General features: G+C 69.7%; 52 protein-coding genes (1 of these 52 only partly in view). 27 read left to right on the forward strand and 25 right to left on the reverse strand.

Annotated features, from left to right (window positions below):
- Positions 1-116: 116 nt before the first annotated feature.
- Positions 117-671, reverse strand: a complete 555-nt coding sequence (locus ACIBTS_RS16710) for a YbjN domain-containing protein (RefSeq protein WP_399320006.1) — start codon at positions 669-671, stop codon at positions 117-119.
- Positions 672-866: 195 nt separating this feature from the next.
- Entirely contained in the window at positions 867-3,464 is a 2,598-nt protein-coding gene (gene clpB, locus ACIBTS_RS16715; protein ID WP_399320008.1) for an ATP-dependent chaperone ClpB, read from the reverse strand.
- Positions 3,465-3,581: 117 nt separating this feature from the next.
- Here clpB and ACIBTS_RS16720 point away from each other — a divergent pair, with 117 nt between their 5' ends.
- The gene (locus ACIBTS_RS16720; protein WP_319676086.1) at positions 3,582-3,995 is read left to right on the forward strand and encodes a TIGR03618 family F420-dependent PPOX class oxidoreductase; all 414 of its coding nucleotides are present in this window, start codon (positions 3,582-3,584) and stop codon (positions 3,993-3,995) included.
- A 198-nt stretch (positions 3,996-4,193) separates the two neighbouring features.
- Here ACIBTS_RS16720 and ACIBTS_RS16725 read toward each other — a convergent pair whose 3' ends face one another.
- Together ACIBTS_RS16725 and ACIBTS_RS16730 are read right to left on the reverse strand one after the other, a co-directional pair.
- Positions 4,194-4,529 carry a hypothetical protein gene (locus ACIBTS_RS16725; protein ID WP_079660912.1) on the reverse strand — a complete coding sequence of 112 codons (336 nt, stop codon included), beginning with the start codon at positions 4,527-4,529 and terminating at the stop codon, positions 4,194-4,196.
- Positions 4,526-4,825 carry a hypothetical protein gene (locus ACIBTS_RS16730; protein ID WP_399320011.1) on the reverse strand — a complete coding sequence of 100 codons (300 nt, stop codon included), beginning with the start codon at positions 4,823-4,825 and terminating at the stop codon, positions 4,526-4,528. Before ACIBTS_RS16730 ends, ACIBTS_RS16725 begins: the two co-directional genes overlap by 4 nt.
- 142 nt (positions 4,826-4,967) lie before the next feature.
- On the opposite strand from ACIBTS_RS16730, the gene ACIBTS_RS16735 reads away from it, so the two are divergent.
- Both ACIBTS_RS16735 and ACIBTS_RS16740 read left to right on the forward strand, forming a co-directional pair.
- Positions 4,968-5,951, forward strand: a complete 984-nt coding sequence (locus ACIBTS_RS16735) for a helix-turn-helix transcriptional regulator (protein ID WP_399320013.1) — start codon at positions 4,968-4,970, stop codon at positions 5,949-5,951.
- Positions 5,952-6,069: 118 nt separating this feature from the next.
- On the forward strand, positions 6,070-7,128 hold the full coding sequence (locus ACIBTS_RS16740) for a helix-turn-helix transcriptional regulator (protein ID WP_399320015.1): 1,059 nt from the start codon (positions 6,070-6,072) through the stop codon (positions 7,126-7,128).
- Here ACIBTS_RS16740 and ACIBTS_RS16745 read toward each other — a convergent pair.
- Positions 7,025-8,113, reverse strand: a complete 1,089-nt coding sequence (locus ACIBTS_RS16745) for a LuxR C-terminal-related transcriptional regulator (RefSeq protein WP_399320017.1) — start codon at positions 8,111-8,113, stop codon at positions 7,025-7,027. The genes ACIBTS_RS16740 and ACIBTS_RS16745 overlap by 104 nt on opposite strands.
- A gap of 386 nt (positions 8,114-8,499) precedes the next feature.
- Here ACIBTS_RS16745 and ACIBTS_RS16750 point away from each other — a divergent pair, with 386 nt between their 5' ends.
- From ACIBTS_RS16750 to ACIBTS_RS16765, 4 genes are all read left to right on the forward strand, one after another.
- Positions 8,500-10,044, forward strand: coding sequence for a circularly permuted type 2 ATP-grasp protein (locus ACIBTS_RS16750; protein ID WP_399320019.1), 1,545 nt, complete (start codon positions 8,500-8,502; stop codon positions 10,042-10,044).
- 211 nt (positions 10,045-10,255) lie between these two features.
- Entirely contained in the window at positions 10,256-11,188 is a 933-nt protein-coding gene (locus ACIBTS_RS16755; protein WP_319676091.1) for an alpha-E domain-containing protein, read from the forward strand.
- A 2-nt stretch (positions 11,189-11,190) separates the two neighbouring features.
- A complete protein-coding gene (locus ACIBTS_RS16760) occupies positions 11,191-12,045 on the forward strand; it encodes a transglutaminase domain-containing protein (RefSeq protein ID WP_399320023.1) in 855 nt (284 codons plus the stop codon).
- Between the two features lie 133 nt (positions 12,046-12,178).
- Positions 12,179-12,709 (forward strand): hypothetical protein, encoded by a 531-nt coding sequence (locus ACIBTS_RS16765; protein ID WP_399320025.1) that lies wholly within the window; start codon positions 12,179-12,181, stop codon positions 12,707-12,709.
- A gap of 31 nt (positions 12,710-12,740) precedes the next feature.
- Here ACIBTS_RS16765 and ACIBTS_RS16770 read toward each other — a convergent pair whose 3' ends face one another.
- Both ACIBTS_RS16770 and ACIBTS_RS16775 read right to left on the reverse strand, forming a co-directional pair.
- Positions 12,741-13,850, reverse strand: a complete 1,110-nt coding sequence (locus ACIBTS_RS16770) for a sugar ABC transporter substrate-binding protein (protein WP_399320027.1) — start codon at positions 13,848-13,850, stop codon at positions 12,741-12,743.
- 216 nt (positions 13,851-14,066) lie between these two features.
- Positions 14,067-14,312 (reverse strand): hypothetical protein, encoded by a 246-nt coding sequence (locus ACIBTS_RS16775; protein ID WP_399320029.1) that lies wholly within the window; start codon positions 14,310-14,312, stop codon positions 14,067-14,069.
- Between the two features lie 78 nt (positions 14,313-14,390).
- On the opposite strand from ACIBTS_RS16775, the gene ACIBTS_RS16780 reads away from it, so the two are divergent.
- Positions 14,391-16,415: a fibronectin type III domain-containing protein gene (locus ACIBTS_RS16780; protein ID WP_399320031.1), complete on the forward strand. Its 2,025-nt coding sequence runs from the start codon at positions 14,391-14,393 to the stop codon at positions 16,413-16,415.
- A 31-nt stretch (positions 16,416-16,446) separates the two neighbouring features.
- Here the strand turns inward: ACIBTS_RS16780 and ACIBTS_RS16785 are convergent, their stop codons facing one another.
- From ACIBTS_RS16785 to ACIBTS_RS16815, 7 genes are all read right to left on the reverse strand, one after another.
- A complete protein-coding gene (locus ACIBTS_RS16785) occupies positions 16,447-18,177 on the reverse strand; it encodes a type IV secretory system conjugative DNA transfer family protein (protein WP_399320033.1) in 1,731 nt (576 codons plus the stop codon).
- Positions 18,178-18,213: 36 nt separating this feature from the next.
- Entirely contained in the window at positions 18,214-20,322 is a 2,109-nt protein-coding gene (locus ACIBTS_RS16790) for a peptidoglycan DD-metalloendopeptidase family protein (protein ID WP_399320035.1), read from the reverse strand.
- A 6-nt stretch (positions 20,323-20,328) separates the two neighbouring features.
- Positions 20,329-21,012: a hypothetical protein gene (locus ACIBTS_RS16795; protein ID WP_399320037.1), complete on the reverse strand. Its 684-nt coding sequence runs from the start codon at positions 21,010-21,012 to the stop codon at positions 20,329-20,331.
- A gap of 198 nt (positions 21,013-21,210) precedes the next feature.
- The gene (locus ACIBTS_RS16800; protein ID WP_399320039.1) at positions 21,211-21,573 is read right to left on the reverse strand and encodes a DUF4913 domain-containing protein; all 363 of its coding nucleotides are present in this window, start codon (positions 21,571-21,573) and stop codon (positions 21,211-21,213) included.
- Positions 21,570-22,592 carry a hypothetical protein gene (locus ACIBTS_RS16805; RefSeq protein WP_399320041.1) on the reverse strand — a complete coding sequence of 341 codons (1,023 nt, stop codon included), beginning with the start codon at positions 22,590-22,592 and terminating at the stop codon, positions 21,570-21,572. The genes ACIBTS_RS16800 and ACIBTS_RS16805 overlap by 4 nt, the downstream gene beginning before the upstream one ends.
- Complete coding sequence (locus tag ACIBTS_RS16810; RefSeq protein WP_399320043.1) at positions 22,589-23,200, reverse strand: hypothetical protein; 612 nt, start codon at positions 23,198-23,200, stop codon at positions 22,589-22,591. The genes ACIBTS_RS16805 and ACIBTS_RS16810 overlap by 4 nt, the downstream gene beginning before the upstream one ends.
- 23 nt (positions 23,201-23,223) lie before the next feature.
- Entirely contained in the window at positions 23,224-23,793 is a 570-nt protein-coding gene (locus tag ACIBTS_RS16815) for a hypothetical protein (protein WP_399320045.1), read from the reverse strand.
- Between the two features lie 333 nt (positions 23,794-24,126).
- Here ACIBTS_RS16815 and ACIBTS_RS16820 point away from each other — a divergent pair, with 333 nt between their 5' ends.
- The 14 genes from ACIBTS_RS16820 to ACIBTS_RS16885 all read left to right on the forward strand — a co-directional run bounded on the left by ACIBTS_RS16820 (position 24,127) and on the right by ACIBTS_RS16885 (position 39,255).
- Positions 24,127-25,833 (forward strand): conjugal transfer protein, encoded by a 1,707-nt coding sequence (locus tag ACIBTS_RS16820; RefSeq protein WP_399320047.1) that lies wholly within the window; start codon positions 24,127-24,129, stop codon positions 25,831-25,833.
- A 61-nt stretch (positions 25,834-25,894) separates the two neighbouring features.
- Complete coding sequence (locus tag ACIBTS_RS16825; RefSeq protein WP_327184223.1) at positions 25,895-26,158, forward strand: hypothetical protein; 264 nt, start codon at positions 25,895-25,897, stop codon at positions 26,156-26,158.
- 64 nt (positions 26,159-26,222) lie between these two features.
- Positions 26,223-26,708, forward strand: coding sequence for a hypothetical protein (locus ACIBTS_RS16830; protein ID WP_399320049.1), 486 nt, complete (start codon positions 26,223-26,225; stop codon positions 26,706-26,708).
- A 69-nt stretch (positions 26,709-26,777) separates the two neighbouring features.
- Positions 26,778-29,789 (forward strand): ATP-binding protein, encoded by a 3,012-nt coding sequence (locus ACIBTS_RS16835; RefSeq protein ID WP_399320051.1) that lies wholly within the window; start codon positions 26,778-26,780, stop codon positions 29,787-29,789.
- 41 nt (positions 29,790-29,830) lie between these two features.
- Entirely contained in the window at positions 29,831-30,532 is a 702-nt protein-coding gene (locus tag ACIBTS_RS16840; protein ID WP_399320053.1) for a hypothetical protein, read from the forward strand.
- A gap of 6 nt (positions 30,533-30,538) precedes the next feature.
- On the forward strand, positions 30,539-31,168 hold the full coding sequence (locus ACIBTS_RS16845; protein ID WP_399320055.1) for a hypothetical protein: 630 nt from the start codon (positions 30,539-30,541) through the stop codon (positions 31,166-31,168).
- Positions 31,169-31,223: 55 nt separating this feature from the next.
- Positions 31,224-31,793, forward strand: coding sequence for a hypothetical protein (locus tag ACIBTS_RS16850; RefSeq protein WP_399320057.1), 570 nt, complete (start codon positions 31,224-31,226; stop codon positions 31,791-31,793).
- Positions 31,794-31,812: 19 nt separating this feature from the next.
- Positions 31,813-33,963 (forward strand): hypothetical protein, encoded by a 2,151-nt coding sequence (locus ACIBTS_RS16855; RefSeq protein WP_399320059.1) that lies wholly within the window; start codon positions 31,813-31,815, stop codon positions 33,961-33,963.
- Between the two features lie 48 nt (positions 33,964-34,011).
- Positions 34,012-34,641, forward strand: coding sequence for a hypothetical protein (locus ACIBTS_RS16860; protein ID WP_399320061.1), 630 nt, complete (start codon positions 34,012-34,014; stop codon positions 34,639-34,641).
- A 37-nt stretch (positions 34,642-34,678) separates the two neighbouring features.
- Positions 34,679-35,287: a hypothetical protein gene (locus ACIBTS_RS16865; RefSeq protein ID WP_399320063.1), complete on the forward strand. Its 609-nt coding sequence runs from the start codon at positions 34,679-34,681 to the stop codon at positions 35,285-35,287.
- Entirely contained in the window at positions 35,284-36,537 is a 1,254-nt protein-coding gene (locus ACIBTS_RS16870) for a hypothetical protein (RefSeq protein WP_399320065.1), read from the forward strand. The genes ACIBTS_RS16865 and ACIBTS_RS16870 overlap by 4 nt, the downstream gene beginning before the upstream one ends.
- Before the next feature lie 8 nt (positions 36,538-36,545).
- Positions 36,546-37,238, forward strand: coding sequence for a hypothetical protein (locus ACIBTS_RS16875; RefSeq protein WP_399320067.1), 693 nt, complete (start codon positions 36,546-36,548; stop codon positions 37,236-37,238).
- Between the two features lie 133 nt (positions 37,239-37,371).
- Entirely contained in the window at positions 37,372-38,949 is a 1,578-nt protein-coding gene (locus ACIBTS_RS16880; protein ID WP_399320069.1) for a WhiB family transcriptional regulator, read from the forward strand.
- Between the two features lie 45 nt (positions 38,950-38,994).
- Positions 38,995-39,255: a hypothetical protein gene (locus ACIBTS_RS16885; RefSeq protein WP_399320071.1), complete on the forward strand. Its 261-nt coding sequence runs from the start codon at positions 38,995-38,997 to the stop codon at positions 39,253-39,255.
- Between the two features lie 12 nt (positions 39,256-39,267).
- Here the strand turns inward: ACIBTS_RS16885 and ACIBTS_RS16890 are convergent, their stop codons facing one another.
- Together ACIBTS_RS16890 and ACIBTS_RS16895 are read right to left on the reverse strand one after the other, a co-directional pair.
- Positions 39,268-39,858: a Uma2 family endonuclease gene (locus ACIBTS_RS16890; protein ID WP_399320073.1), complete on the reverse strand. Its 591-nt coding sequence runs from the start codon at positions 39,856-39,858 to the stop codon at positions 39,268-39,270.
- Entirely contained in the window at positions 39,855-40,310 is a 456-nt protein-coding gene (locus ACIBTS_RS16895; RefSeq protein WP_399320074.1) for an ATP-binding protein, read from the reverse strand. Before ACIBTS_RS16895 ends, ACIBTS_RS16890 begins: the two co-directional genes overlap by 4 nt.
- 218 nt (positions 40,311-40,528) lie before the next feature.
- Between ACIBTS_RS16895 and ACIBTS_RS16900 the strand changes: the two genes are divergently transcribed.
- Positions 40,529-41,410 carry a helix-turn-helix domain-containing protein gene (locus ACIBTS_RS16900; RefSeq protein ID WP_399320076.1) on the forward strand — a complete coding sequence of 294 codons (882 nt, stop codon included), beginning with the start codon at positions 40,529-40,531 and terminating at the stop codon, positions 41,408-41,410.
- Between the two features lie 10 nt (positions 41,411-41,420).
- Positions 41,421-41,606, forward strand: coding sequence for a DUF397 domain-containing protein (locus ACIBTS_RS16905; protein WP_399320078.1), 186 nt, complete (start codon positions 41,421-41,423; stop codon positions 41,604-41,606).
- A gap of 354 nt (positions 41,607-41,960) precedes the next feature.
- Here ACIBTS_RS16905 and ACIBTS_RS16910 read toward each other — a convergent pair whose 3' ends face one another.
- The 3 genes from ACIBTS_RS16910 to ACIBTS_RS16920 are packed head-to-tail and all read right to left on the reverse strand — an operon-like array spanning position 41,961 to position 43,338.
- Positions 41,961-42,407 carry a DUF6406 domain-containing protein gene (locus tag ACIBTS_RS16910; protein WP_399320080.1) on the reverse strand — a complete coding sequence of 149 codons (447 nt, stop codon included), beginning with the start codon at positions 42,405-42,407 and terminating at the stop codon, positions 41,961-41,963.
- A gap of 44 nt (positions 42,408-42,451) precedes the next feature.
- Entirely contained in the window at positions 42,452-42,712 is a 261-nt protein-coding gene (locus tag ACIBTS_RS16915; RefSeq protein WP_399320082.1) for a DUF6406 domain-containing protein, read from the reverse strand.
- A gap of 53 nt (positions 42,713-42,765) precedes the next feature.
- Entirely contained in the window at positions 42,766-43,338 is a 573-nt protein-coding gene (locus tag ACIBTS_RS16920; RefSeq protein WP_399320084.1) for a hypothetical protein, read from the reverse strand.
- Between the two features lie 50 nt (positions 43,339-43,388).
- On the opposite strand from ACIBTS_RS16920, the gene ACIBTS_RS16925 reads away from it, so the two are divergent.
- Complete coding sequence (locus tag ACIBTS_RS16925; RefSeq protein ID WP_399320086.1) at positions 43,389-46,259, forward strand: hypothetical protein; 2,871 nt, start codon at positions 43,389-43,391, stop codon at positions 46,257-46,259.
- Positions 46,260-46,326: 67 nt separating this feature from the next.
- Here ACIBTS_RS16925 and ACIBTS_RS16930 read toward each other — a convergent pair whose 3' ends face one another.
- From ACIBTS_RS16930 to ACIBTS_RS16950, 5 genes are all read right to left on the reverse strand, one after another.
- Entirely contained in the window at positions 46,327-46,794 is a 468-nt protein-coding gene (locus tag ACIBTS_RS16930; RefSeq protein ID WP_399320088.1) for a heat shock protein transcriptional repressor HspR, read from the reverse strand.
- Between the two features lie 5 nt (positions 46,795-46,799).
- A complete protein-coding gene (dnaJ, locus tag ACIBTS_RS16935; protein WP_319677318.1) occupies positions 46,800-47,978 on the reverse strand; it encodes a molecular chaperone DnaJ in 1,179 nt (392 codons plus the stop codon).
- A gap of 57 nt (positions 47,979-48,035) precedes the next feature.
- Entirely contained in the window at positions 48,036-48,698 is a 663-nt protein-coding gene (gene grpE, locus ACIBTS_RS16940; protein WP_399320090.1) for a nucleotide exchange factor GrpE, read from the reverse strand.
- Positions 48,695-50,536 (reverse strand): molecular chaperone DnaK, encoded by a 1,842-nt coding sequence (gene dnaK, locus ACIBTS_RS16945; RefSeq protein ID WP_319677320.1) that lies wholly within the window; start codon positions 50,534-50,536, stop codon positions 48,695-48,697. Before dnaK ends, grpE begins: the two co-directional genes overlap by 4 nt.
- Positions 50,537-50,631: 95 nt before the next feature.
- Positions 50,632-52,134, reverse strand: a complete 1,503-nt coding sequence (locus tag ACIBTS_RS16950; RefSeq protein ID WP_399320092.1) for an MraY family glycosyltransferase — start codon at positions 52,132-52,134, stop codon at positions 50,632-50,634.
- Between the two features lie 207 nt (positions 52,135-52,341).
- Between ACIBTS_RS16950 and ACIBTS_RS16955 the strand changes: the two genes are divergently transcribed.
- Both ACIBTS_RS16955 and ACIBTS_RS16960 read left to right on the forward strand, forming a co-directional pair.
- Positions 52,342-54,633, forward strand: a complete 2,292-nt coding sequence (locus ACIBTS_RS16955) for a (Fe-S)-binding protein (protein WP_399320094.1) — start codon at positions 52,342-52,344, stop codon at positions 54,631-54,633.
- A gap of 289 nt (positions 54,634-54,922) precedes the next feature.
- Positions 54,923-55,984, forward strand: a complete 1,062-nt coding sequence (locus tag ACIBTS_RS16960) for a YIP1 family protein (RefSeq protein WP_399320095.1) — start codon at positions 54,923-54,925, stop codon at positions 55,982-55,984.
- Positions 55,985-56,312: 328 nt separating this feature from the next.
- Here ACIBTS_RS16960 and ACIBTS_RS16965 read toward each other — a convergent pair whose 3' ends face one another.
- Positions 56,313-57,671, reverse strand: the 3' portion of a protein-coding gene (locus ACIBTS_RS16965; protein ID WP_399320097.1) for a recombinase family protein. It continues 72 nt past the right edge of the window; the window shows 1,359 of its 1,431 coding nt (coding positions 73-1,431); its start codon lies off the right edge, out of view; its stop codon occupies positions 56,313-56,315.

A 57,671-nucleotide genomic window follows, 5' to 3' on the forward strand; every position in this document is an offset into this window, starting at 1 on the left:
GGGGGCGGGGGGGGTGGGGGGGGGTGGGGGGGGGGTGGGGGGGGGGGGGGCGGGGCGGGGGGGCCCCCCCCCCGGGGGGGGCGCCCCCCCCGCTCGACGTAGGGCAGGTCGTGGACCTACTCGTCGCCCTCGGCCTTTTCGATGCCCTCGCCGGGGTTGCCGTCGGCGTCGTTGATCTCCGACTCCAGGCCCAGCTGCTCCACGAGCCACTTGTCGAACTCGATCGCCGCGCGCACCCAGCTCACCGTCGAGGAGACGAACAGCTCGATGTTCACGCCGGCGCCGATCAGCAGCTGCGCCTCGCCGATGAGGCGGACGGTGCCGTCGTCGTGGGTGTGGGTGTAGACCTTGGGCCACAGGGTGCGCCGGTTCCAGTCGTCGATCGACTCCAGCAGCTGCACCTTGTCGTCGATCTTGTGGGGCCGGTCGTAGAACGTCCGCACCGAGTAGACCTGCTGGTCGCCCTCGCCGCGGAACATGAAGTACGTACGGAACTCCTCCCACGGCGCCGCGAGGTCACCCTCGTCGTCGACGACGTACTTCAGCTCCATCTGGTCGAGGAGCTGCTTCACGAGATCCTGGTCCGGGACGACGGGGCCCGCCGGTCCACCCTGGGGCTGCGGCTCGGGCTGGCCCCCGAAGTTCGGAATCGAGGACGGGTCGATGGACATACTGGGTACTCCCGCGGTCGTCTGGATCGTCCGGCCATCGCTGAGACCAGACGTATAGCCCACCCTCTCTCTCTTGCCCCGTGCCCGGCAACCTGCCCCGGCCGACAGGCTTCCACCACGCGACGGATCAGCGACGTGAGCACCCGAACGCCGGCGCCCACGTCCCATCACCTCGGCCCCACCTCGGCCCCGGAACTACAGCGTCTTGCCCGTCGTAGGGCCGACGATCAGGCCCTCTCCGAACGCGTCCACACGGACCGTGTCGCCGTCCTTGACCTCGCCCGCCAGGATCTCCTTGGCGAGGCGGTCGCCGATGGCCGTCTGGACCAGGCGGCGCAGGGGCCGGGCGCCGTAGGCCGGGTCGTTGCCCTCGTCGGCGAGCCAGGCCAGGGCCGCGTCGGTGATCTCCAGGGTGAGGCGGCGCTCCGCCAGCCGCTTCGCGAGGCGGTCGATCTGGAGGCGGGCGATCCGGCCGAGCTCCTCCTTGTTCAGCGCCGAGAAGACGACCAGGTCGTCGAGCCGGTTGAGGAACTCCGGCTTGAAGGACACCCGGACCACCTCCAGGACCTGCTCCTTCTTCTCCGCCTCCGTCGTGACGGGGTCGACCAGGTACTGGCTGCCCAGGTTCGACGTCAGCACCAGGATCGTGTTGCGGAAGTCGACCGTGCGGCCCTGGCCGTCGGTGAGCCGGCCGTCGTCCAGGACCTGGAGCAGGACGTCGAAGACCTCCGGGTGCGCCTTCTCCACCTCGTCCAGCAGGACCACGCTGTACGGGCGCCTGCGGACCGCCTCCGTGAGCTGGCCGCCCTCCTCGTAGCCCACGTAGCCGGGGGGCGCGCCGACGAGACGGGCGACGCTGTGCTTCTCGCCGTACTCCGACATGTCGATGCGGATCATGGCCCGCTCGTCGTCGAAGAGGAAGTCGGCGAGGGCCTTCGCGAGCTCGGTCTTGCCGACGCCGGTCGGGCCGAGGAAGAGGAACGAGCCGGTGGGGCGGTCCGGGTCGGAGATGCCCGCGCGGGAGCGGCGTACGGCGTCCGAAACGGCCTGGACGGCCTCCGTCTGGCCGATGAGGCGGCGGCCCAGCTCCGCCTCCATACGCAGCAGCTTCTGCGTCTCGCCCTCCAGGAGGCGGCCGGCCGGGATGCCGGTCCAGGCGGCGACGACGTCGGCGATGTCGTCCGAGCCGACCTCCTCCTTGACCATGGTGTCCTTCGCGGCCTCCTCCTCGGCCTCGGACGCGGCCTCCAGGTCGCGCTCCAGGGTCGGGATCTCGCCGTACAGCAGCTTGCTGGCGGTGTCGAAGTCGCCGTCGCGCTGGGCGCGCTCGGCCTGGCCGCGCAGGTCGTCGAGCTTCTCCTTCAGCTCGCCGACCCGGTTGAGGGACTGCTTCTCCTTCTCCCACTTGGCGTTGAGGCCGCGCAGCTCCTCCTCCTTGTCGGCGAGGTCGCGGCGCAGCTTCTCCAGGCGCTCGCGGGAGGCGGCGTCGGTCTCCTTGACGAGCGCCAGCTCCTCCATCTTCAGCCGGTCCACGGACCGCTGGAGCTCGTCGATCTCGACGGGGGACGAGTCGATCTCCATGCGCAGGCGGGAGGCCGCCTCGTCGACCAGGTCGATGGCCTTGTCGGGGAGGAAACGGGAGGTGATGTAGCGGTCGGAGAGCGTCGCGGCGGCCACCAGGGCGCTGTCGGCGATCTGGACCTTGTGGTGGGCCTCGTAGCGGCCCTTGAGACCGCGCAGGATCGCGATGGTGTCCTCGACGGTCGGCTCCGCCACCAGCACCTGTTGGAAGCGGCGCTCCAACGCCGGGTCCTTCTCGATCCGCTCGCGGTACTCGTCGAGCGTCGTCGCGCCCACCATGCGCAGCTCACCGCGCGCGAGCATCGGCTTGAGCATGTTGCCGGCGTCCATCGCGGAGTCGCCGCCGGCGCCCGCGCCGACGACCGTGTGCAGCTCGTCGATGAAGGTGATGATCTGGCCGTCGGAGTCCTTGATCTCGGCCAGGACGGTCTTCAGCCGCTCCTCGAACTCGCCCCGGTACTTGGCGCCGGCCACCATCGCGCCCAGGTCGAGCGCCACGAGCCGCTTGTTCTTCAGCGACTCCGGGACGTCGCCCTTGACGATCCGCTGGGCCAGCCCCTCGACGACGGCGGTCTTGCCCACGCCGGGCTCGCCGATGAGGACGGGGTTGTTCTTCGTACGGCGGGAGAGGACCTGCACGACCCGCCGGATCTCCTGGTCCCGCCCGATGACCGGGTCGAGCTTGCCCTCGCGGGCGGCGGCGGTGAAGTCCGTGCCGAACTTCTCCAGGGCCTTGTACTGGCCCTCGGGGTCGGCGCTGGTCACCCGGCGGCCGCCGCGGGCCTGCTGGAAGGCCTCCTGCAGCTTCTTCGCGGTCGCGCCCTGCTGGGTGAGCACGTCACCGGCCTGGCCGCCCTTGGCGGCGATGCCGATGAGCAGGTGCTCGGTGGACAGGTACTCGTCGCCGAGATCGCGGGCCCGGCTCTGCGCGTCGGCGATGACGGCGAGCAGTTCGCGGTTGGGCTGCGGGGGCGCGACGGTGGACCCGGTCACGCTGGGCAGCGAGCCGAGCGCCTTCTCGGCCCCGGCGCGCACGGCGGCCTGGTCGGCGTCGACGGCCGCCAGAAGGTCGACGATGTTCTCGTTGTCCTGCCCCTGGAGCAGCGCGAGCAGCAGGTGGGCTGGGGTGAGGTCGGCGTGTCCCTGGGACACGGCCCTGCTGCCGGCCGCGTTGATCGCGTCCCGGCTCCGGTTGGTCAGCTCGGCGTCCACGTTCGCTGTCTCCTCCTTGCGTCAGCGCTACCCGTTACTGACTCAGTCAGCGTACACAAAGTTGAGTCTATTCCGCTCAAGGTGCCGCCTCAATGTGCGAGCAGTAGGTTCCGGGCCATGGCCGCATACCCCCAGGACCCGGGCGCTCCCGACGCGCCGTATCTCGCCTTCTGGCGCGAACGGCATCTGTGCACGCTGACCACACCACGCCCGGACGGCAGTCCGCACGTGGTTCCGGTCGGAGTGACCTACGACCCCGAGGCCGGCCTCGCCCGGGTCATCACGAACAAGACCAGCACGAAGGTGGGCAACGTCCTGGCGGCCGGCCCGGCCGGCGCCCGGGTCGCGGTGTGCCAGGTGGACGGGCGGCGCTGGGCCACGCTGGAGGGGCGCGCGCAGGTACGTGCCGAGCCGGAGCGGGTGGCGGAGGCGGAGCGGCGGTACGCGCAGCGCTACGGGCGCACGCCGAGCCCGAACCCCGCGCGCGTGGTGATCGAGATCGAGCTGACCCGGGCGATGGGGCAGGGCTGACGGCGCGGCCGGCGACGCGGCTGACCGGATTCCGGTTCTGTCCCGTTGTGTTCCGGCGTCGTTTTCCAGCCAACGCTCAAGCGGATGCATAACCCGAAATATCCCCGCAAACTGCAGCGGCGTCACCGTGTTCAGGTCACGGTGACGCCGCTGCGGGGGGAAGCGCCTGAGCGATCTTTTTACGACGGGGGAATCGCGTCAGGCACTGCGGGGGGTGGCTGAGGTGGTCTTCAGGGGCGGGGCCTCCGTCTCGACGAGCCGGTGGTCCCGCTGGTCCAGGTTCACAAAGATCATTCCGTATCGAATGGCGCACCGCACGGGCTGCGGTGCTCCCCGGGGCTTGCGCAGGCACCGGTAGGCCCGTACGTCCTCGTCCTCGTCGCGCGTCACGACGACCGGCTCACCGAAGACCGTCACCATCAACGAGTCACCACTGTGGGGGATGGCGGTGACCAGGTCGATGAAGTGCCAGCCGGAGCGGTAGGCGGTGGCCATCTCGCGGCGGAAGGAGCGGTCGTCGGGTGGAGTGGTCATGACTCGGCGACCCACGTGCTGTCGGCGGGAGCGACCCAGGTGCTGTCGCCAGGAGCGACCCAGGTGCTGTCACGCAGCACGTCCGCCGCGGTCACGACCCAGGTGCTGTCACGCGGAGCGACCCACGTGCTGTCGCGCGGAGCGACCCACGTGCTGTCGCCGGCCACGACGGCGGTGTCGACACCCGGGCTCCACGTACTGTCGCGCGCCGTGTCGCCCGTCGTCCCCGCAAGGCCGCTCAGCGCTCCGAAGGCCAGGGCGGCGGAGAAGGCGGCGGCAAGCGCCGAGCGAAGCATTCTCTTATGCATAGTCGGCTTCGTCCTCATTTGAAGGTCACCTCTCCCCCGTCGACTACGACGATGGCCCATTCGGGCACGTCATGGCCACACAATCGATGCATCATGTTCCTGCACGTTCAGGACCCTGGGGGGTGGAGATTTGACGAAAAATGAGACAAAGCAGACACATCCTCATGCGTCGACTGAGCTGTGCGAGGAAGGTCGCCGTCTCTATGGGAACGCACTTCGGACGGGCCGCATAGCCCGTGCGGACGTGGAGCCCGCTCCGTGTTTGATGGAGTTCGCCCTGCTTCATGCCGACCCCGACGACGCGAACTGGCTGCGCCCGGTGCCCCCGTCGATCGCCCTGTCCCAGCTGCTCAACCCGATCGAACGCGAGATCACCCAGCGCAGACGGCTGTCGGTCGAACTCGCCGACGCTTTCGAGCCGTTCATGACCCTCAGCGCCCAGCCGACGCCGACCACACACTCGATCACGGTGCTGGAGGGCATCGACCGCATCAACGCGGCGCTCGATCTGGCCACCTCCCAGTGCCAGACCGAGATGCTCACCGTCCAGCCGAGCCGCCGCCGCCTGGAGCACACCCTCGTCCAGGGCCTGGAGCGCGACAGACCGCTGATCGAACGCGGCTGCCGCATCCGGACGCTCTACCAGCACACGGCCCGCTACAGCCCCGAGACCCTGGCCTACGTCTCCCAGTTCACCGACGGCAAGGTCGAGTACCGCACCATCGACGAACTCGTGGAGCGGCTGATCATCTGCGACGAGACGGTGGCCTTCATCCCGACCCGCGACGACGGTCAGGTCGCCCTCGAACTCCGGCACCCGGGGCTCGTCCGCTACCTGATCAAGGTCTTCGAGTTCATGTGGGGCCGCGCCGTACCCCTGGCCACCGGCGCCCCGTACGAGACCGCGCCCGACGGCATCACGGAGATCCAGCACTCGATCGCCAAGCTCCTCGTCGAGGGGCACGTCGACGAGGCGATAGCCCGCCGGCTCGGCATGAACGTCCGCACCTGCCGTGCCCATATCGCCAAACTCGCCACCGCCCTGGGCAGCGGCAGCCGTGCCCAACTCGGCTTCCTCATCGCCCAGTCGGGCATCCTCAGACAGGAACCCTGACACCCGCACGGCCTCACGGACGCACGCGGCCTCACGAACGCACGAACTCACGAACGCACGAACTGACGAACTGACGGACTCACGGACTCACGGACTCACGGACAGGAGGCAGACCGCAGTGAGCGCGCCGCCGCACCCCCACCACGGCGTGGAGAACCTGTGTGCCGCAGGCGCGAAGCTCTACGAGCAGGCCTTGCGCGACGGACGCGTCAAGACCGAGGCGGCCGAGACGGCGGCCCCGTGCCTGCTGTCCTTCGGCCTGCTGCAGCCGGTCGTCGACGACCTCGCCCAGCTCGAACCCGTGCCCCCGGCGCTCGCCCTGCACCGGCTGCTGCGCGCCTCCGGCAACCGCATCGCCGAGGAACGGCGCCGCGAGGAACAACTGGCGACGCTCTTCGAGCCCCTCATGCGCGTCACCGGCAGCCGCACTCCCCCCACGGACCCCGCCTCCCTGCGGATCCTCAGCGGCACGGAACGGATCAACGCGGCCATCACCGAGGCGATGGCCGAGGCGACCGACGAGGTGCTGTGCATCCAGCCCCACGTGCACTACAGGGGGCCGCGCGGCGAGAGCGCCCAGGCCGTCGCCATGGCCCGCGACCAGGCGCTGCTGGACCGGGGCTGCCGCATCCGCACCCTCTACCAGCACACCCAGCGCCACCAGCCGCTCGTCCTGTCCCGCTACGAGCAGCTCCGCGGCGCCGCGGAGGCCCGCACCCTGGACGAGGTCACCGACCGGCTCATCGCCATCGACGGCACGGTCGCCTTCATCCCCGCGGGCGAGGACGGGCTGCTGGCCCTGGAGGTCCGCCACCCCGCCCTCCTCAGGTACTTCACCACCACCTTCGACCGCCTCTGGCGGCTCGCCGTCCCCATGTACCCCCAGGCGGTCCGACGCCCGTCCCTGGACGGTGTGACGCCCCGCCAGCAGGCCATCGCCGCGCTTCTGGTCGAGGGCCACACCGACGCCGTCATCGCCGACCGCCTCGGCATGAACATCCGTACCGCCCGCGTCCACATCGCCAAGCTCGCCGCCACCCTCGGCAGCGAGAGCCGCGCCCAACTCGGCTACCTCATCGGCCGGTCGGGGATCCTTGACCGGGAACAGCACCGGGGGCTGGAGCAGACGCCGGGGCAGGCGCAGGCGCAGGGGGAGGGGCAGGAGCCGGGACGCTGACGCCCGACGGGCGGTCCAGGCCGACCTGGGCAATGCGGACCCCCAGTTGGGTGCGGCTGGCGGCGCCCAGAGTCTCGGAGAGGCGGGCGATGTGGGCGCGGCAGGTGCGGACGCTGATGCCCAGGCGCTCGGCGATGACGGCATCCTGGTGGCCCTCCGCCAGCAGGGCGGCGATGGACTGCTCGCGGTGCGAGATGCCCTCGATGCGGGTGTCGGGGAGCGGGGCGGTGAGCGGGATCGCCAGCCGCCACAGCCGCTCGAAGACCGTCACCAGGTAGGAGATCAGGGCCGGGTGGCGCAGCTCCAGGGCCATCGTGCGGTCGCTGTTCGCCGGGATGAAGGCGACCGTGCGGTCGAAGAGGATCAGCCGGTCGATGACCTCGTCCAGCGTGCGGGCCTCCACCGCGTCGCCCATCAGCTCCAGGTAGGTGAGCAGGCCCTGGCCGTGCCGGGCGACGTGGTTGTACAGGTCGCGCATGCGCACGCCTCGGCCGCGCAGTTCCAGCGCCCGGTGCAGGCCCTCCGACAGTTCGTGCTCACGCCGGATGCCGCCGGGCTGCACGGTGAGGACCTCCGTCATGCACGCCTCGGTCGCCGCGTCCAGCGCGGCCTGGATCCGCGAGGAGCCGTCCAGGACCCGGATCGCCGCGCCCTCCCCGGCCGTCGCGCCCCGCGCCGGACCGCCCAGGCCCGCGTACCACTCGAAGGCGGCCACGGCCGCGCCCATGCGCCGCCCGCTCGCGCTGACCTCGTCGTAAAGCCCGTGCAGCAGCCGGGTCATGACCTCCTGCGGGGAGGTCGGCACCAGCCAGTCCATGTCGTCGGGGTCGGGGTGCAGGAGGGCCAGTTCGAGCAGGCACGGGACGGGCTCGGCGTCGGTCCGGGCCACCCGACCGCGCCGTACGGCCCGGGAATACACGCGATCCCCGGCGTCGCACAGTCGGTCGGCGCCGTGTGGATGTTCCTCCGTCCCGTGCCCGGCCATCGCCCATCCCACCCCCGCCCACGCCGCTTCCGGAGCGCAACTATGCGCGGCCCGGACCGGGTCCGCAACACGGCTTGTCCGGCCGAGGCCGAGGAAAACCACCCGTCTGCGTGAGTTTCTCCCGGCCTCCTCCCCTCGCACTGCAACAAGCTGACGGTGGTGCCGGGCCTTTGCGGCGGTGCATCGTTGAGTTCCGCGTTCCCCCGGGTGCTCCCCACTCGGGGGAAGCGGAGCCAACCCGGCCGGACCACGGGGGAGTCCGGCCGGGCTCCGGGCCATCCCCGCATGCCCTGGCGCCCCGCACGCCCCGGTACCCGGCAGCACCCGTGCGCTCCCGGAAATATCCGAGTGATCGTCGTGTTACGTCCCGCACTTAACGTCGGCCCATGGCGGACATATTTGACGCGTACGCGCTGGCCGACGCGTGGGACGAGATGTTCGAGCGGCCGGGTGAGGTCAGGACCGCCTATGAGCCGGTGCTGGCGGCGCTTCAGCCGATCGAACCAGGTGAACTGCGCTTCAGGGCCGACCAGATGGCCCGCGCCTTCACCGACCGGGGCGTGACCTACGCCTTCGCGGGCGAGGAGCGGCCCTGGCCGCTGGACCTGGTGCCCAGGATCCTCGACGCACTGGAATGGGATTTCATACAACGGGGCGTGAGCCAGCGGGTCAGGGCCCTGGAGGCCTATCTCGCCGACGCCTACGGGCCCTGCCGCGCCTTCGAGGACGGGGTCGTGCCCTGGCGGCTGCTGCTGGGCTCCCCGCACTTCCACCGCGCGGCCCACGGGGTCGAACCGCCCGGCGGGGTGCGCATCCACGTCGCCGGCATCGACCTCGTCCGGGACGAGGCCGGGGACTTCCGGGTGCTGGAGGACAACGTCCGGGTGCCCAGCGGGGTGTCGTACGTCATCGAGAACCGGCGGGCCATGACCCGGGTGTTCCCCTCCCTCTTCGACGGGCAGCACGTCGTGCCGGTGGACGGCTATCCCGCGCGGCTGCTCGCCGCCCTGCGCGCCGCCGCGCCCGCGGGGACCGCGGACCCGCGGGTCGTCGTCCTCACCCCCGGGCCCAGCAACGCCGCCTACTTCGAACACGCCCTGCTGGCCCGGCTGATGGGCGTGCAGCTGGTCGAGGGGCACGACCTGGTGTGCCGCAACAACCGGGTGTGGATGCGCACCACGAAGGGCGAGGTCCCCGTCCACGTCGTCTACCGGCGGCTCGACGACGACTTCCTCGACCCACTCCACTTCCGCCCCGACTCGGTGATCGGCTGCCCGGGCATCATGACGGCGGCCGTGGCCGGACGGGTCACCCTCGCCAACGCCGTCGGCAACGGCGTCGCCGACGACAAGCTGCTGTACACGTACGTCCCGGACCTGATCCGGTACTACCTCGGCGAGGAACCGATTCTCCCCAATGTGGAGTCGTACCGCCCCGACGAGCCCGGGCAGCTCGACGCCGTCCTCGACCAGATCGACAAACTGGTCATCAAGCCGGTCGACGGCGCGGGCGGGCAGGGCATCGTCATCGGCCCGAAGGCCGACGCGAGGACGCTGGACAAGACACGCAAGGCGGTCGCCGCCGACCCGCGCGGCTTCATCGCCCAGCGGCCCGTCGCCCTGTCCACCTCCCCCACCCTCGCGGGTGAGCGCATGGCGCCGCGCCACATAGACCTGCGGCCGTTCGCCGTCAACGACGGCACCGACGTCTGGGTGCTGCCCGGCGGGCTGACGCGCGTGGCGCTGCAGGAGGGCAACCTGATCGTCAACTCCAGCCAGGGCGGCGGTTCCAAGGACACCTGGGTCCTCGCCGACGGGCCCTCTGAAGAGCCCGCCCAGATACCGGCCGATGACTCGCCGCCCGCCGTCGCTCCGCGCCAACTCGGCCCCGACGGCATCCCCGCCGCCGTACCGGATGGGGCACAACAGTAAGGGGCGCAGCAGCATTGAGCCCTCCTCCTCGCAGGTGAGGAGGATCCTGGCTCACACCGCTCGGCCGCTCAGCGAACAGTCGAGTCTTACGCGATCAACACCAGCCGGGTTGGAACCAGCCCGGTTTCCCCAAGGAATTGGAGGTTGCTGTGCTGGCTTGGTTCTCGCTCGGCACGAGTCGACCCTACCCGGTATACGCGCGGGAGGGCCGGTGAACGACGTGATCCTCTCCCGCATCGCGGAGGCGCTGACCTGGACCGGCCGCTATGTCGAACGGGCCGACGCCACCGCACGCATCCTCGACGCCTATCTGCACCGCATGCTGGAGGACCCCTGGCGCGACGAGGACGCGGCCTGCCGGTCGCTGTACGCGATCCTCGGCGTCGACGCGGGCCCCGACCCCGTCGACATGCAGCAGGTCCTCGACCAACTGGCCTTCGACTCCCGCTCCACCTGCTCCATCGAGGGCGCGCTGGGCGCCGCCCGGCTGAACGCGAGGAGCGCCCGCGAGGCCGTCTCGTCGGCGATGTGGGAGTGCCTGAACGCCACCTGGCACGCCCTCGCCGACCAGCGCCGCGCGGCCCGTCGCACGGGCCCCTACGGCTATCTGGAGCTCGTCCGCAGCCGCGCGGCCCTCTTCTTCGGGCTCGCCGACTCGACGATGAGCCGCGACGACAGCTGGCGGTTCGTCGTCCTGGGCCGCAGCCTGGAGCGCGTGGACATGACCGTACGGCTGCTGTCGGTACGCGTCCTGGACGCCGCGCACGCTCCCGACTGGCCGACCCTGCTGAGCGCGTCCGGCGCCGACGAGGCGTACGCGCGCGTGTACGGCGGTTTCGGCGACACCCCGAGGGTGGCCGAATTCCTCCTTCTGGACCGGGACTTCCCACGCTCGGCGCTGCACGCGCTGACGACGGCCGAGGAGTGCCTCTCGGCCCTCGGCCGCCCCCGCCAGGACCCGGCCCGCCGGCCCATCGGCCGGCTGCGCACCCGCCTCGAATACCTCGACACCCACGCCATGGAAGAACAACTGCAGCTGCTGCTAAGGGACTTGCAGACCGCCTGCATGGCCTCGGCGGAAGCGGTCGCCGAGCGGTTCTTCCCGTACCAGGGGCCCGTCGTATGGGCCCAGGAAGGAGCGTGAGCATGAGCGCCAACGGCACCCGCAGGCTCCGTATCCGCCACACCACGCACGTCTCCTACGCGCAGGCGGCGGTCTCCTCCCACAACGAGGTCCGGATGACCCCGCTCACGCTGCCCGGACAGACCACCCTGGATGCCCGGGTGACCATCCGGCCGGCGGCCACGACCTGGTCGTACTGGGACTACTGGGGCACCCAGGTCACCGCCTTCGAGCTGATGGACCCGCACGCGGACCTCACCATCACGGCGTCCAGCCTGGTGGAGACGTCCCCGCCGGCCGGCCTGCCGCCCTCCCCCGCCTGGGCGGAGATCGTGGAACGCACCGCCGTCTCCCGGCTGCTGGAGTTCGCGGGCCCCACGGTCCGTACGACGGTCCCGCCGAAGCTGGTGAAGAAGGCGCGCAAGGCGGCCGCGGGCCTGGACCCGCACGAGACGGTCGTGGCCGTGTCCTCGCTGGTCGCCGACCGGGTGACCTACCTGCCCGGCGTCACCGGCGTGAACACCTCGGCCGCCGAGGCCTGGGAGCAGGGGGCGGGCGTCTGCCAGGACATCGCGCACGTCACGATCGCGCTGCTGCGTGGCCTCGGGCTGCCGACGCGGTACGTCTCCGGCTATCTCCACCCCGAACGGGAGGCGGAGCTGCACCGCCCGGTGGCCGGGCAGAGCCACGCCTGGGTCGAGTACTGGGCGGGCGACTGGCACGGCTACGACCCCACGAACCGGACCCGGGCCGACGAGTCCCACGTGGTGGTCGGCCGGGGCCGCGACTACGACGACGTCACCCCGCACAAGGGCGTCTACCGGGGGGTCGCCGGCGGGCCGCCGGCGGTGACGGTGGAGTTCACGCGGGTGGCGTGAACGGGGCGCGTTACGGGGCCTCCCCTTTCCGGGGCGGCCGCCGGACAATCCCGGTATGGCGAGGAACCGGGCAAGGAACCGTGCGAGGAACCGTGCAACGAACCGTGCGAGGAACCGGGTACGGGTCCTGACCATGGGGGCGGTGCTGTGTGCGGCGGCGGGCTGCGGAGGGGGCGGGAGCGACGGCGAACCCTCCGCAGCCTCCTCCGCCCCTGCCACGCAGGCGGCCTCCCGCCCCTACAAGGACGGGCATCTCACCTTCACCCTGCTGTCCCTGCGCTGCGGGCTGAGCGCGGTCTCCGGGTCACACAGCGAGGGACAGCCGGACGGGCAGTTCTGCTGGGCGCGGCTGCGGGTGGACAACCAGGACCCGCAGTTCCACACCTACGTCGCGAAGAGCCAGCGGCTGTCGGGCGTCCCCGGGCGCCCGGGGACGCCCGACACCTTCGCCATGGCCGTACGGCGCCAGCACGACAGCGTGGAGATCGGCGGGCACGATCTGATCGAGGTCGAACTCTGGTACGACGTCCCGCGCGACGCCAAGGTGAGCGGTCTGCGCGTCTCGGGCGACCGCGATCCGGCCGGCTACCTGAACACCAGCCACCCGGCGCCGTTCACGCCGGGCGGGGTCCTCATCGCGATGAAACCGCTGATGGGCTGGTAGCCGACGAGCCCAGGCACACGGCCCAGGGACCTCAGCTCAGCTTCAGGGCGTCGCAGGCGGCCTTGTACTTGGCGGTGCAGATCTGGTCGACCGTGAAGATGCCGTCGGCGATGACGGTCGTCTTGATGTTGCTCTTCGTCAGCGCGACCACGGTCTGCAGCTTGGCCGGAATGCCCTTGGTGGTCGGGCTGTCGACCTTGTCGCGGGTGAGGGCTTCGAACTGCAGCTCACGGCCCTGGACCTTGGCGACGGCGGCCTGTGCGGCGGCCGCGGCCATCGCCGGATACGGCTTGTAGACGCTCATGTACTGCTCGCCGGTGATGATCCGCTGCACGGCCGGCAGCTCCGCGTCCTGGCCGGTGATCGGGGGCAGGTCGCCGTCTTTCATGCCCGCTGCCTCGAAGGCCTTGACGATGCCGCCGGCCATGGCGTCGTTGGCGGAGTAGACACCGGCGATGTTGTTCTTGCCGAGCGCCTCGATCGCCTTCGTCATCTCGGCCTGGGCGATCTTCGGGTCCCACTTGTCGGTGTCGTACGACTTCGCGATCGTGACCCGGCCGTTGAGCTCGCTGAGCGCGCCCGCCTTGAACTGGCCGGCGTTCGGGTCGGTGGGCGAGCCGTTCACCATGACGATCTTGTCCGCGGTGCTGGGATTGTTGATGGCCTCCGCGAGGCTACGGCCCTGCACCTCGCCGACGAGCTCGTTGTCGAAGGAGACGTACGCGTCGATCGGGCCCTGGGCGAGGCGGTCGTAGGCGATGACGGGGATCTTCGCGTCCTTGGCCTTCTGCACCATGGGCGCGATCTCCTTCGCGTCGACGGCGTCGAGGAGGATGATGTCGACCTTGTCGTCGATCATCTTCTGCATCTGGGTCTTCTGCGCCTTGGTTTCCCCGGCGGCGTTCGCGTACTCGGTCGTGCCCTTGTTCTGGGTGAGCTCGGCGACCGTCTTCTTGATGATGGGGTAGTCGAACTGCGCGTACCGGGTGTTCGTCTCCTCCGGCATCAGCACGCCCACCGTGATGTCGTTGCCCCGGGTCGGTGTCGCGCTGCCGCTGCTCTCCGAGGCCCCCAGCATCCCGCACCCGGCGAGCGAGAGGGACATCGTGGAGGCGACCACGGCTATGGCGATACGACGCATTCGGGGCTCACTTCAGGTGCGTTCAGTGCGATTCCGGGCACACATGGGTGCGACATGGTGACCCAGGTGTCTCAAAAGACAACGCGGCGGCGACCGCCGGAGTCAAGCGGAACCGGTTAACGAAGGAGCAACATCACACTCCGCTTAGCGGACGAAGACGCATGGAGACGAAGCGAAGACCTTGCGAAGATCGCGCGAAGACCTGTCGGAGACCGGTCACGGAATCCGCCGCGCAAACCCGGCGGAACCACCACGCAAACCGTCGTGCGACCGCCATGCGGCCGTCGCGGAACCCGCTGCGCAACGCTCGCGGAAACCGCTGTGCAACGGTCGCGGAAACCGCTGTGCGGCCGTCGCGGAAACCGCTGTGCGGCCGTCGCGGAAATCGGGCGGGAAACGGTCCAAGAAGCCGTACAACCAATGCCGTTCCTCGCGGGTCGTGATCACGAAAGAGTTCGTCACGACCCGGCTCCTCACAACCCGGCTGCATCACAACCCCGCCCGCCTCATCACTCCAGGCTTCGTTCGACGAGAGGACCCATGCGCCCCGCCAAGAGCCCCGCCGGACTCGCCACCGCCGTCGTGCTCGCCACGACCGGCGGTCTTGTCACCACCGCCGTCGTCATCGCGCCGACCGCCTCGGCCGCGACGACCTGCGCCTCCCCGGTCTACACCCGCCAGATCTTCGCCAACACCACGTTCTCCGGACCGGCGAGGCAGACGGGCTGCGATGCGGCGATCTCCGAGAACTGGGGCGCCAAGGCCCCCGCCTCCGGCCTGCCGTCCGACAACTTCGGCGTCCGGTGGACGGTGACAAGGGACTTCGGCTCGGGCGGGCCGTTCGTGTTCTCGGCCGCCGCGCGGGACGGCATCCGGGTCTACGTCGACGGCGTCCGCAAGGTCAGCCTCTGGAAGAACGGCTCGACGACGGTGAGTCAGGCCGTCAACGTGACCCTCCCGTCCGGCAGGCACACCCTCCGCGTCGACTACGTCAACTGGACGGGCGCCGCGAACGTCGGCTTCGGCTACACGCCCCGCACGTCGGCGACCGTGGACAAGGTGCGGCCGCTCGCGCCGACCGGCGCCGCCTGGGACCACACCCCGCACACCGGCGGCGGCGAGGCAGCGATCCTGCGCTGGGCCGCCAACAAGGAGATGGACCTCGCCGGTTACCGCGTCTACCGGCGCCCGCAGGCCGATGCCGCCTGGACCCGGGTCGGGGCGACCACGCTCCGCACGTTCACCGACGTCGCGCCGTCGACCGGACAGTCGTACCTCTACCAGCTCCGCGCCTACGACAAGGCGGGCAACGAGTCGGCAGGCACCGCCGCCCTCGGCCCGGTCCCGACGCCGGACCTCACCGCGCCCGCCGCGCCGGTCCTGACGGTCACCCCCACCGTGGACTCCAACGACCTGTCCTGGACGGCGCCGGCGGACGTCGTCGCCTTCTCGGTCTTCCGCAAGGAGACCTCGAAGACCGAGTGGACCGAGTACCCGGAGACCACCGACAGGAGCTGGAGGGACACCGGCGCGGTGTACGGACGGTCCTACGACTACAAGGTCGTCGGGTACGACGCCGCCTGGAACCACTCCGAGTCCGCCGTCGTCAGCGGCCGGCCCACCATCGCCCCGCCGCAGAACGTCACGGCCGCCACCCCGTCGTACGGCGCGGTGATCACCTGGACCGAGCCGGCCGGCGGCGACACCACCGCGTACACGGTGCTGCGCTCACCCGCCGCGGCGGACGGCGCCCGGACCTGGACGGCCATCGACTGCCGCAGCCGTACGACGAGCACCGACGGCACCGGCGCCACGGTCCGCTCCTGCACCGACTACGACGGCGACCAGGGCGCGACCTACGCCTACGCGGTGCGCCGGAAGGATTCCTACGACCGCTGGTCGGTCCCGTCCCCGGAGATCCTCGTCACCCGTCCCGGCGACGAGATCGCGCCCCCGGCCGTCACGAACCTGACCGCCCAGCCCCTGGAGTACGGCATCAGGCTCGACTGGGACCCGAGCCCGGTGGCCGACCTGAAGGAGTACTGGCTCTACGAGCAGCCGACGCGGTACGACGAGCCCCGGTACCTCGGCATCGTCGACGCGTCGAAGTCGGAGACCGTGCTGCGGACGCCGGCAAACGGCGAGGCGCGGCGGTTCGTCGTCGTCGGCGTCGACAACTACGGCAACGTCGCGACCTTCCACAACTGGGAGTGGAGCGAGCCCGTCGCCACGGTCGAGGTCACCGAACTCGACCTCGGCCCGACCACCCCGGCGCCCGAGGTCACGGCCTGCGACCTGAGCGCCTCGGCCGTCCGCACGGGCGGTGTCATGGTGGACCCCTACTGCTTCGGGGCGCGCTTCACCGAGGCCGACGGCTACCACGTCCACCGCTGGGACCGCACCACGAACAGCTGGGTCCGGCTGACCGACTCGCCGGCGACGACCTCCTACTGGACCGACACCACCGCCCCCGCCGCAACCACCCTCTACTACCTGGTCTCATTCACGGAGGCGGACGGCACGGAGGCGTTCACGAACGTCGCGGAGGCCGTGACCCCGGGGTGACCAGCGCGGTCGCGGCCAGGCCGGCGGCGGCTCAGCGCGCCCCCGGGTCGTACTTCTTCAGCGAGGCCTGGACCTCGGCCGCGTACGCGCCCTCCCACCACGGGACCGTCTCGACCAGCACCGGCTTGGTGCCGGAGGCAAGGACGAGGGCCCGGCCGGGGGGCATGGCGCCGAGGTCGGAGACCTGAAGGACACGCTCACGGCGCGTGGACTCGCTGATCGCACGGGCGCCGGACCAGCCGCCGAACTCCGACTCCCGGCTGGTCTGGTACTCGCGCAGCTCGTACTCGCCGGCCAGTTCGCTCAGGTCGCCCAGGAAGCGGGTGTCGGAGACGCCGCCGCCGTACACGCGGACGTTCGCGGCGGACCACAGCTTCTCCATGCCGCGCTCGCCCCACACCTCGATGCCCTGCGCCCAGGACTGCAGGATCGTCATCAGGATGATGCCGCGCGAGCCGTAGTGGGAGTACAGATCGGGCAGGGAACGCCAGCGGCAGACGTTGGCGGCCTCGTCGAGGACGCCGACGAGGGGCAGCGGGAGACGGCCGCCGCGCTGGGTGGTGGCGTACTCCTCGGCCGCCTCGACGACGGCGACGGTCAGCGCGGTCACGAGCGGCCCTGCGGAGTCGCGGCCCTCCCGGCTGAGCAAGTACAGGGTGCCGCCGCCGCGGACGAACGCGTGCGGGTCGAACTGCCCCGCATACTCGTCGGCGGGCGGCGTCACCCACCGGTTGACCTCGGGATTGACCAGGCAGGACGCCATCTGCTGGGCGACGCCGTAGATGCCGCTGCGCTGCTTGTCGGGGGCGTTGATCACGCCGGCCAGTCCGTCCGCGGGCATGGCGTGTCCGGCGCCGCGCAGGATCCGCTCCGGGGCGTCGTCCTTGGGGTTGGACAGCCAGGTGTAGATCTGCGTGATCGGCGCCTTGGCGCAGGCGGCGGCGAGCAGCAGGTTGGCGAGGAGGTCCTGGCCGGCCGGGTCGAAGAAGGCGTCGGTGGCGGCGTTCGCGTCACGCGAGCCGCTCGCGAAGTGGTCGGCCATCTTGCGGGCCTTGGCGACGTCGGTGACATACGACAGCGGGTTCCACCACCAGCTGGGCTCCTCCTGCGCGACCTGCTGCGGATCGAAGACCCACACCGGTCCGCGCGCGGTGCGCGGGCCCCGGGTGGCGTCCACGATGTCCCGCTTGTTGGAGGTGACCAGGACGGCGCCGGGCCCGTCGAGGATGGCGGGGATGGCACGCCGGGTCGTCTTACCGGTCCGCGGCCCCCAGATGTCCACGTGCATGTCCTCGTACGACCCGTACAGCGGCTGCCGTCCCTTGACGGACCGTCCGATGAACACGCCGGGCGTGGACGACTGCACGCCGAGGCGCTCGGCGGTGGCGGCGGCGCCCTTCATGGTCAGCTTGCCGAGCTCCTCGCCCTGCGCGAGATGCCTGGCGGCGCCGTCCACCTCGGGCTTGTTCCGGAAGCGCTCGCGCACCCGGTACCCGGCCAGCGCGAGAATCCCGACCACCACGGCCTCCCCGGCCGCGACGGCACTGGCGGGCGAACCCGGCCAGCTGTAGTCGCCCTTGATCACCTCGACGAGGAACGTCAGCGGATTGGAGGCCGGCGCGGGCGCGTCGGCGTACCCGGCGCCGATCTTCGCCGCCAGCCAGGCGCCGGCGGCGACGACGAGCACGACCGCGACGGCGATGACGATCTCAAAGGTCCAGTCGTCCTCGGCGCGGGGCTTCTTCTTCTGTTCTGCGGTCACCCGCGGGTCCGTCCTTTCTGGACTTCGACGGTCTGTTCATGCTCCGGTCTCACTGTCCTTGCCGTCGCCCTCGACCGCGTTCGTGCCCTGGGGGATCGGGACGCGGTAGACGCCGGTGATCTTGTCCTGGACGTCCCAGGTGCTGAACTTGACCGACTGGCCCGGACGCGGGGCGTGGATGATCTTGTGGCCTTTGGGGTCCCAGACCAGGCCCACGTGGCCGGAGTGGCCGTTGCCCTCCGGCCGGAAGAAGATGACGTCGCCGGGCTGGGCCTGGGACAGCGGCACCTCGTACTTCTTGAGGTAGGGCTCCTGCGTGTAGGTCGTGGTGCCGATGTTGATCTTCCCGCCGCTGGCCATGTAGTACGCCCACTGCGTGAAGCTCGAGCAGTCGAAGCTCGTGGGGTTCTCGCCCTGCAGCCGCGGAGCACCGAACACGTACGGGACGCCGATGCCCCGCTGGGCCCAGCCGAGGACCGCGCGGATCACCGGGTCGTCGGAGTCGGGAAGGACACCGGAGGCGCCGGCGCCGTCCGGGGCCACCTGGGCACCGCCGTTGTCCTGGGCGCAGTCGGCGTACTGGGCGTCCCGGTTGTCCTCGTCGGATCCCGGGACGGTGCCGTAGTCGGGGTTGGCGGTGACCTTGCCCTTCATCCACTCGTCGGGGTCGACCATGCCCGGGCCCTGGTCCTGGCCGGCCACGAACGGGTTGTCGACACCGGGGACGCGGACCTCCCAGTGCAGGTGGGGGCCAGTGACGTTACCGGTCGCGCCGACCGTGCCGATCTGGTCGCCGCGCTTGACGGTCTGTCCGACGGACACCTTGATCGAGGTCTGGTGGGCGTAGAGCGTGATGACGCCGCCCGCGTGCTGGATCTCCGTCTCGTTGCCGTACGAGCCGCCGGGGCCCGCGTGGACCACCTTGCCGTCGGCCGGAGCGTAGATCGGGGTGCCGCTGGATGCCACCAGGTCGAGGCCGGTGTGGTAGCCGAGGCTCCACATGCGGCCGTTCTGGTGGTAGGGAGTGCCGATCGTGTAGGTGCCCTGCTTCATGGGCCATTGCCAGTCCTTGCCGGTGGTGGGCTCCTTGGCGAGGGGGAAGGACACGGTCGTCGCGTGACCGGTCCCGGCAGTGAGGCCGGTCTCGGCGGTGTACGCGGCCAGGGACATCGCGGTGGTGGTGTCGTCACTGTTGTCGCCGTCCAGCGGCGGCGTCGACCAGGAGCGGGCCGGGGTCGCGGCGATGCTGAGGGCGGAGCCGGGCTGGGCGTTGTTGCCGACCGGCTCCGGAATGTCCGACTGCTGCCCGAGGGTGGGGAAGCCGGGGTTCTTCTCGATGGTCTCCTTCAGATGCGCGTACCACCGCTTGATGAGGTCCTGGTCGCCGGTGAGCACCCCGCGGTAGCGGGCGGCCTGGGTGAGGACGACGCGTGGGTAGATCGTGTTGGAGGCCGTGGAGCCGGAGTAGGTCTGGAGCGCCTTGAAGGGCGCGGTCTCGGCCTTCTTGGCGTGCAGGAAGTTGGCGGCGGCCCAGGCCGCGTCGTCGATGTTGTAGAGGTCCTTCGTACCGTCGCCGTTGCCGTCGGCGCCGTAGTCCGTCCAGGCCGGCTTGCCGAACTGCAGGATGCCCATGTAGCCGAGGGAGTTCTTGCCTCCGGGCGCGGCCGACTTGTCCTGGCCGAACTTTGTCTCCTGGTACATCTGCCCGGCGATGAGCGTCCAGTCGAGGCCGTCGTAGCGGGCGGCGGCGCGCATCGCGGCGAGGATCATCTTCGGTGGTATCTCGTTGCGCGCGGTCGTGCTCGGCATGTACATCTTGCCGGCCGGCATGACCGGGTTCGTGGCCGCGGCGTCACCGGTGTTGCCGGCGTTGGCGTTGTCGGCGTAGTCGTCGCAGGAAGCCGCGGCCGCACCGGCGCCCACGCCTCCGACCATGCTTCCCAGAAGAACCAGGACGAGGGTGCCGATCCCGGCGATCGGCAGGCAGCCGATGCCGCCGGCTATCCACATCCATTTGTTGCTCTTGTTCTTGTTCTTGTCGCCGCCCTGATCGTTCCCGCGCTGGGCGGCCTGCTTGGCCGCCTTGGCCGCCTTGGCGACCTTCGCCGCCTTGCTGGCGGCGGCCAGTACCGCCGGTGCAACCATGTCGACTCACGCCCCCGAATCGTCGGACGCGCCCACGTCACCGAGGCCGAAGACGTCGAACCCGGAGACGACCCACTCGTCGTGGTCCTCCTTGACCGTCACCAGCCACTGATTGGACTCGGTGGTGGTCTTCCCGTCCGCGGTGTGCGTGGCGGTCACCTTGACCAGGCTGGACATCGAACGGCCGCTGTCCCGCACCACGTCGTCGGAGACCACGGCGTCGCGCACCACGACGGCCTCGCCCTTGGAGGAGCACTTCTCGGCCTGGCAGGTCGCCCACTCCTTGCCGGTCGGCAGCGAGGTCGCCTGCTTCATCTGCGCGTCGTTCACGGTGAGCCTGAGAAGGGGAGCGCTCCAGGTCGCGGCGTTGCTCGAGTGGTCGTACGTGGTGAGCCCGGCCATGTACTGGACCATGACTGCGTGAGCCCGGGTGGCTTCGGAGACCGAGACGATCGGGGCGAGCGCGGTGTTCTGCGACCCGGCGCCGTCGCCGGAACCCTGCCCGTCCGAGCCGGAGTCGCTCTGCCCCGAGGTGGCGGTGGGCGCCGCGGAGCCGCCGCTCTCGTCGCCGCCATCGCCCCCGTCGTCTCCGTCGAAGACGGTGAACACGGTGAGCACGGCAATCAGGAGAAACCCGAGCACCCCCAGGGCCATCAGCCCCGTGCGCTTGTTCTCCGCAGGCAAGTCCACGCTCCCGCGCCTCCCTTGTGCTGAGCCGGTACGGCGGGTGACCGGGACACGGTAGGCGGCGCAGGAGGCGGGGAGTCGGGGGAATTCCTGGCGGGGAAACGGGAGGGGCGAGGGTCGGGAAAGAGGAGGAAAGCCGGGCCCGGCTCACCTCACCGTGCTGCCGTCCGCGGCACGCACTCCGGCCGCCCGCCACAGCGGTCATTCGGGCCGCGGGTCCACCGGAAGCGGGTCGAACGGGTACGCCGTGTGCCCGCCCTTGGGCGAACAGGCCGCGAACGGGCCCGCGTCTGCGTCCATCAGCACGCGCAGATGCGGGTCCGCGTGATGCAGCCACCACGTCGACATGCCGAGCGCCGGGTCCTGACGCAGGTGTTCCCAGGCCAGCCAGAGCGCGGAAAGGCGGGCACCGGCCTCGGGGTGTTCCCACCACCTCGGGCACCAGGTGGCCGAGGAGCCGTTGATCCGGCGGCGGATCATCTGGGCAAGGTAGTCGGAGACGAAGACGAAGACGTCCGCGAAGTAGAACTCCGGCTCCTCGCCGACAGGTTCGGTACCGGTCATCGTTCGACTCCTGCGGGCTGCTGCTGAGGTACCGGGGGCGGCAGGCTGAGGGCCGCGGCCGGATTGAGGACTCCGTGGCCCGCGGTCGGCCCGCGCGGGGCGGCGGGGCGGGCGACGGGGCGTACGTCGACGCCAGGAAGGAACTCGTTGGCGGCGGCGCGCTGCGCCGGCTTCACCTTGGCATTCAACTCCTCGTAAGAGTCGGCGAGTTGAAGTCGCCACAGTGCCGTTTCATGGCTGTCGCGTAGCTTCTGAGGTACCTCGACGCCGCCGAGCTTCTGCGCGAACTCCTTCGGGGACTTCGCCGGGTCGAAGTCATCCATGCACACCTGCGCCCGCAGGGCGTCGTTCGTGATCAGCTCGTCGATCTCCGCAGGCAGATGCCCGTGCCGTGGTGCGGGCAGCGGGAACTTGATGTTGTCCTTGCCGACGTTCTCGTGGGCGAGGAGCCGAGGCAGTTCGTCCTTGCCGAGGACGGACGACCTGATGATGTCCGTGGCGAAGGCGACAACAGGTCCCTGCGCGGCCTCGGCATAGCGCTGCGAGACCGTCGACCAGACCTCGGGTGCGAGGGCCTCCACCTCGGCGGAGTCCAGCTCGTAGTCCCTGACGAGTGCGCTCTGCACATGCTTGTTCCACAGCTGGTACGAGTCGAGCCGGCTGCCCGCCGGGGAGTCCTCCAGCACCTGCAAGCCCCTCGTCCTGCCGCATGCCTGCGCCAGGAAACGGTGACCTACCGGCTCCGGCGCGCCCTCGGGTTGCGACATGAACGACCAGAACGCCCGCACGGTGCCGCGGCCCTCATGGGTGACGGACTCGCTCTGCGCCACGTCACGGATGAAGGAGGCCAGATCCGGCACCGGACGGCCCTGTTCGTGGGCCGCTCGCCAGTCCGCGTAGATCCGCTCGGCCACCTCCGCACCGTCCGCCCTCGACTGTGGCTCGGCCTGGTGGGAGGCGCGCTGGAGCGCGAGAGCGTCCGCGATCTCGGCCTGCGTCGGCGGAGCACCGAAGCTCACCCAGCCCCCCGCACGGCCGGGTACACGGACAGGCTGATCATCGATCCGCCCGGCCGGTCCTGTGTCCACGTCGGGAACGACACCGACTGCTCCAGGACGAACGCCGCGCCGCCCTCACCCGGGGTCGTCCAGTGAGCGAGCCGGTACGGGCTGCGGCGCCGCAGCCGGGACTCGCGGTCCTCCCAGAACGCGGGAGCCGACGGTTCCGGGAAGTCCTCGGCGTCCCACGCACCCGTCCACGCCGGAGTTCCCAGCACACTCGTGGCCGCTTCCAGACAGGCGGGCCAGCGCTCGTCCGCGGCGGCCAACACAGCGCTGTTGGCGCCTGCCCCGTCGGCCTTCACATGCCAGGCCTCGTACCCCACGCCGGAGACGGGAGCCCACCGGCCGTTCGAGTAGAACGTCAGCTTCCCCCCGCTCGGGCCGCGCACGACCAGCTGCCGGTCGAACGTCAGGGGCTCCCACCCGTACCGCCCGCACCACTCCTGCAGCACGCGCTCCACGCCCCATGGCGGACCCGGCCACACGGAAGTCCAGTCCACGCCCCGCAGCACCGCCAGCTCGGCGACGAGGTCCTGTGCCGTGCGGCCGGTCGTCTCCGTCAGCATGGTTACCCCTCTCGATCAGACCATCAGGTCAGGACGATACCGAGCAGCAACAGCGCCACCACGATCGCGCCCATGACGATGCGCGCCGTCGGGTCCTCGCGTTCCCACAGGTCGTGGACGACGGCCCAGCCGGTCATGCGGGCGGCACGGCCGCTATGGATGCTGGACGGCGACGCCTGCTGGTCCTCGTCCGGGTCCTCGCCGTCCATCGGCAGCGGCTCGGGATCCTCGTCGAAGCCGACCGGCAGCCCCTGCTGCTCCTGTGCCACCAGAACCATCTGCTCGAGAAGTTCGGGAATCGTGTTCGGGGTGAGGGGATAGGCGAAGGTCCCGTACGGCGTCTGCACGCACAGGCGGGCCTGCCAGGGGTTGCCGGGCTCATAGCCGTCGACCCAGGCGTGATCGGCCTGGAACACCTGGGGGACCTGAGGAGCTTGGGGAGCTTGGGGAACCTGCGGCGCCGGCGTCACCTGCGGAGCCTGGAGGGCCGGTACGGCGGCGGGGGCGGGGGCCATCTGGACCGGCGGGGCCTGCTGGGGGATCTCCCAGGTGGGCCGGCCGGGCTGCTGCGGGTTCCCGTTGTGGTCGGTCAACTCTCGTCCTTCGCCGGGTCCGTCGGATCCAGGGGTGGGCGCCGGTAGTGGTGTCGGCACGTCAGGCAGGCGTGCCCAGCGCATTGTGGGCCCAGGGCGGGTCGGTGCGACACAGGGTCTTCCCGACGCGTCCCTGACACTTTTCCCGACGGGTTTCCTCATGGGCGTCCCGCCGGGAATTCTCCGTCTCCCGGTGAGGAAAGCGACACCGGTCCCGTGACGGGTCTTTGTCACACTGCCAGCGCACCTGGCTGGGGCCAGGGCCCGTCGTGCGGTGCGGTCGTGAACCCGCCCAGGCGGACGGGGAACCGACTCGCTGGAGTAACCGACTCGATGACAGACCACAACAGCCCTGCTGGCGCGGTCGGCGGAGGCCAGCCTTCCGGGCAGCCCGGGTCCTTCGGTCCTACCCAGCAGCCACAGCAACAGGCGTGGCAGGCGCAGGGCCAGGGGCAGCAGGCCCCCGCCCCACAGCAGCCGCAGCAGCCGCAGCAGCCCCAGCCTCAGCCTCAGCAGCTCCCCTCCGACGCGGCCCGCGCACAGGTCGCCGCCGCCTGGGTGCGCAACACGCCCCGCGCCGGGCAGGCCGCCGTACCGTCGCTGCCGCCGCGCGAGACACGCCCACAGGGCGAGTCGAAGAAGGACAAGCGCGAGCGGGAGCGGGCGGCGCGCAAGGCTGCGTACGAGCAGAAGAAGGCGGAGAAAGAGCAGCGCAAGAGGGGCGGTACGGCTACCGCAACCACCGCCGCTGCCACCGCGCACGCGCCCACGCCCACGCCCGTCGTGGCGGGTCAGCCCACGCCCCATGCTCCCGCCGCGAGCAGCGTGACGCCCTCGGCGAGGCCCACGGCCGCCATCGCCGCGACTGCCCACTCCGCGCCCGCCCATACCGGCGCCCCGGCCCAGGTCGCCCCGAAGCCCGCCCGTGACTTCGACGTCCCCAGGCCCGGCGGCCGCATCCCCGGCGGCGGACGCCGTACGCACGTCGCGCTCCGCGCCACGCTGCTGATCACCACCTGTCTGCTCGCGCTGGGCTCGTGCGGCGTGATGGGGCTCGTGGTCGGCAAGTCGTCCGGGACCCCCACCGCCGGGCTGGACGCGTCGGACGCCACCCGGTACCGCCTCACCGAGTTCCCCACCGAGCAGGCGGCGGCTTTCGCGGAGCAGTACGCGCAGCTCTGCATGACGTTCTCCCCGGACACCTCGTCCGCCCGCCGGACCGACCTCGCCCGCTACGCCTCCGCCGGCGTCGACCCCGACTGCGGCTGGAGCGGCGACGGCACCAGCAAGGCGGTCTCCGCCGCGTGGGACGGCACCGCCGAGAAGCTTCCCGAGTACGGCGACCACGGCCGGTACATCGGCGTTCAGGTCCGGACGGACGACGGCACGCTCACCACGCTCACCGTCCCGGTGTACGTGCAGAACCTCAAGACGGGCGAGGGCATGCGCGTCGCCGGCGACGTCGGCCAGATGCCGATGCCGGCGGCAGCGGACGTGCCCGAGGTCGACCAGGGCGACGAGGTCGTGGACGACACGCTCTCCACGCAGCTCCAGAAGGAGGTGCTGCCGGGCTACTTCGAGGCCTGGGGCGCCTCCGACGCCACCGCCATGGCCCGCTTCATCACGCCCGACGCGTCCCTGACGGCCACGACGGGTCTGGTCGGACGTCTGACGGGCCCGCAGGTCGGCACCGTCGTCGCGCTCGTCCCGGTGAACGTGCAGGACACCAAGCCCTACGCCTACAGCGCAGGTCAGGCCGTCCAGGTTCGCGTGATCGTCGACTGGAAGGACGCCAAGGGCGTCACGGTGCGCCGCGCCTACCGGATGACGACGGTGAACACGGCTCAGGGCTGGTTCATCAAGGACATCCGCGGCGGTGTGCTCGACGCGGAGGGCGGCCGGGCGGACAGCGAAACCGACAGCGGCTCCGCAACGGGAACGGCCTCGCCTTCGGCCACCGCCTCCGGCTCCCCCGCTCCTTCAACCTCCGCCCCCACGACGCCCCAGTCGTCCAAGAACAAGAAGCCCGGCAAGTCCTGACCGGACCGCGCCCGCCACCCCGCCCCGCTCCCCACCGCTTTACCACCCGAGAGGAATCACCATGTACCTGGCAGCCGGTACGACCCTGAACGACATGTTCGGGCAGATCGAGGACATCCTGCGCAACGCGGGCACCATGGTCGCCGTCATCGCCCTGCTCATCCTCGGCATCCGCATGCTCCTGTCGATGAAGCGCGGCGACGGCATGCGCGAGGCCTTCCAGGGCTTCGGCATGATCGCGCTGGCCGCCTTGATCATCGGTGGCGCCGGCGGTCTCGCCGGCGTACTGATCGGCCTCGGCAGCCAGATCGGCGGCGGCAACTGACCGACCGTCCGGGCCCCGCCCGACGGACCGTCAGTAGCCGTCCCTACCAGGGGAGTTCGCAAGCATGAGCCAGGAGGCACCACCGGAGCCGCTGGTCGCGTACGACCACACCGATCTGGTCAACCGCCCCAAGCGGATCTGGAACTGGGGCAACATCCCGCTGCCGGGCCTGCTGCTGCCCGCACTGGGCGCGGCCTTCGGCTTCGGGCTGATCTGGCTCATCGCGCTGTTCACGATGTCGGCGTTCCTGCCGTTCCTCGGGATGTCGATGTGGACGTCGATCCTCTACTTCGGGCCGCCGTTCGCCGTCTACTTCGTCTGGGGACGGCCGCTGCCCTCGGCGCTCACGCTGAGCCAGCAGCTCGTGGTGTGGACCGACTGGTGGTTCCAGCCCAAGCGGCTGCAGGGCCTCGCCGCCGACCAGGAGCCCGAGGAGCTGCACTGGCAGGTCATCCTCTTCACCCCCGGCTCGCCGCGCTGGCAGGCCCGCTACGACTCCGCGCGCCAGGCCGCCGCCGCACGCGGCAGCGCCTTCTCCACCTACCGCTGACCCCTCCCCTCCCCCTCCTCCTTCACGTCCTTCACGTCCTTCACGTCGACCACCGCAGGTGACTCCTCCATGTTCATGCTGATCCTTCTGGGCGGGGCGGCCGCCTTCTTCGTGGTCGCCATGATCATGGCCGCCTCGTCGAGCAAGAAGAACGGTCAGGGCGGCCAGGGCGGCTCCAGGCAGTCGTCCTCCTCCCGCTCCAGGCCGTCCGGCTCGTCGGCGTCCGCCCGCCGCGAGGACCTCCGTCTCCCCTACCGCTACGCCGACGACATGATCTTCGTGCACGGCGACTCGGTGTGGACGGGCATGGTCCTGCCCAACGCCATCGACGAGTACCTGAACGCCGGCGAGCTCCAGGCGATGGCCGAGGGCCCGGCCCGCGGTCTGCTCAACCTGGCCCGCGGCGACCGCAACGTCGAATGCCACTACCGCAAGGTCTACCAGCCGATCACCGCGCTGACCTGGGCGGAGGAACTGAACGCGATCGCCTGGGAGCCCACCGAGAACTACAAGGCGTACAACCTGCGCAAGGCCGAGTACCAGGAGCGCATCGGCGCCAAGCGGGAGCGCAACATCCTGCTGGTGAAGCTGGGTTCGCTGAAGCGGACGAGCGGCGGCAGCGGTGTCCTGGCGCAGGACGACGAGCCGTACGACGAGCCCGGCCTCCTCCAGGGCGTGCGCGGCGCCGCCGACCAGGCCGCCGCCACCGCGACCGGCGTCACGGACGAGTACCTCTCCCCGCACGTCCTCGCCGAGTGGACGCAGACGGCCGTCGAGGTCCACGAGAGCCTGGAGGGCCTCAAGGGCACCCCGCTCAGCCGCGAGGAGCTCGTCTGGCTGATCCGCAAGCCGCTCCACGGCGACCTGCCGGTCCCGCCGGAGCCGGTGCTCGGCTCGCGGGCCTGGGGCCCCAACCACTTCGACCTGGTCGTCGACTTCTCCGGCGAGAACCGCAAGACGCACATCGTCCTGCACCAGTACGACGAGGTGACGGGCGAGCAGCAGACCAGCTACACCACGACGCTCGTAGCCGCCAACTGGCCCGCGGAGACCCGCTTCCGCCAGTCCACGGCCTGGGCGCGTTACGCCGCCCAGCACGTGGACTTCCCCGTCGAGATCGACATGCGGTTCACGCTCATCCCGTACCTGAAGTTCAAGGACCGCGCCGACAAGATCCGCGGCAACCTCGTCGACGAGATGAACGACATGGCCAACTCCGGCCGCAGCCCCGACACCAAGCTGGCCACCCAGGTCACCCGCGCCCAGGAGCTCGTCGACGACATCGAAGAGCACAAGATGCCGGGCATGGAGGCGCAGATCCGCTTCACGATCTCGGCTCACGACGTGAAGGAGCTGGAGCGCCGGCGACGCGTCCTGGAGATGCAGTTCAAGCAGGACCTGAAGGTCACGCTGCTGCGCCCGACCCGCCAGCAGTGGCGCCTGCTCCAGTCCCAACTGCCTGGCGAAGCACCCAAGTTGCCGATCGCCCCGTATCTCCGCCTCCAGGAGGTCGAGCAGCTCGGCGCCGGACTTCCCACGGCCGGAACGGAGCTGGGCGACAACCCCGAGCAGCGGTCCGGCAAGCGGCTCGGCTGGGTCGGCAACCTGGTCGGCTGGGCGGGCAAGATGCCGGTCCACTACTCGCTCCACGTCGGTCCGGCCCGCAACGACGGCGGTGGCCTGGCCATCGTCGGCGCGTCCGGCGGCGGCAAGTCGTCGCTGGCCCTGCAGAAGTTCTACGAGGAGTCGGAGTCCGGCGTCCGCTGCCTGGTCATCGACCCGAAGACCGACTTCGCCCAGATGTGCTACTACCTGGCCTTCGGCGCCCAGGTGAACGACCCGGCCTTCGCGGGCGACGCGGAACAGGGCCTCCTCGGCACCCCACAGAGCCGGTTCCAGCCCGTGAACCCGGAGTTCTGGGCGGAGACGGAGGTCGTCGACCTCCTGAAGGGCCAGGCGGGCGTCCTCGACCCGTGGGTCATCGCCCGCGACGTCCCCGCCGGCCGCCTCCTCGCCGAGTCCATGCTCCGCGGCTTCCTCGGCGACGAGGACTACCAGCGCGTCCGCCTCCCCGTCATCGAGGGCATGGCGACCGTCATCGGCCGCTACAACTCCGCGATCCGCCAGGCCGTCGAGCAGGGCCACACCGCCCGCGACGCCGAACTCGCCGTCCCCCGCCCGACGTTGTGGCAGGTCGTGGACGAGGTCGTCGCGGCGTACGACCACGCGGTGGCCAGCGGCGACCGCGAGGCGATCAAGGACCTGAAGCTCGCGCAGATGCTCCTCACCGAGCTGCGCACGCTCCCCTACGCCCGGCTCTCCTTCGCCGAGCACCCGCAGCCCCTCTCCAGCATGCGCAAGCGCCGCACCGTCATCACCCTGCGCGGCTTCCAGTCGCCGGCGGCCTCCGACCCGCGCAACTGGAACCCGGCGGAACGCCTCGCGGCGACGGCCCTGATGGCGGTCGTGGAACTGGGCAGCCAGATGCTCGACGTCGGCTACGAGAAGAACCCGGTGACCGGCGAGATCGGTCTGCGCCCCAAGGCGCTCTTCGTCGACGAGGCGTACGTCGTCACGGCGACCGAGTCCGGCCGCGACCTGATGCGCCGCGCGCTGAAGCAGGGCCGCTCCTACCTCGCGGTGACCGTCCTGATCACCCAGCAGGCCATCGACCTCGTCCAGATCGAGGACTCCGAGGCCCGCAGCGGCGGCGCCAACCAGATCCACACCGTCTTCGCCTTCAAGCAGAAGTCGGCGCAGGAAGCCTCCCTGGTGGCCCCGCTCCTGGGCCGCCCGGAGAACGACCCGAAGGTCATCGCCGCCCTGCAGGAACTCCGCACGGGTGTCTGCCTCCAGCGCGACGCGGACAAGCGCGTCGGCACGGTCGCCGTCGACCTGGTCTTCAAGGAGATCCTCGCCGCCACGGACACCAACGGCACCACCCGCCCGGCCCGCCAGGGCATCAACCCGCCGCTGAGCGTCTGGGACTGGACGTTCCTACAGGAGGCGGAGGAGGACCCGGCACGGTCGGTGACCCCTGCGGCGGAGACGGCCCCACAGTCAGCGGCGGCAACGGCATGACGCCCCTCACGACCCGAACCCCCCGAGGAGTCCGCACCTCCATGCACCTGTCCAGAGGTCTCGCCACCGGCGCCGCCTGCCTCGCCCTGCTCGCGACGCTGAGCGGGTGCGGGTCGGACACACAGTCGGGCTCGGAGTCCCAGACCGGTGCCGACTCGGTCTTCGGCGCCGGCGGCTCACCCCCCGGCTCCGGATCGGGCTCGGACTCCGCGTCCAAGGGCCTTCCCAGCGCCAAGACGCTGCGGGACGTCCAGGAGTTCATCTCCGGCGCGGGGCTCCCGTGCGACAACCTCACCGACGACGAGAGCGCGCAGGGAACGCCTTCCGAGGGATTCCTCGGCCCCGCGGACGAGAACGACACCGGTGCCGAGAAGGCCGAGATCGACGCCTGGGCGATCAGGAGGTCGGGCTTCTGCGGCGAGACGCGGTCCGACCTCGGCGGCTGGATCATCTACCTGCCGAGCGACATGAAGGCGTTCCAGGAGAACTACCGCAAGAAGGCCAAGGAAAGCTCGGGGGAAGACGGTTGGAAGGACACCCTGGCGCGCGGCGAATTCTTCTTCGGCACCGACTTCGTCATCGATCCCACTAACTACCAGGCCAGCAAGTCCCTGCTCGAAGCCGGAATGCTGATGGAGAACTGCGACCCCGCCTTCAAGGCTCCTGACGGATACCGCGCACAGGACGCACAGGCGAGCGGCTGCGTACTGACCAACTACCTCCTCGACCCCCTGGACCAGTAGGCAGACATGCACCTCAGGAAAGCACTCGCCATCGGCGCCCTCCTCGTCGTGTCGACGTCGATGACGGCATGCGGCAACAGTGACGGCGACGGGAAGGCCACGAGCGGGACCGGCAACGTCGCGGCCGGTGCGAACCCGGCCAACACCGCCGGCACCGCCGACACCACCAACACCGCCGGTCAAAAATCCGCCGGCGGCCTGCCCAAGGCGGCGGACATGGCGTCCATCGCCGACCATCTGAACAAGTACACGTCCTGCCTGGACCTCGCGACCGGCGACGACTACGACGCCAACCACGACGGCGACAAGACCGCGTGGGGCGCCGACGAGGCCGCGAATCCGTCCTGGGCCATCAAGGAACGCGCCGTCTGCACGGACGGCTCCGGCCGCCCCATCGCGCTGCTCACCGTCTCCGACATGGCGAAGTTCCAGACCGCCGCCAAGGCGAACAGCGACGAGTTCCTGGTCGGCCAGGACTTCGCCGTCGTCCCGGTCGGCGACGAGGCGGTACGGGCCCTGCAAAAGTCCGATCTGAAATTCCTGACCTGCGATGCGGACTTCTCGGCGCCGAGCGGTTTCGAGAAGGAGCCGGGCCTCGTGGACGGCTGTGTTCTGACCAACTACGTCCCCGAGTAAGGCGAGAGAAACCATGCGATTCAGGCGAGCGATCACCGTCGGTGCCCTCCTCCTCATGTCGGCGTCGATGACGGCGTGCGGCGGCGACGACAAGAGCAGCGGCAACAGCGACGGCGACGGCAAGACCGGCGCGAGCACCGGCAGCGGCAAGGACGGCAGCAGCCAGGCGGCGAGCCCGGGGCTGCCCGAGGCCTCGGACATGGCGTCCATCGCGTACTTCCTCAACAAGTACACGCCATGCCTGGATCTCAAGCCTGGCGCTCAGTACGACGAGGCCGACGAATACGACAGGCATCCCGCGTGGGGCGACGAAGACATGGCGAAGGAACCCAAGTGGGGAATCAAGGAACGCGCCGCCTGCGTGGACAACTACTCCCATGCCAACACACTGCTCCTGCTGTCGGACATGAAAAAGTTCCAGACCGCCTTCAAGGAGGCGGAATACAAGAACATCCTGGTCGGCAAGGACTTCGCGGTGGATCCCAGCGATGCCCAAAGCGCCCAGGCCCTCAAGGCATCTGGCCTCGTGACCCTGTCCTGCGATTCAGATGGAATTCCCAGCGGTTTCAAGCAGGAGCCCGCGCAGGTGGACGGATGCGTCCTCACGAACTACTACGCCAACTGATCCCTCCGAAGGGCTTGTCATGCTGACCCGCATCCGGCCGCGCTCCGGCCGTCCGGCACGGCCCCGGACGAGGCGCTCCCTGCGCGAGACACTCATAAGCACCGGTGTCGCCGCGCGGGCCATGCTGTTCCTGGTGCTGGGGGTGATCGCCCTCTCGTTCTCCGCTCCACAGTCGGCGCAGGCCCTCTTCAGTACCTGTGACTGGACGTCGCAGAGCATCAACCAGATGGCCGACATGCCTGGTCCCGCCGGGGAGAACATCTTTCCCTCGGTCAAGCAGTGGGACGGCAAGCGTGAACTCGTCGCCGGCGCCACTCACATGGACGGACCCGCGTCGAAGTACACCCTCTACGAACTCAGCGCCATGCGAGGTCTCAACTGGGCTGCTACTCAGCAGAGTCAGGAAAACGCGCGGCAAGGAAAGCGCGGGGAACACGCCGACGATTGCAGCCTCCAGAACGAGATCTACAACAGCATCGCCCAGGCCATCCTCGACATGAGCAAGACCATGAGCCGCGCGGCGATCAGCATCAAGGAGATCTCGTCCAACCCCAGTCCGCTGGCCGCCCTCTACGACGGCACGGTCTCGGGTGACGACAGCGTCGTCGACCGCCTCAACAACGGTGTTTTCAAGCTCGCCGTGCCCACAATGATCCTGCTCACGGGTCTTTGGGTGTTCGGCAAATGGCGCAAGGGCGACATGCGGGAGGTCTGGTCGGGCGTTGGCTGGGCCGCCTTCGTCGTGATCGCGGTATCGGCGTTCTTGGTGAACGGCAACTACGTGGCCGTGGTCCAGACTGCCGACTCCGGAATCGCCCAAGGTAACGCTGCACTGACCGAGGCTGTCCTGGACAGCTCGGTGAACGGCGTCAATCCCCCCTGCGACCTGCCCGACAACGCACCGCAACGCGGCATGCGGATATCCAGCTGCGCCATGTACGACACCCTCGCGTTCCGCCCGTGGGCCATCGGCCAGTTCGGAGATCCGGGCAAGGCCCCCATGGAGTACAAGGGCGACCAGAATTGCGACTTCGGGACGGGCAAGCGCTGCACCGACCTGCGGGTCAAGCAGGTGGTCGTCCAGTCGGTATCGAACATCGAGTACTACGCGGATCGGTCGAAGATCGAAGGTGAAGAGAAGGACATCATCAAGGCGAAGGAAAACCAGTACGGCGAGCTGCGCAACTACATCGCCAAGAACGAGGACGCCCGCATCTACGAGCAGTGGGCCGGTCACAAGCCCGCCAACCGCATCAGCATCGGCGTCTACGCCCTGGTCGCCTCTCTGATCGTCGGCCTGATGGTGATCGTGCTCAGCGCCCTGACCCTGCTGTGGCACGCGGTCACGCTCATCATGGTGATCCTGCTGCCCCTGGTCGCGATCATCTCGATCCACCCGACCCAGCAGAAGCTGCTCCGAGGCTGGTGGCAGACCTTCGTGCACAGTTTCGTCCTACGCGCCGGATTCGGCGTGATCCTCACCGTTCTGCTGCTCTTCTACCAGCTGATCCTGCCCCTACAGGTCCCGCTGGGCATGCAGTTGCTGATGCTCCTGCTGGTCACGGTCGCCGTGATCATGCTGCTCAAGAACCTGCTGTCCGGGAAGTTCAGCCCGCAGGTCGCGGGTGCGGACGACGCTCTGGGCGTCGCCGACATGGCCAACAAGGCGACCGCCATGGCTCCCGGCCTCGCCGCTTCCACGGCCCGTACCAGTGGCCGCGTCGCGAGCACCACGGCCAAGGGCGCGGGCCGAGTCGTGGGCGGTAGCGCCCGCGCGGTGGACAAGATCGCCTTCAAGGGCAAGGGCCGGGACAAGATGCAGCAGAAGGGCTGGATCGGTCAGTCCAAGCGCGAGCAGCGACAGACGTCCGCCCAGGGCGCGCAGATGACCAAGAGGAACTACGACAGGGAATTCGGCGAGCCGGACGCCACAGAGCCAGGGACTCCAGCGGCACCGCCCAGCCGAGGCCGCCGTGTCAGCGGATCCAGCGCCAAGCCGGCTCCGCAGGCCCCGCCCACGCCTCCGTCCGAGCCCCGCCCCGCACCCGCACCCGCACCCGCGCCGGCAGCACATCCGCAGGCGCCGACCCCTCGCCCCCGACCCGCCGAGCCCCCGGCGGCGCCGGTCCCGCCCCCGAGGGACCCGCGCGGCCCCAGCGGCCGCGTCTAGCACCACCCGCCGGCCCGCCCCGCCCCAGAAACCCCAAGGAGCCCCTCCATGCCCGCCCTGACCGCCGACCGCACCCCCGACCAACTGGTCGCGGAACTGGAGCGGCTCATCGGCGTGGACTGGCCCACGGTGTGGGCGGGGGTTCCGCAGGACGCGGAAAGGCTCGCTCACTGGTGCGCCGGGTTCGGCTGGCGGCCGCTGTGGTTTCAGGGCGGCCTGCGCGTCCGTACATCCCTGGGCGGCCGCCTGCACCTCGCCTCCGAGGCCCCTGGCCGCCCGGTGACCCGGATCGACCACACGGTGTGGTCGGCCCGGGCCCTGGACACGGACGAGAACACAGTCGTCACCGGCCTGGCGGAAGCCCACTGGTCCGCCTGTCTGAGCGCCCTGCGCGGTCTGTTGGGCAACCCGGGCTGGAACGGCGCCTGGGACGCACCGGACTTCCCGGAACTGCCGGGCCCGGGAACGCGGCCCGGGGCGGAGTGGCGCGCGCAGCACCAGGACCCGCACCGCGTCGCGGTGTGGCGTTTCCAGGTGCCGCAGGCGCCGGTCTTCGAGCTCAGGATGACGCTCGGCGCGACAGTACGACGGGGGCCGGTACCGGCCAATGCGAGGATCGGACTCGCCTGCCACGACCCCGCCCACGCGGAGTCCCGACGGCAGGCACGGCACGGATGAACCGGCGCCGTGCGGAACGCGAGAAAGGTGACGCGCGATGACGACCCTCAGGATCGAACGCAGCCCCGAACAGTTCGCCGAGGAGCTCCAGGGCCTCGAGCACGTGGACTGGCCGACCGTCTGGGCGGGCCCGCCGAACCCCGGCCAGGCACTGGACGACTGGTGCGCGCTGTTCGGCTGGAAGCCGACGTCAGCGGAGCGCGTGCTGACGGTGCGCAGTGTCACGGGCCAGGACTTCGGGCTCTACCCGGTGCGCGAGGCTGGCTGGGCTCCGGTCAAGCAACTCAGCTGGACCAGTTGGGAGGTGTGGGCGCAGGACCCGTCCGAAAACGACGAGGTCCTGGCACAGTCGGCCCAAACGTGGGCCTCGTACGTGGCGGCCGCACGCCCCCTGCTCGGTGAACCCGCCTTCGCCGGCGCCTGGGACGACCCCGCCTTCCCGGAACCGCCTCACGAGCGGCACTGGCTCATGCCCCTCGACCTCCGTATGGAAGACATGGACCCCTACCGCATGGCGCTGTGGCGGGAGAAAGACCCCGAGGGCCGCCTCACCGTGCTGACCGTCAGCCTGGGACCCGCTACCGGCCCCGGCGGGTACCGCAGCGCGCGCATCAATGTCGACTGCTATCCCCCGGAGCGCCTGTGATCCAGGTACACGTGTCGGACCAGGTCCTCGACGACGCCCGCATCCGCCAGCGGGAAGGCGAGGCCTCCCTGACTCCGGCCCAGGTCAAGCGGATAGCCAAACGTCTGGGTGAGGGCATCGACGGCCTGCCTCCCGAGGAATACCGGGAGCGGCTCCGCGAACGCGTCAAGGAGTTCGCGCTCGCCCAGGACGTCGACCTTCCCACCCCGGACACCAGATCGACCTTCTGGTCCTACCAGTTGGAGGACCACCCCGGTATCGACGCTCAGTCCGGGGAGACGCTCTACAGCATGCACATGGCGGCCGCATACACAGAGGCGCAGAACTCGATCACGCCGGACACCCTGCGATACCTGGAGGGCACGCCTGGCGGAAAGACCCTGGGCGAACTCCACCTGTGGGATGCGCAGGTCCAGAGCGCGCTGGGGCTGAACAGGGAAGCAGGTACTGCCCTGGCCTACGACGCCTGGGGCACCCTCTCCGAGAAGTACGCCGCGAAGACGGAGAACGAAGCCCTCTTCTTCATGGCGGAACTCAACCCGGGAACCGTCGCCTACCAGACGGAGTCCCGGCAGCTCCGTCAGGACGGCAAGCTGGACATCATCCAGTTCATGTATCCCGCGCCGACGCAGAAGTACGCGGACCTGGCCCCGGAGACACAGGAGTTGCTGGCCTCCCAGGCCGTCCGCGCGCAGGTCCACACGTTCTCCTACGACGAGAACGACCCCAAGTACACGCCGCTGACCAAGGCGGGCCACCTGGACCTGGAGCAGTTGAGGTCGCTCCCCACGCCCGAGGCCCAGCTCGCCGCCGTCCTTGAGGTCTGCGCACGCGTGGCGACCATGGACGGCCCGGCCCGCGCGGCCGACGTGGAGAAGCTCGTCGAGGAGATCAAGGTCCTGCGCCCGGATCACGAGGTCACCTTGCCCAGCGTCGAGGACCAGAAGTGGGCGGCCGAGGTCCGCGGCCAGGAACACGCCGCGCCGACGGGGCCGCCGCCGGCAGCCGTCAGCACCCACGGCCAGTACCTACCCGGCGTCACGGTCAACGCCAGGACGGGGCCGGCCCAGCTCGAGTCGCTCACTCTGCCGACATCGGAAACGGCCGCCGTACACGCCCACAACTTCCTGCCCGGTGTCACCCGGCAGGCGAAGCCGGTCGCCGTCCCGGCCAAGAGCGACTCCCCCGCAACTCCCTCGCAGGCCCCTCCGGCCCCCGAGCAGTCACGTGACACAGGGATGGGAGTGTGACCCCGCCCATGAGCAGCCCCAGGCGCACCCGCCCCAGTCGGCCCCGCCCCAACCCGTCCCGCACCGCCCGTCCGGAAACGCCCGCACCCACCGCCCCGCCGCTGCCCCTCCTCCGCCGCTTCCTCCGACAGGAGAAGGACGACGCCTGGGCCGTCCGTCTTCTGCCCCGCATCGTCTTCGGCGCGGCAGCGCTCTACACCGTGGTCACGCTGGCCTCGCAGAGCGGCTCCAGTTTCGTGGCGGTCTGCGCGGCGCTGTTCCTCGGCCTCGTGCTCTGGCTCCTCCGCCGCCGCACCCAGCTGCTCCTGGCGCTCGGGGTGAGCATCCTCGCCATCGCCTTCACCGGCTACTTCTCCGCGGTCGGCGACGCGGCGCGCACGAGCGAGAATCCGAGCGCGGCCGTCACCGGACAGGCGGTGTTCGGCTACTGGGCCCTCACCGGCATGGCCCTCCTCGGCGCGTGGATGGTGAAGGAACACCCCGGCCGCCGCGGCCTCACCGTGCTCCTCGCGGATGTGATCCTCGTCATCGCGTCCGTCGTCGGGATGTTCCTGCCGGAAGCGGGCGTACCGCTCGGTTTCCTGGGGGTGATCGCCGTTCTGGCGCTGCGCGGAAGCAGCGCGAAAGCGGTTGTGGCCCGTTCCCGCCGGGCACTCGGCCGCCTGCGGCCGCGCAAAGCCACTGACCCGACGGACAGTTGAGGCTCGTGTGAACTTTTCGTCTCGTCACTGTGCCAGATCGGCACATGCTTTGCAGATGCGTTGCACCTGGTTGACGGGTCGTTCTAGAGTCCCCTCCGATCACGGATCACCACGGGGGACAACACACATGCGTATGGCCAGCCATACGGTGCTGCACGCGCGCCCTGCGCGCGGGCCGGTACGAGGATCGGCGGCGGGTGCCCACATACCCGACGCCGCCCTGCCCTGCCAGCGCCGACCGGACGTCTTCCAGCACCCGCTGCTGGAAGCGTCGACGGACATCCCGGACACCTCGCCCGACACCTCACCCGAACAGCGCCACCAGCACCTCGTCCTGCTGCGCACCGCCCGCGACCTGTGCGCTTCCTGCCCGTTGTGGGCGGAATGCCTCCAGGACGCCATCGCCCACGCCGAGCCCTACGGCTACGCGGCCGCGACCACGCTGGAAGACCGCCGCTGGATCCGCCGCGCCCTCGCCCTCGGCGACAAGAACGGCAACCTCCCGACCCACCCCACGGACGGCCCCGCCTCCCCGACCGGCACCGGAACCGGCACCGGTTCCGGCGACACCTCCCGCCGGCTGCTCCGGCTGCGCTCCCGCACCACCGACGCCGCCGCCCGGCACGCCGCCGAGCGAGGCCTGCCCGAACTGGAGCAGGTACTCGACGCGTTCGACGCCCGTCAGGAGCAACTAGCCTCCTACCAGAGGCAGTTGCCCGCTATACCGAGGCAGTTGCACGAGCACACCGCCGCGCAGTCACCCCACAGCGACAGACATCCCCACCCGCACGCACACCCGGAAAGCAGGAGCGAGGACATGGCAGCGGCCGAGTCCGGGCAGCGGATCGCCTTCTCGTACGAGGATCCCGCCCAGGCCGTACGACAGGCTCTGCTGGCCCCCCTGGTCCGCTCCGCCCTGCCCACGCTCGACAGCCTCGAACAGCTGGTCACGATGCTGGCGAGCGTGCCCGGCGGCGACATCGCCCCGGAGCTGCCGGACAACCTCCGCGCCGCACGGAAGGCAGTCGAGGCACTGGAGGTGATGACTCCGGAGGGCAACGGCGAAGGTTCCTACGACCCCGCCGAGACGTCCCCGGAGACCACCAGCCCCCTCCGCGCCCTGACCGGCTCGGTCTCCGTCGAACTCGCCACCACCGACCCGGTGGCGGCCCTGCGCCGCGACTTCCTGGAGCCGCTGCTGCGCGAACTGGCCTCCTCCCTCGCCAACATCGAGAAGGTGGCGACCATGCTGGCCGCGACCTCGGACGGCGACGAGGTCCACCTGGAGCCGATCCGCACCGCGCTCCAGGGCATCCGGGCCCGCCTCCCGCACCCGACGCCCCCTTCCGGGGGAACCAGCGCAGGCGGCGCCGCCCGCCACTCCACCCCCCTACCGGCCCACCCCGCTGCCCCCAGCATCCGGGCCGCCGTGGAAACAGCCGTGTCAACGTTTCCCGGCCCTTTCTCCGCCCGCGACGTCCTGCGCGCCCTCCCGCCCGGCATCTACGGCGACCCGTCGAAAACGATCAGTAACGTCCTGTCCGCGCTGGTCAAGTCGGGCCGCCTGCAACGCCTCGCCCGCGGCACGTACGCTCGCACCGTGGACGTCGTCATGGACGTCGCCATGGACGTCGCCATGGACGTCGCCATGGACGTCGCCATGGACGTCACTGCGGACGTCCCCGATCAGGACGAGGCGAAGAGCGCCTGAGCCGGACCCGATCCGGACCCGAGCGAGAAGGAACCGAGACCCCCGATGACCGAACCGACGCCGCCCCCGCCCCCCGCCACGGCGGATGCCCAGGTGCACGTCTTCTCCCCCAACGCCGGCCTGATCGACGGCGTCCCGGTCACCGCCCCGCCCTACGGCGACATCCAGGACGTGGTCCTGTCGATCCTCCAGCAACGCGCCCAACAACTCGGAGCCCCCACCCCGGCCACGATCACCGACAACCGCTACGGCGGCGCGATCCGCCTCCTGATCCACCCGGACGGCACGACGGAACAACTGGGCTGAACAGATTCACCTTCAGCCCCGCTTGGGCCCGGTGATCGCCTCCCCGATGACGAAGCCCTTGGCGGGCCCCTCGGGGATGGTCACGTCCGTCCCGTAGGGGACACGGTGAACGTCCTCCCAGTCGGCCTTGTCGGGGCGAGGCCCGGTGAATAGGGTCACTGCGCCCTGGCCGTCGTAGTCGTCGATGAGGACGTAGACGGGGATGCCGGCGCGAGCGTATTCGCGGCGCTTGCCGACCCGGTCCCGTTCCTGATCACGCTTGCCGGGAGAGGCGACCTCGACGACCATCCGAACCGCTGAGGCCTTGAGGCCGAGTCCGCCCTTCGCTGCACCGGACTTCCGGCCCCGGGGGGCGACGAGCACATCCGGAGTCCACGCCCTGCGCCGGTGGATCACATCCGTGACGCCCCACGCTCCGTACGCACTGCCCCGCAGGAACTCCGCCAGGGCGTCCCACAGGCGGTTGGCGACCTGAGCATGCGCGAAGCCTCCGTTGGACGACACCTCGATCACTCCCTCGACGATCTCGGCGCGGTAGCCCTCGGGTAGTTCCATGGCCTTCCACGCCTTCCAGACCGCCTTCTCCACGGAGGAGCCCTTCACGCCTTCGCTCCCGTCCTCGGGCGGAACGACCTGCCCAACTCGAACCAGACCCCCTTCGCATACCGCCCCGCCCGCTCATCGGCGACGCCCCACAGATCCGCCATCTCCTCGACGAGCGCGAGCCCCCTCCCCCAACAGGCGACGGCCCCGGCGGCGGGGCGAGTGACGACGGGCGGGTCAGGACTCTCGTCGAAGACGCTGACCCGCAGCCCGGCCGGCGTGAGCCGGATCCGGAGCATGGCGGTGCCCTTGGTATGCAGGTGCACGTTCGTGACGAGCTCCGACGTGCAGAGAGCGGCCGGCATGACGAGGGACTCCCGATCGTGAGTGAAGAGGACGGCGCGGACGAAGTCCCGGCACACGCGCGGCGAGGTGACATCGGCGGGGGCGAACAGGCTGTAGTCCCAGGCGAGTTGAGCTGGGCGGTGGGCGGCACGGCGGGCTGGGTTCATGGCGGGCGGCTCCTTTGCGTGCCCGGCGATGGCGTCGCCCACAGGGGGTGGGTGCTCTGTCGGCTTATGGGCAGGGGAAGTTGGATGGTCTCGGTGCGTGACTGATCCCTCACTCAAGGTAGAGCAGAAAGGCTTTCATTAACAACCCAATCACCCCTATCGGTGGACCAACCGCTCCAGCCGAGGCAGACTTTGGGCACGCCGACAAGGAGAGACACGTGGGACTGCGCACGACGATCAGCGAGCGTCAGCGGCGACTCGGCTTTGAACTCAAACAACTGCGCGAACAGGCAGGTTTGACGGCTGGTGAGGCGGCCGAGCGGATCAGCATGGGCCGGGTTCAGCTGAGTCAGATCGAGACCGCCAAGACGAGCATCCTGACCCTTCGGCTGCGCGAGCTCTGCGACCTCTACGGTTGTACAGATAAGGCGTACATTGAATCCCTGGTTGCCCTGTCCGAGTCGACCGGCAGAGGCTGGTGGCGGGCATACCGCAAGCACATGGGGCCCGACGCCCTCAATCTGGCCGAACTCGAATCAGAGGCCGTGGCCATCAGGACGCACGAGCCGCTGTTCATCCCGGGCCTCTTTCAGACCGCCGCCTACACGCGTGCCATCTTCACCAGCCCGGGCCTGGGCTTCGCGAACATCGAGGAGGGGCTGAGGTTCCGCATGGAACGGCAGCACATCCTGACGCGCGACGAACCGCCGACCGTACATGCCGTCATCCACGAGTCGGCACTGCACATGCGATTCGGCGGTGACGATGTCGTACGGGAGCAGTTGCTGCGTCTGATCGAGCTGTCACGCCTGCCCAACGTGACGATCCAGATCTACCCGTTCAGCGCTCAGGCCCAGGCCGCCCTCACCGGCAACTTCGCACACATCGTCCCCGCCGACCCGAAGTTGAGCACGGTGGTAGTCGAACAGCTACTGGGTTCCCACTACTTGGCGAAGCCGTGCCAACTCTCGGAGTACGACGCCCTGTTCGCCCGCATCGCGAAGTACGCCCTCGCCCCCATCGACGTATCGTTGGCCCCCGAAACACACTCGGTGAAGGACTCGTTGGCCTTGATTCAGCACCTGCTCTACACCCTCTGAGGAGGCACGGATGCCCGAACTCCATTGGCAGAAGTCGTCGTACAGCGGTGGCCCGGAAGGCAACTGCCTCTACCTCGCCCCCACCTCCCACGGAACGATCCGCCTCCGCGAAAGCGACACCCCGGACATCATCCTGGCCACCACGCCGGAGACCTTGAGCGCCCTCCTGCAGCACGCCAAGAAGCAGTCCTCATAAGCTCACCGGCAGTCAACGGGCACGTCCTCAGGCCCTCGTGATCCACTCTGGTGCGTGAGTGAACCGCAGGTCGACCACGCGATCACGCGGTCCCATCATCGCGGCCGCCGACGCCGTCACTCGGTCATCTGGGCGGGGACGGGGAGTGGCTGGTTCCCAGGTTCCTCGCCATGCTCTCGCGGACACCGCACGACATGCTGGAGCGTGCCCGGCAGGGCGCCTATCACGAGGCGAGCGAGCCCGGGAGGCCGCATCCTGCCTGCCGGCGGGGGCTTTCCGAGCGAACTCAGTTCAGCCCCCGATGATTCACGTCCGCGCGGGCACAGCCCCTTGAGGTCTCCGGTTCACGCGAAGTCAGCCGAGCAAAAAATCCGAATCGACCTTCTTCAGAACAACACACCAATCATTACTGCCGGGATTCTCCACTCGATCAACCTTCCAAGTCTCAGCCCGGACGAGAAAGGAATCGCCCACTTCAAGGGTGTACCTTCGCTCACCGCCCGCAGCCACCCCCAATCGCACAGTCAACGGCCCTTCGGGCGGAGCATAGACGTAAATCACTCCAAATTGAATACCGTCATCGAAAACGGGAACTCCATGCACAAGCCTGACTTCAGACACTTTGCCATCACTCCAATACCGCCACCAGTACATCGGCTCCGGTTCTGGAGAGTCGCGAAGTGGTGATGGGCTCCCCTGGCCACCCGCGCCCAGGGCTTGGCCTGGAACATCTTCCGCGCCGACACCCCGGACATCATCCTGGACACCGCCCAAGAGACCCTCGCCGACCTGCTGCACCACCTCAGGCCCACCGAGTTCAACTGCGTGTCGTCCAGTCGGCTTCGTCACTCCACCCTGCGCAAAACCACCCGCGCGTCATCGCTCATCACGTCCACTCGGTCGACGACCCACGTCTCATCGCGGACGGAGAACGTCCCGCCGACCTCAAGAACGTGCTTCTTCACCTCGTCGGCGGCGACGGTCAGATAAACGGTGATCGGCCCTCCGTCCGGGGCATAGACATGGCGCAGAACATAACGGACCTCATTCCTGCGCTCGGGAATCGCAAGACGAAGCCTCACCTCATAGAGGAGCTTTTTCACCACGTCCTCAGGCAGGTCCGATACTCGAAGCCGTCGAGGACGCGCGCCCTCCCCGCTCACGCCTTGGACGCGGCGCCGCCGGGCGGGGTGCTGTGCTTGTCGATGTTGGCGAGCACAGCTCTCGCGTTTTTGATGTTCATCTCGAGTATGTCCCGGTCGAAGTTACCCGGATCACGTCGATACCCGGCCTTGCCCGCTTCGGATGTGAAAGCAGAGGCAGGTACCGCGTCCTGGCCAGGCGGAATGAATTTCGGGATCTCTTCGAACGCCGCGACCGTGTAAGCCACGGCGTCACGCAGCTTTCCATGCTCGGACTTCGGCGTATTGAGTAGCTTGATTCCCGTCGACTCGGAAATACGGAAGCCGACCTCGGCAAATTCCCACGGATCGATGATCTGCGACGGTTCCCGGCCGCCGAACGCAGGGGGAGGCGGCGGAATCTCCCCGGCCATGCGGAAGACGAAACGACGTGTCGTACCGCACTGCCGGCAAGGCCCCTCGTACACCGCCACGATGTCATCGCCGTGCTGCTCCAGCCGGTGCTGCCGACCGAAGTCACCGGAGCCGCACTCGCACGGATGCAGATCCATGTACAGGTGAGCTTCGAAGGCTGAGCGCGCTGTCAACATGACATGATCCTAAGGGCCGTTGAGGGAGACGTACATGGAGGTACGGGGGAATGCCGCAGCCGGAGTCCGCAGAGTTCACTGACGAGCAGTTGCGTACACAGCAGGCAGCCCTGATCGCAGCGGCAGAACGTGATCTGGGCGCGGTGTCCGCCGCCGTCCTGGGGGAGCGGTTCGGATCAGTCGACAAAGTACCGGCCACTGAGGAGGAACGGGAGCACTTCCTTCTGAAGGACTCCCAGGGCGGTTCAGCCAAGATCTGCGTGGATGCCATTCCGATGGAGACCGGCACCATCGCATACACCGTGACGAACACGGCGTCGGGCTACTACATCGTCCAGATATCCGACCGTCTGCCGAGTAAGCACCTGTCCCGGGCCCTCGCCCACGAGGTGGGTGAACTCGTCGCCGTACGGGACCGGTCCGGGCAAGGGCTGGCACCGGTGCGCGAGCACTTCCTGACACAGGGCGCCGAGATCGGTGATCGACACGAGCTGTCCAGCCGGGACCACGGAAACATCGCCGAGCTCAACTGGCTCGCCCACCGGGCCGCTGCGGTGGAAGCTTCCCAGGAAGAACGCGCCGAAGCCCGTACGCAGCTCTCGTCCCTGCTCGACCAACTCGGCATGCGCCCGACGACTGCCATGTCCGAGATGGCAGCACACGAGGCCGAATCAGAGGCCGCCGAGACCCGCCGCTACATCTCGCGGCGGGCACTCTCCTCAGCCGCCAGACGCCTGGTCGCCGCCCTCGCCCACCCCATAGAACACCTCCCCCCCGCCGATGCCACCGCCCTACAGGCATCCCGGGACGCAGCCCTCCGCGCCGAGCGGCAGGTCGAGGCGTTCATCGGCCGGCGCGAAGTCACCATGCCGCTGCCCGGCTACGACCAGAACGGGCTGCCCCTCCCCCGCGACCAGTTGAAAGCGGCGTCCGTGCAGTGGGCGGAATACCGCGCCCAGGTCAGCGAGCGCACCGTGCAGGCGCTGGAAGGGCAGCTCGCCGCCGGGCAGCTCCCTCTGCGGAAAGTCGTGATCGGCGGTGGAGCGAGCCTCACCGGGCGCGATCCGGACGCGCTGCTCATCGACGGCGTGGGCCGGTGGCACCTGGACCCCGGGAACGGGATCGTGCAGTCCGCCGACCAGGACCGGGATCTCGCGCGATGGATGGGCGTCGATCCGTACTCGGCGGTCGACGATCCCCGGGATCGGGTGTCCATCCACGCGGTACGGGTCTGGGAGGACCAGCTCGCCACCCAGGGCGACCTGGTCAACGGCCGCGCCCGACTGCGCCTGGGCCGGGACGGCGAACTGCTCGCCGAGGTGCGGAAGTTCGACCAGGACGGCAAGGAGAGCGAGACCCCGTTGTGGGTTGCGTGCGATGGGACGCCGAGTATCGCGACCGGCCTCACGCCCGATGTCGTACCGGGCATGCCGCGCGGCGATTTCCCGGTGGAGAGTCGCGGCGAAGCCGTACGTCTGATCAGTGATCGCCTGCGGGAGCTGGAGGGACAGGGGGTCACCGGGGCGAGCGAGATGCGCACCTGGCTGACCCAGGCCGAGCGCGGGGGCGCGGACGCCCGTACCGTGCTGAGCGCCCTGGAGTCGTCACCCACGCTGAAGGACGCCCTCACGGCCGGCCTGGGGACCGACGACGCCACCCGCATGGGCAACTGCTTCACCGCCCTCGACTCGACGCGGAAATGGGAGACGGCACGCGAGGCCGCACCGGAGCGGGTGCTGCTGGGCGACGAGGTCGCCGAGAACCGTTTCGACCCGCACGCCGCCCGAAACTGGATCATCGCCGGATCCGGCGGCACGGGCGTCGCAAACGCGGAGATCATCCTGAACGAGAATCTCGACGCCCACGTCACGATCATCGGCTCGAGGCCGCCGGACGCGCTGCAGCACCAGGTCCAGTACCCCGAGATGGTCGCCAAGTATGCGCGGGGCGAGAATCCGCGCCTCACGATCGGCCGGGCGCAGGTGGGCGCGATCGAGACCTACCTGGACGAGAACGGAGAGACCTGCTTCCTGGCGGACTATGTGGACCAGGCGACCGGGGAACAGAAGACGGTCAGGGCCGACGGTTATGTCACCAGCCTCGGCCGCACCAACCCGCTCCCGCCCGCCCTCCAGGACCTCGCGAACGAGGTGCGCGACCGGGGCGGCAAGGTCTCCGGGGACCTGCTGTTCGACAAGGACGACCAGTACATCGGCTACGGTCTCACCTTCGCCGTGGACGGCCGCGAGCACCGCGTGGACGTGGACGGCGGCGCTTCCTGGCAGCTGCCCCGCGAGATATTCGCCCCGGAGACGGGAATCCAGGGCGAGCTGAACCAGATGGGCCTTCGCGGTCTGCCGTCCGAGACCGGCAACGCGGCGCCCGGCTTCTCCCCGATCGCCCGCCAGAGCGCCCTGCGCGCCCGCGCCGTCGCGGCGGCAGCGGCGGGCGAAGCCGAAGCCGTACGGCGGATGTCGACGATCCCGGAGCGCTGGAAACGCCTGGGCCCGGACGAGGAGAGGGACGCGCCCATCACAGGCCCAGGGAACCCCGCCCCGCCCCAGGAGAAGGCCGAGTCGGCGGAACGGGATCCGAAGCCCCTCGCCCCCAAGCCGGCCCAGGCCAAGCCAGCCCAGACCCAGCCCCAGACCCAGGCCCAGACCCAGGCCCATGTCCCGGCTCAGACCCCGGCCCCGGCCCCGGCCCCGGCTCAGGCCGCGAGTCAGGCCGCGAGTCATGCCGCGGATCATCCAACTCCAGCCCCGACCCCGACCCCGACCCCGACCGTCCCCGGCTCGCATCTGTGGCAGCTGGGCGTGCCCAAGGTCGCCACGAAACCGCCGCCCACCCCCGCTCAGCAGCCCCAGCAGCAGCCACCCGGCCACGAACGCCCGGAGCCGGGCGTCGGCATGGGTGACTGACGTGTCGTAGCCAACGGACAAGGGGCCCGGAGTCGTAACTCCGGACCCCTTGCCCTATGTCCATGCCTCAGTCCGACGGCTGCTGCCGCTTAGGCCGCCACACCACCAACGCGCTGGTCTGCTGTACCTCCTGGTACGGCACCAGGTCCCGTCGGTACGACGCGTGCACCGCCGCCTCGCGCTGCTGCATCGCCGCGGCCGCGCCGTCCAGCGCGGCCTCCATCTCGGCCACCCGGGACTGCAGGGCGGCCACCTGGTTCTCCAGTTCGATGATCCGTTTGATGCCGGCCAGGTTGATGCCCTCGTCCTGGGACAGTGCCTGCACCGTGCGGAGCAGTTCGATGTCGCGGGCCGAGTAGCGTCGGCCCCGGCCGGCGGTGCGGTCGGGGGAGACGAGGCCCAGGCGGTCGTACTGGCGCAGCGTCTGCGGGTGCAGGCCGGAGAGCTGGGCCGCCACCGAGATGACGTAGACCGGGGTCTCCTCGGTCAGTTCATACGGCCCGCGAAAATTGTCACTGCGTCGACGGCCGTCCATCACTCTCAGGCTCCCTTCGCGGCCTCGAACAGCTCCGCCCGCGGGTCCTCGCCCGCGGTCGCCTCGCGATACGCCTCCAGCGCGTCACGAGCCTTCCCCGACAGGTCCTTCGGGACACTCACCTCCACGGTGACCAGCAGGTCGCCGCGGGTGCCGTCCTTGCGGACCGCGCCCTTGCCCCGCGCCCGCATGGTGCGGCCGTTGGGCGTGCCGGGCGGCAGTTTCAGGGTCAGGGACGGTCCACCGAGCGTCGGCACCTTGACCTCGCCGCCGAGGGCCGCCTCCGTGAACGTCACCGGCACGGTCACCGTCAGGTTGTCGTCCTTGCGGCCGAACACCGGGTGGGGGTCGACGTGTACGACGACGTAGAGGTCGCCGGACGGGCCGCCCCGCTCGCCGGGCGCGCCCTTGCCGCGCAGGCGGATGCGCTGCCCGTCCGTCACCCCGGCCGGGATGCGGACCTGCATGGTCCTGGAGGACTTGGCGCGCCCGCTGCCCTTGCAGTCCAGGCAGGGATGCTCGGCGATCAGGCCGCGGCCCTTGCAGTCGGGGCAGGGATCGGTGAGGGAGAAGCCGCCGCCGGAGCCCCGCGCGACCTGGCCGGTGCCGACACACGTCGGGCACACGCGCGGCGTGCCGTTCTTGTCGCCCGTGCCGGAACACGCCTTGCAGGGGGCCTGCGAGGACATGCGCAGCGGGACCGTCGCACCCTCGATGGCCTCCGTGAAGGTGAGGGTGACCTCGGTGTCGATGTCCTGGCCGCGCCGGGGCTGGGTACGGGTCGTGCCCGGGCCGCCGCGGTTGAACAGGCCGCCGAAGACGTCCCCGATGCCGCCGCCGAAGCCGCCGGAGGCCCCGCCGGTCTGGGCGCCGCCTCCGAAGAGGTCGCCCAGGTCGAAGTTGAAGGAGCCGCCGCCCGCTCCGGGGCCCGGACGGAAGCCGCCGTTGCCGAAGAGGGCGCGTGCCTCGTCGTACTCCTTGCGCTTCTTGGGGTCACCGAGGATGTCGTTCGCCTCGGAGATCTCCTTGAAGCGCTCCTCCGCCTTGGCGTTGCCCTTGTTGGCGTCCGGGTGGTACTCGCGGGCGAGTTTCCGGTACGCCTTCTTGATCTCGGCCTCGGTGGCGTCCTTGGGGACGCCGAGGACCTTGTAGAAGTCCTTCTCGATGAAGTCCTTGGTGCTCACCCTCGACGTCCCTCCTCTCGTGTAGTCACGACGATCGCCGGGGCGATCGCGTCAAGCTCAGCCCTCGTCCGGGCCACCGCTCTCCTTGTCGTCCGCCGCCGCCGTCTCGCCCTCGTCGGCCTTCGCGGGCTGTGCGCCGGGCTGCGGTTCGGCCACGGCCACCCGCGCGGGGCGGATGGTTCGCTCGCCGATTCGATACCCAGGCTGCAGAATCGCCACGCACGTCGTCTCGGTGACGTCGGGCGCGTACGAGTGCATCAGGGCCTCGTGGATCGTCGGGTCGAAGGGCTCGCCCTCCTTGCCGAACTGCTGCAGGCCCATCTTGGCGGCCACGGTCTCCAGCGATTCCGCGACGGACTTGAAGCCGCCGAGGAGTTCGCCGTGTTCGCGCGCGCGGCCGATGTCGTCGAGCACGGGCAGGAGCTCGGTCAGGAGGTTCGCGATGGCGATCTCCTTGACCGCGATCCGGTCGCGCTCGACCCGACGGCGGTAGTTCTGGTACTCGGCCTGGAGGCGCTGGAGGTCCGCGGTGCGCTCGCCGAGCGCGGTGCGCACCTGGTCCAGCTGGGCCACCAGACCGGCTGTCTGGTTCGCGTCCCCGGCCGGGGCCGCCCCCTCCGCCGAGGCGGAGGAGGGAGCGGCCTTCGGCTCGGCGTCTTCAGGGGTGGCGCCGGAGGGGACGTCGGGCTTCTCCTCGAAGCCCGGGGTCTCCTCCGTCACGCGGCACCGTCCTTACGCTCGTCGTCCACGATCTCGGCGTCCACGACGTCGTCGTCGGCCTTGGGGGCCTCGGCGCCGGCGGACGGACCACCGGCGGCCTGGGCACCCGCGTCGGCGTACATGGCCTGGCCGACCTTCTGGGAGACCGCGGCGACCTTCTCGGTGGCCGTGCGGATCTCCGCGGTGTCCTCGCCCTTGAGCGCGGCCTTCAGCTCCTCGACGGCGGCCTCGACCTCGGTCTTGACCTCGCCGGGGACCTTGTCCTCGTTGTCCTTGAGGAACTTCTCCGTCTGGTAGACGAGCTGCTCGCCCTGGTTGCGGGCCTCGGCGGCCTCGCGGCGGCGGTGGTCCTCGTCCGCGTACTGCTCGGCCTCCTGGCGCATGCGGTCGACCTCGTCCTTCGGCAGCGAGGAGCCGCCGGTGACGGTCATCTTCTGCTCCTTGCCCGTGCCGAGGTCCTTCGCGGTCACGTGCATGATGCCGTTGGCGTCGATGTCGAAGGAGACCTCGATCTGCGGGACGCCACGCGGGGCCGGCGGCAGACCGGTCAGCTCGAACATGCCGAGCTTCTTGTTGTAGGCCGCGATCTCGCGCTCGCCCTGGTAGACCTGGATCTGCACCGACGGCTGGTTGTCCTCGGCCGTCGTGAAGATCTCCGAACGCTTCGTCGGGATCGTCGTGTTGCGCTCGATCAGCTTGGTCATGATGCCGCCCTTGGTCTCGATGCCGAGGGACAGCGGGGTCACGTCGAGGAGCAGGACGTCCTTGACCTCGCCCTTGAGGACACCGGCCTGGAGCGAGGCGCCGATGGCGACGACCTCGTCCGGGTTCACACCCTTGTTGGCGTCCTTGCCGCCGGTCAGCTCGCGGACGAGCTCGGCGACGGCGGGCATACGGGTCGAACCGCCGACGAGAACGACGTGGTCGATCTCGGAGAGGTTGATGCCGGCGTCCTTGATGACGTTGTGGAACGGCGTCTTGCAGCGCTCCAGCAGGTCGGCCGTCAGCTGCTGGAACTGGGCGCGGGTGAGCTTCTCGTCCAGGTGCAGCGGGCCCTCGGCGGACGCCGTGATGTAGGGGAGGTTGATCGAGGTCTCGGTGGACGAGGACAGCTCGATCTTCGCCTTCTCGGCAGCCTCGCGCAGACGCTGCAGCGCCATCTTGTCCTTGGCGAGGTCCACGCCGTGGCCGGCCTTGAACTGCTGCACCAGGTAGTCGACGACACGCTGGTCCCAGTCGTCACCACCGAGGTGGTTGTCGCCGTTGGTGGCCTTCACCTCGACGACGCCGTCACCGATCTCCAGGAGGGACACGTCGAAGGTGCCGCCGCCGAGGTCGAAGACGAGGATCGTCTGGTCGTCCTTGTCGAGGCCGTACGCGAGCGCGGCCGCGGTGGGCTCGTTGACGATACGAAGGACGTTGAGACCGGCGATCTCGCCGGCTTCCTTCGTCGCCTGACGCTCGGAGTCGTTGAAGTACGCCGGGACGGTGATGACCGCGTCGGTCACCTTCTCGCCCAGGTAGGCCTCGGCATCCCGCTTGAGCTTCTGCAGGATGAACGCGGAGATCTGCTGCGGGTTGAAGGGCTTCCCGTCGAGCTCGATCTTCCAGTCGGTGCCCATGTGACGCTTCACGGAACGGATGGTCCGGTCCACGTTGGTCACCGCCTGGCGCTTGGCGACCTCGCCGACGAGCACCTCACCGTTCTTCGCGAAGGCGACGACGGACGGCGTGGTCCTGGCACCCTCGGCGTTGGTGATGACGGTGGGCTCGCCGCCCTCCAGAACGCTGACGACGGAGTTGGTTGTGCCCAGGTCGATGCCGACCGCACGTGCCATGGTGATCTTCCTCCAGCTGACTTGAGTGGAACGGACTCAAGTGTGCACGAGCCTCGCCACTGGGTCAACAGACCTGAGTCGCAGCCACTCAACTCTTATCCGTTCCTTACACGCAATCCCGCTTTGACCTGCGAGGATACGGATCCACCGGTCCGCCGAACCTCGGCCCGAGGGGGACGGTCATCGGACTCGGGTTGACGCCGAGGCGCGTACACCGGAGCCCGCCGGGCATCGAAGCGATCACCCGAGGGGCCGGGAGGAGCGACAGACCGGTCGGGGGAGCGGCCCGCGGACCGGGCGACCGACCGCACGGCCGACCGCACGGCCGACCGGGCGACCGACCGGGCGGAAAGGCGGACGGAAGAACGGATGCCGGTGCCGGCACGGGTGGCGGACCCAGGGCCGGACGAGGAGCCGGAGGAGGAGGCGGAGGAGGAGGCGGACGGGGAGCCGGACGAGGAGCCGGAGGAGGAGCCGGAGGAGGAGCCGGAGGAGGAGCCGGACGAGGACCCGGACGGGGAGCCGGACGAGGAGGCGGACGAGGAGGCGGATCGGGAGCCGGCGCGAGAAGCGGAGCGGGAGCCGGATCGGGAGCCGGGCCGGGGGCGGCGAGTGCCACGCGCGCGTGGCGGCCCGTACACCGGGACCCGCAGCAGCCCGATCACGACGACGAGTGCCACGCCCGCCACCCACCACACCGCCCGCGCGTCCACCGACTCCGCGTGCACCAGCACCCCGACGAGCACCGCCGAGAAGGCCGCGAGGCCGAGCAGCACGGTCACCCCCTGGGCGGTCAGCCCGAGCCGTCGCAGCCGGTGGGCGAGATGGTCGGGCGCGCCGCGCAGCAGGGGCCGTCCGGCCAGCCGTCGGGACGCCGCCACCAGGACGACGTCGGCCCCGGCGACCGCGGTGAGCGCGAACAGCACCCCCGTGCCGACGACCGGATCGTGCCCCGCGCGGGCGACGACGGCCGCCGCGGCGAGCAGGAACCCCGTGAAGAGCGACCCGCACGCGCCGAGCGCCACGCGCGCGGGAGGCCAGTTGTGCATGAGGAACCCGGTCAGCGCGGCGGCGAGCACGCTCAGCAGCACCACAAGCCCGTCCATCACCTCGACGGCGACGCACGCGGCGACCCCGAAGGCGGTGACGACCCCGACGGTCCCGGCCACCCCGTCGGCGTGGTCGAGCGCCCTGAAGGCCAGCGCGCCGAAGGTGATCCAGCCGACGCCCACCAGCCCGGAGACCACACCGGTGTCGCCGTACGGCACCACGAAGGCCGCCGCGACCGCCGTGCCGAGGACGAGGAAGCGCACCTTGAGCCGCCACACGTCCGCGATCAGCCCGAGCGCGGCGACGGCGCCCCCGGCGACGAGCAGCACCTCGATGCCGTCCCCGAGCGGCGCGATGCCCGTCCAGTCCCCGGCGACCGCGACGAGACAGGTGGCGAGCACGACGGCGGCGCCCCCGAACAGCGGAACCCGTCGCTGCCGCTGCCGCCGATCCAGCAGCCCGAGGCGCAGAGCGGGCACGCGCAGCAGCGTGGCGAGGACGGCGGAGAGGAGCAGGGCGGTGGCGGCAGCGACGATCCCGTAGAGCACGGATATAAATTAGTCATAAATGTACCAATTTGGTACGAATAACACGGCCCAATTACGACGGATCTCTGAGGCAGCCCTCAGCGACTCAGATCACTCCGCACCCCGCTACAGTGCGACGCAGAATAAGGGGTACTCTCAGACGGACTGCATAAGTTACCGCTTAGTAATCTCCACCGAAGTCCCCTCGCAGGCCCGAGGAGCCCCGAAATGCAACTCGCCGCGATCATCGTGTCGCTGGTCCTGACCGTGGTCGGCGTCGCGCTCCTCGCACGCGCCATCGGTCAGTTCGTCCGGTACTTCAAGCTGGGCCAGCCGGTCCCGGCCGGAGCCCGGACAGACAACCCCTACGCGCGCAGCGTGACGCTGGTACGGGAGTTCCTCGGCCACACGCGGATGAACCGCTGGGGCATCGTGGGCTTCGCCCACTGGTTCGTGGCGGTCGGCTTCCTGACGCTGCCGCCGACCCTCGCCCAGGCCTTCGGCCAGCTCTTCAAGGCCGACTGGACGCTGCCGGTCATCGGCGACTTCCTGCCGTTCGAGCTCTACATCGAGTTCATCGGCGTGATGACGATCCTGGGCATCGCCGTCCTGATGGTGATCCGCCTGCTGAGCCTGCCCTCGCGGGCCGGCCGCAAGTCCCGCTTCGCCGGCTCCAAGGCCGGCCAGGCCTACTTCGTCGAGTACGTCATCCTCACCATCGGCCTCGCGATCTACACACTGCGCGGCCTGGAGGGCGCACTGCACCACGTGGACCACTACGAGGCCGGCTACTTCGCCTCGTACCCGCTGGTCCTGGCCTTCAAGGGGCTGAGCGTCTCGGCGCTGCAGAACCTGGTCTACCTGGTCGCGACGATCAAGATCGGCACCTCGTTCGTCTGGATGATCGTCGTCTCGCTCAACACCAACATGGGCGTGGCCTGGCACCGCTTCCTGGCGTTCCCGAACATCTGGTTCAAGCGCGAGTCCGACGGCGGTACGGCTCTCGGCGCCCTGCAGCCGATGACGTCCGGCGGCAAGCCGATCGACTTCACCGACCCCGGCGACGACGACGTCTTCGGCGTCTCCCAGGTCGAGCAGTTCTCCTGGAAGGGCCTGCTGGACTTCTCCACGTGCACCGAGTGCGGCCGCTGCCAGTCGCAGTGCCCCGCCTGGAACACCGGCAAGCCCCTCTCCCCCAAGCTGCTGATCATGTCCCTGCGGGACCACGCCCACGCCAAGGCCCCCTACCTGCTGGCCGGCGGCGGCAAGACGACGGAGGGCGAGGAGAAGGCGTCCGAGGAGCAGCTGGCCGGAGTGCCCGCGGCCGCTCTGGCGGAGGCCGAGCGCCCGCTGATCGGCACCGCCGAGGAGAACGGCGTCATCGACCCGGACGTCCTGTGGTCCTGCACCACCTGCGGCGCCTGCGTCGAGCAGTGCCCGGTGGACATCGAGCACGTCGACCACATCGTCGACATGCGCCGCTACCAGGTGATGATCGAGAGCGCGTTCCCCTCCGAGGCGGGCACGATGCTCAAGAACCTGGAGAAGAAGGGCAACCCCTGGGGCCTGGCCAAGAAGCAGCGCCTGGAGTGGCTCAAGGAGGTCGAGTTCGAGGTCCCGGTCGTCGGCAAGGACATCGAGGACCTCACCGAGGTCGAGTACCTGTACTGGGTCGGCTGCGCGGGCGCGCTGGAAGACCGCGCGAAGAAGACGACGAAGGCGTTCGCCGAGCTGTTGCACATCGCGGGCGTCAAGTTCGCGATCATGGGCGGCGACGAGAAGTGCACCGGTGACTCCGCCCGCCGCCTCGGCAACGAGCCGCTGTTCCAGGAACTCGGCATGGAGAACGTCGCCGCGCTGAACATGGCCTTCGGCGAGGAGACGGACGACGAGGGCAACGTCACGCCCGAGTCGAAGAAGCCGAAGTCGGCGAAGAAGATCGTCGCGACCTGCCCGCACTGCCTCAACACCATCGGCAACGAATACCCGCAGCTCGGCGGCGACTACGAGGTCATCCACCACACCCAGCTGCTCCAGCACCTGGTGGACGAGGGCAAGCTGATCCCGGTCACCCCGGTCGAGGGCATCATCACCTACCACGACCCCTGCTACCTGGGCCGCCACAACAAGATCTACACGCCTCCGCGCGAGATCATCGCCAACGTCCCGGGCCTGAGGAACGAGGAGATGCACCGCCACAAGGAGCGCGGCTTCTGCTGCGGCGCGGGCGGCGCGCGGATGTGGATGGAGGAGCGGATCGGCAAGCGCATCAACAACGAGCGCGTCGACGAGGCTCTCTCGCTGAACCCGGACATCGTCTCCACCGCCTGCCCGTTCTGCCTCGTCATGCTGACCGACTCGGTCAACGGCAAGAAGAACGAAGGCAAGGCCAAGGAGTCCATCCAGGTCGTGGACGTCTCCCAGTTGCTCCTGGAGTCGGTCAAGACCCCGGTCGACGACGAGCCCCCGGCCGGCGAGACCGACGCCGAGAGCGAACCTGAGCCGCAGCCGGTGAAGTAGCGCCCGCGCAGCCGGCGAAGTGACCCGCGCAGCCGGTGACGTAGCCGGTGGGGGTAACCCCGACGGCCGTATCGACGCCCCCGTGTCCCACCCGGACGCGGGGGCGTCGCGCTCCCGTCACGAAGGCCCCTGACGAAGCCCCTGACGAAACCCCCTGACGCAACCCCCTGAAGAGCCCCTGACGCCAACCCCGTTGCTCCCCTTAGGGGATGTCACAGCTCGGCAGCAAAGCCGTGTGCGAACGGTGGGCCGGGCACGCCACTCTGCGGGACCAGGTACGTTCGAAGGCGTGGCTGGATTCAGGATCGGACGCGGCGGCCGGGACAACCGGGCCCCGCAAGCGCGACCGCAACACCCTCCGTACGGGCAGCAGGCGCCCCAGGGACCCTCGCGGCCCTCGGGCCCGTCGACGCCCTCGGGACCCGCGGGGCCCTCGGGGCCGTCGGGGCCGTCGTACGGCTACCCGTCGGCCCAGCAGCCGTACCCGCAACAGCGGCCGCAGTACGGCGGCCAGGGCGCGGGCGGCGGCCAGTGGCCGCAGGCCAACGGCGGCGGCTACGGCGGCCAGAGCGGCGACGAGCCGGAGTACTTCGGCGGCGACGCCCCGTACGGCGCGCCGCGCGGTCCGGGCGGCCCTGCCGGTGGTGGCGCCGGTAACGCCGGCGGTCCGGCGGGCGCCCCGTACGACCCGTACGCGGCGAACAACCCGGGTCACACCCAGGCCTTCTCGATCGACGACCACAACCAGTACGACCAGTACAACCAGGGTGGTACGTACCACGCGGGCTCTGCTCCCGCCGGCCCCGTCGGTCCGCGCCTGCACTGGAAGGAGCTGCTGAAGGGCGTCGTCCTCGCCCCTCAGCAGACCTTCCTGCAGATGCGGGACTACACGATGTGGGGCCCCGCCCTCGTCGTCACCTTCCTCTACGGCCTGCTCGCGGTCTTCGGCTTCGACAGCGCGCGCAAGGACGCGATCAACGCGACGCTCTCCAACGCGATCCCGATCGTCCTGACCACGGCCGTGGCGATGGTGCTGAGCTCCTTCGTGCTGGGCGTCGTCACGCACACGCTGGCCCGTCAGCTCGGCGGCGACGGCGCATGGCAGCCGACGGTCGGCCTCTCCATGCTGATCATGTCCCTCACGGACGCCCCGCGCCTGGTCGTCGCGATGTTCTTCGGCGGCGACGCGTCGTTCGTCCAACTGCTGGGCTGGGCGACCTGGGTGGCGGGCGGCGCCCTCCTGACGATGATGGTCGCCCGCTCGCACGACCTCCCGTGGCCGAAGGCGCTCGGCGCGTCCTCGATCCAGCTGATCGCCCTGCTGTCGATCGTGAAGCTGGGGACGTTCTAGCACGCACCCGGCGGCCACACGCAGGGGCACTGGAACAGGCCCAAGGACCCTCGGCGGATCGCCGGGGGTCCTTTCGCGTCCAGTCACCCGAAGCGACACGCCACCTGCCATGACGCCGTGCGGAGGAAGGTACACGGCGGGACTGCAACGCGTCAGACCGCTTCCCCGGAGGGCGTGACAGCCTCCCCCGCCTTACGCACGACGGGCAGGACACTCCAGGCTTCGTTGACTCTATGAGGTTCGTCCGCTGCCCCCGGAGTCCGGACAGCCGAAAGGCCCGGCACGAGGGCCGGGCCTTTACCCACCAACTGTCGGTCTTCTCAGCAGGTCAGCGCCACACTGGTTCGATCCGACTCGGGTCGAACTTGCGCTGTCCCCGCCCCACAGGATGGATCAGCACGGCCGACAGGCTGTGCAGGATCAAAGCTTGCTGACGCTCTATGGGGAGATCTCGGAAATCCTCGTCGATGCCGGCGCTCAGCGACTCGGCCTGGTGCCGCTGCTTGTTGAACCGTCCGCGCTCCAGTTTCAGTTCGTCGCGGCGACGCTCAAGATCAGGCAGCAGCTGAAGCAGCGTCGAGACAGTGATCTTCTTTGCCTTCGCGGCCTGCGTCAGCTCCACGATGTCGGCCTCGACAACGGCAAGCTCGTCCGCCTGAGGCCACTGGTCAACCGGGTCAACGGCACTGATGGCAGCTCTCTGCCGCTGCTCGGCGAGAACGAGGCTGATGACGAATTCGTCCACAGCTTCGCCGACACGACCCACCTTCCCGCACCCGCCGTTCACGACCGAGCACTGATACGAGAAGGTTGCGGCCTTGGAGCCGGGTTTCCTCCGATTGTTGAGCTGGCCGCGGACCTTGGAGTGGCACAGCCCGCAGCGGGCGATGCCGGACAACAGGTATTTCCGAGCCAGCGACTGGCGAGAGGGCCTCTGGTTCCGCTTGCGCTCGGCGACCACGGCACACACCGCCTCCCACTCTTCAACGGTGTTGATCGCCTTCCACTCCCCCATGACCGGTTGCCCGTCCTCGTTGAGGAGGATCTCGCCCTTGTAGGTGCGGTATCCGCAGAGTCGGGGATTGGTCAGCATGTGTTCGACGAGGTGGTGAGGAAGCCGGGTCGTCCCCTGTCTGGGGTGACCCAGCCCTCGCCGCTGCCAGTCCGTGCGGATGGTTCCGACGCGCGCCCCGGCCAGAAGTTGCTTCTGTGCCGCGCGGATGTGCTCGGCAGCGTCGGGGTCGACATCGATTCCCCCTTTCAGCCATCCGTACGGTGCCGGCCCGCCGCTCGACTTGCCCTGTTGTGCCAGCTCCAGATGCTTGCGCTGAATCCGGCGCGAGGCATCGTGGGAGGACTTGTTGGCAAAGGCGACCATGACTCGGGCCATCGTGCGGCCATCCGACGCTGCGAGGTTCACGTCATTGGTGACTGTGGCGAACAGCCGCCGCTTGTGTGCGTCGTACAGGTCGATGAGCCGTTCGAGGTCCTTCGGCTGACGGGCGAGCCGATCGAGGTCGTACGCCACGACACCATCGATGAGCCCATCCGCCAAGTCACTCAGCATCAACTCGAATTCGGGCCGCCGAACGTTCCGCTTGAACGCCGAGACGTCGTTGTCCTCGTACACCTTCGCGACGGTCCAGCCCCGTAGATCCGCAAGCCGCTCGCAGTCCTCTCGCTGGCG

Origin of the sequence: Streptomyces sp. NPDC050121 (assembly GCF_044460385.1) — a bacterium.
GTDB classification, from domain to species: domain Bacteria; phylum Actinomycetota; class Actinomycetes; order Streptomycetales; family Streptomycetaceae; genus Streptomyces; species Streptomyces soliscabiei.

Coding starts and splice junctions, on each gene's coding strand:
- dnaK (WP_319677320.1), bottom strand. CDS start 50,536: ATGGCACGTGCGGTCGGCATCGACCTGGGCACAACCAACTCCGTCGTC.
- ACIBTS_RS16885 (WP_399320071.1), top strand. CDS start 38,995: ATGACCGAACCGACGCCGCCCCCGCCCCCCGCCACGGCGGATGCCCAG.
- ACIBTS_RS16790 (WP_399320035.1), bottom strand. CDS start 20,322: ATGGTTGCACCGGCGGTACTGGCCGCCGCCAGCAAGGCGGCGAAGGTC.
- ACIBTS_RS16730 (WP_399320011.1), bottom strand. CDS start 4,825: ATGCTTCGCTCGGCGCTTGCCGCCGCCTTCTCCGCCGCCCTGGCCTTC.
- ACIBTS_RS16760 (WP_399320023.1), top strand. CDS start 11,191: ATGAGCGCCAACGGCACCCGCAGGCTCCGTATCCGCCACACCACGCAC.
- ACIBTS_RS16765 (WP_399320025.1), top strand. CDS start 12,179: ATGGGGGCGGTGCTGTGTGCGGCGGCGGGCTGCGGAGGGGGCGGGAGC.
- ACIBTS_RS16920 (WP_399320084.1), bottom strand. CDS start 43,338: ATGTTGACAGCGCGCTCAGCCTTCGAAGCTCACCTGTACATGGATCTG.
- ACIBTS_RS16845 (WP_399320055.1), top strand. CDS start 30,539: ATGCACCTCAGGAAAGCACTCGCCATCGGCGCCCTCCTCGTCGTGTCG.
- ACIBTS_RS16800 (WP_399320039.1), bottom strand. CDS start 21,573: ATGACCGGTACCGAACCTGTCGGCGAGGAGCCGGAGTTCTACTTCGCG.
- ACIBTS_RS16955 (WP_399320094.1), top strand. CDS start 52,342: ATGCAACTCGCCGCGATCATCGTGTCGCTGGTCCTGACCGTGGTCGGC.
- ACIBTS_RS16810 (WP_399320043.1), bottom strand. CDS start 23,200: ATGCTGACGGAGACGACCGGCCGCACGGCACAGGACCTCGTCGCCGAG.
- ACIBTS_RS16925 (WP_399320086.1), top strand. CDS start 43,389: ATGCCGCAGCCGGAGTCCGCAGAGTTCACTGACGAGCAGTTGCGTACA.
- ACIBTS_RS16750 (WP_399320019.1), top strand. CDS start 8,500: ATGGCGGACATATTTGACGCGTACGCGCTGGCCGACGCGTGGGACGAG.
- ACIBTS_RS16855 (WP_399320059.1), top strand. CDS start 31,813: ATGCTGACCCGCATCCGGCCGCGCTCCGGCCGTCCGGCACGGCCCCGG.
- ACIBTS_RS16825 (WP_327184223.1), top strand. CDS start 25,895: ATGTACCTGGCAGCCGGTACGACCCTGAACGACATGTTCGGGCAGATC.
- ACIBTS_RS16905 (WP_399320078.1), top strand. CDS start 41,421: ATGCCCGAACTCCATTGGCAGAAGTCGTCGTACAGCGGTGGCCCGGAA.
- ACIBTS_RS16875 (WP_399320067.1), top strand. CDS start 36,546: ATGAGCAGCCCCAGGCGCACCCGCCCCAGTCGGCCCCGCCCCAACCCG.
- ACIBTS_RS16860 (WP_399320061.1), top strand. CDS start 34,012: ATGCCCGCCCTGACCGCCGACCGCACCCCCGACCAACTGGTCGCGGAA.
- ACIBTS_RS16780 (WP_399320031.1), top strand. CDS start 14,391: ATGCGCCCCGCCAAGAGCCCCGCCGGACTCGCCACCGCCGTCGTGCTC.
- ACIBTS_RS16895 (WP_399320074.1), bottom strand. CDS start 40,310: ATGAACCCAGCCCGCCGTGCCGCCCACCGCCCAGCTCAACTCGCCTGG.
- ACIBTS_RS16865 (WP_399320063.1), top strand. CDS start 34,679: ATGACGACCCTCAGGATCGAACGCAGCCCCGAACAGTTCGCCGAGGAG.
- ACIBTS_RS16835 (WP_399320051.1), top strand. CDS start 26,778: ATGTTCATGCTGATCCTTCTGGGCGGGGCGGCCGCCTTCTTCGTGGTC.
- ACIBTS_RS16710 (WP_399320006.1), bottom strand. CDS start 671: ATGTCCATCGACCCGTCCTCGATTCCGAACTTCGGGGGCCAGCCCGAG.
- ACIBTS_RS16725 (WP_079660912.1), bottom strand. CDS start 4,529: ATGACCACTCCACCCGACGACCGCTCCTTCCGCCGCGAGATGGCCACC.
- ACIBTS_RS16770 (WP_399320027.1), bottom strand. CDS start 13,850: ATGCGTCGTATCGCCATAGCCGTGGTCGCCTCCACGATGTCCCTCTCG.
- ACIBTS_RS16880 (WP_399320069.1), top strand. CDS start 37,372: ATGGCCAGCCATACGGTGCTGCACGCGCGCCCTGCGCGCGGGCCGGTA.
- ACIBTS_RS16840 (WP_399320053.1), top strand. CDS start 29,831: ATGCACCTGTCCAGAGGTCTCGCCACCGGCGCCGCCTGCCTCGCCCTG.
- ACIBTS_RS16930 (WP_399320088.1), bottom strand. CDS start 46,794: ATGGACGGCCGTCGACGCAGTGACAATTTTCGCGGGCCGTATGAACTG.
- ACIBTS_RS16820 (WP_399320047.1), top strand. CDS start 24,127: ATGACAGACCACAACAGCCCTGCTGGCGCGGTCGGCGGAGGCCAGCCT.
- ACIBTS_RS16720 (WP_319676086.1), top strand. CDS start 3,582: ATGGCCGCATACCCCCAGGACCCGGGCGCTCCCGACGCGCCGTATCTC.
- ACIBTS_RS16830 (WP_399320049.1), top strand. CDS start 26,223: ATGAGCCAGGAGGCACCACCGGAGCCGCTGGTCGCGTACGACCACACC.
- ACIBTS_RS16850 (WP_399320057.1), top strand. CDS start 31,224: ATGTCGGCGTCGATGACGGCGTGCGGCGGCGACGACAAGAGCAGCGGC.
- ACIBTS_RS16745 (WP_399320017.1), bottom strand. CDS start 8,113: ATGGCCGGGCACGGGACGGAGGAACATCCACACGGCGCCGACCGACTG.